This is a genomic window from Sphingobium sp., from assembly GCF_049304695.1.
Lineage (GTDB): Bacteria > Pseudomonadota > Alphaproteobacteria > Sphingomonadales > Sphingomonadaceae > Sphingobium.
On the sequence record NZ_JBAQOK010000081.1, the window covers coordinates 172,243 to 228,058 of the forward strand.

At 63.6% G+C, this 55,816-nt stretch carries 57 protein-coding genes and 1 tRNA gene (1 of these 58 cut by a window edge); 26 read left to right on the top strand and 32 right to left on the bottom strand.

Going from position 1 to position 55,816, the window contains the following annotated elements:
- Window positions 1-168: 168 nt before the first annotated feature.
- The 4 genes from WA070_RS15650 to WA070_RS15665 form a co-directional block, all read right to left on the bottom strand.
- On the bottom strand, window positions 169-2,622 hold the full coding sequence (locus WA070_RS15650; RefSeq protein WP_422634844.1) for a TonB-dependent receptor: 2,454 nt from the start codon (window positions 2,620-2,622) through the stop codon (window positions 169-171).
- Window positions 2,623-2,707: 85 nt separating this feature from the next.
- On the bottom strand, window positions 2,708-2,896 hold the full coding sequence (locus WA070_RS15655) for a YezD family protein (RefSeq protein WP_422634845.1): 189 nt from the start codon (window positions 2,894-2,896) through the stop codon (window positions 2,708-2,710).
- A 106-nt stretch (window positions 2,897-3,002) separates the two neighbouring features.
- On the bottom strand, window positions 3,003-3,671 hold the full coding sequence (locus WA070_RS15660; protein WP_422634846.1) for an RBBP9/YdeN family alpha/beta hydrolase: 669 nt from the start codon (window positions 3,669-3,671) through the stop codon (window positions 3,003-3,005).
- Between the two features lie 141 nt (window positions 3,672-3,812).
- Window positions 3,813-4,178: a PRC-barrel domain-containing protein gene (locus WA070_RS15665; protein ID WP_422634847.1), complete on the bottom strand. Its 366-nt coding sequence runs from the start codon at window positions 4,176-4,178 to the stop codon at window positions 3,813-3,815.
- 87 nt (window positions 4,179-4,265) lie between these two features.
- Between WA070_RS15665 and WA070_RS15670 the strand changes: the two genes are divergently transcribed.
- On the top strand, window positions 4,266-4,697 hold the full coding sequence (locus tag WA070_RS15670; protein ID WP_422634848.1) for an OsmC family protein: 432 nt from the start codon (window positions 4,266-4,268) through the stop codon (window positions 4,695-4,697).
- Here WA070_RS15670 and WA070_RS15675 read toward each other — a convergent pair.
- From WA070_RS15675 to WA070_RS15715, 9 genes are all read right to left on the bottom strand, one after another.
- On the bottom strand, window positions 4,669-5,595 hold the full coding sequence (locus WA070_RS15675; protein ID WP_422634849.1) for a DMT family transporter: 927 nt from the start codon (window positions 5,593-5,595) through the stop codon (window positions 4,669-4,671). The genes WA070_RS15670 and WA070_RS15675 overlap by 29 nt on opposite strands.
- Window positions 5,596-5,650: 55 nt before the next feature.
- The gene (locus WA070_RS15680; RefSeq protein WP_422634850.1) at window positions 5,651-6,463 is read right to left on the bottom strand and encodes a class I SAM-dependent methyltransferase; all 813 of its coding nucleotides are present in this window, start codon (window positions 6,461-6,463) and stop codon (window positions 5,651-5,653) included.
- Window positions 6,464-6,570: 107 nt separating this feature from the next.
- Window positions 6,571-8,094 carry a CpaF family protein gene (locus WA070_RS15685; RefSeq protein WP_422634851.1) on the bottom strand — a complete coding sequence of 508 codons (1,524 nt, stop codon included), beginning with the start codon at window positions 8,092-8,094 and terminating at the stop codon, window positions 6,571-6,573.
- A gap of 565 nt (window positions 8,095-8,659) precedes the next feature.
- The gene (locus WA070_RS15690; protein ID WP_422634852.1) at window positions 8,660-8,914 is read right to left on the bottom strand and encodes an ATP synthase F1 subunit epsilon; all 255 of its coding nucleotides are present in this window, start codon (window positions 8,912-8,914) and stop codon (window positions 8,660-8,662) included.
- Window positions 8,915-9,084: 170 nt separating this feature from the next.
- Window positions 9,085-10,530, bottom strand: a complete 1,446-nt coding sequence (atpD, locus tag WA070_RS15695; protein ID WP_422634853.1) for a F0F1 ATP synthase subunit beta — start codon at window positions 10,528-10,530, stop codon at window positions 9,085-9,087.
- A gap of 25 nt (window positions 10,531-10,555) precedes the next feature.
- Window positions 10,556-11,440: a F0F1 ATP synthase subunit gamma gene (locus tag WA070_RS15700; protein ID WP_422634854.1), complete on the bottom strand. Its 885-nt coding sequence runs from the start codon at window positions 11,438-11,440 to the stop codon at window positions 10,556-10,558.
- A gap of 56 nt (window positions 11,441-11,496) precedes the next feature.
- Entirely contained in the window at window positions 11,497-13,026 is a 1,530-nt protein-coding gene (atpA, locus tag WA070_RS15705) for a F0F1 ATP synthase subunit alpha (protein ID WP_422634855.1), read from the bottom strand.
- Window positions 13,027-13,028: 2 nt separating this feature from the next.
- Window positions 13,029-13,583: a F0F1 ATP synthase subunit delta gene (locus tag WA070_RS15710; protein WP_422634922.1), complete on the bottom strand. Its 555-nt coding sequence runs from the start codon at window positions 13,581-13,583 to the stop codon at window positions 13,029-13,031.
- 183 nt (window positions 13,584-13,766) lie between these two features.
- On the bottom strand, window positions 13,767-15,314 hold the full coding sequence (locus tag WA070_RS15715; protein ID WP_422634856.1) for a S1C family serine protease: 1,548 nt from the start codon (window positions 15,312-15,314) through the stop codon (window positions 13,767-13,769).
- A 127-nt stretch (window positions 15,315-15,441) separates the two neighbouring features.
- Between WA070_RS15715 and ada the strand changes: the two genes are divergently transcribed.
- Window positions 15,442-16,518 carry a bifunctional DNA-binding transcriptional regulator/O6-methylguanine-DNA methyltransferase Ada gene (gene ada, locus WA070_RS15720; RefSeq protein WP_422634857.1) on the top strand — a complete coding sequence of 359 codons (1,077 nt, stop codon included), beginning with the start codon at window positions 15,442-15,444 and terminating at the stop codon, window positions 16,516-16,518.
- 67 nt (window positions 16,519-16,585) lie between these two features.
- Window positions 16,586-18,076, top strand: a complete 1,491-nt coding sequence (locus tag WA070_RS15725) for a hypothetical protein (protein ID WP_422634923.1) — start codon at window positions 16,586-16,588, stop codon at window positions 18,074-18,076.
- Here WA070_RS15725 and WA070_RS15730 read toward each other — a convergent pair.
- Together WA070_RS15730 and WA070_RS15735 are read right to left on the bottom strand one after the other, a co-directional pair.
- Complete coding sequence (locus tag WA070_RS15730; protein WP_422634858.1) at window positions 18,033-18,272, bottom strand: DUF1289 domain-containing protein; 240 nt, start codon at window positions 18,270-18,272, stop codon at window positions 18,033-18,035. The genes WA070_RS15725 and WA070_RS15730 overlap by 44 nt on opposite strands.
- Window positions 18,200-20,368 (bottom strand): primosomal protein N', encoded by a 2,169-nt coding sequence (locus WA070_RS15735; protein WP_422634859.1) that lies wholly within the window; start codon window positions 20,366-20,368, stop codon window positions 18,200-18,202. Before WA070_RS15735 ends, WA070_RS15730 begins: the two co-directional genes overlap by 73 nt.
- Before the next feature lie 81 nt (window positions 20,369-20,449).
- Here WA070_RS15735 and fsa point away from each other — a divergent pair, with 81 nt between their 5' ends.
- Window positions 20,450-21,103: a fructose-6-phosphate aldolase gene (fsa, locus tag WA070_RS15740; protein ID WP_422634860.1), complete on the top strand. Its 654-nt coding sequence runs from the start codon at window positions 20,450-20,452 to the stop codon at window positions 21,101-21,103.
- Between the two features lie 42 nt (window positions 21,104-21,145).
- Here the strand turns inward: fsa and WA070_RS15745 are convergent, their stop codons facing one another.
- The 3 genes from WA070_RS15745 to WA070_RS15755 are packed head-to-tail and all read right to left on the bottom strand — an operon-like array spanning window position 21,146 to window position 24,650.
- Complete coding sequence (locus tag WA070_RS15745) at window positions 21,146-21,523, bottom strand: response regulator (RefSeq protein WP_422634861.1); 378 nt, start codon at window positions 21,521-21,523, stop codon at window positions 21,146-21,148.
- Window positions 21,520-23,985 (bottom strand): CHASE3 domain-containing protein, encoded by a 2,466-nt coding sequence (locus tag WA070_RS15750; protein WP_422634862.1) that lies wholly within the window; start codon window positions 23,983-23,985, stop codon window positions 21,520-21,522. The genes WA070_RS15745 and WA070_RS15750 overlap by 4 nt, the downstream gene beginning before the upstream one ends.
- Before the next feature lie 14 nt (window positions 23,986-23,999).
- On the bottom strand, window positions 24,000-24,650 hold the full coding sequence (locus WA070_RS15755) for a response regulator transcription factor (protein WP_422634863.1): 651 nt from the start codon (window positions 24,648-24,650) through the stop codon (window positions 24,000-24,002).
- A gap of 131 nt (window positions 24,651-24,781) precedes the next feature.
- Here WA070_RS15755 and WA070_RS15760 point away from each other — a divergent pair, with 131 nt between their 5' ends.
- The 7 genes from WA070_RS15760 (at window position 24,782) to WA070_RS15790 (ending at window position 31,155) form a co-directional block, all read left to right on the top strand.
- The gene (locus tag WA070_RS15760; RefSeq protein ID WP_422634864.1) at window positions 24,782-25,426 is read left to right on the top strand and encodes a hypothetical protein; all 645 of its coding nucleotides are present in this window, start codon (window positions 24,782-24,784) and stop codon (window positions 25,424-25,426) included.
- Between the two features lie 95 nt (window positions 25,427-25,521).
- Complete coding sequence (locus tag WA070_RS15765; RefSeq protein ID WP_422634865.1) at window positions 25,522-26,067, top strand: spore coat U domain-containing protein; 546 nt, start codon at window positions 25,522-25,524, stop codon at window positions 26,065-26,067.
- Window positions 26,068-26,072: 5 nt separating this feature from the next.
- On the top strand, window positions 26,073-26,585 hold the full coding sequence (locus WA070_RS15770) for a spore coat protein U domain-containing protein (RefSeq protein WP_422634866.1): 513 nt from the start codon (window positions 26,073-26,075) through the stop codon (window positions 26,583-26,585).
- Window positions 26,586-26,607: 22 nt separating this feature from the next.
- Complete coding sequence (locus tag WA070_RS15775; protein WP_422634867.1) at window positions 26,608-27,330, top strand: molecular chaperone; 723 nt, start codon at window positions 26,608-26,610, stop codon at window positions 27,328-27,330.
- 26 nt (window positions 27,331-27,356) lie between these two features.
- Window positions 27,357-29,672: a fimbria/pilus outer membrane usher protein gene (locus WA070_RS15780; RefSeq protein ID WP_422634868.1), complete on the top strand. Its 2,316-nt coding sequence runs from the start codon at window positions 27,357-27,359 to the stop codon at window positions 29,670-29,672.
- On the top strand, window positions 29,663-30,631 hold the full coding sequence (locus tag WA070_RS15785; protein WP_422634869.1) for a spore coat U domain-containing protein: 969 nt from the start codon (window positions 29,663-29,665) through the stop codon (window positions 30,629-30,631). The genes WA070_RS15780 and WA070_RS15785 overlap by 10 nt, the downstream gene beginning before the upstream one ends.
- A gap of 119 nt (window positions 30,632-30,750) precedes the next feature.
- Complete coding sequence (locus tag WA070_RS15790; protein ID WP_422634870.1) at window positions 30,751-31,155, top strand: response regulator; 405 nt, start codon at window positions 30,751-30,753, stop codon at window positions 31,153-31,155.
- Window positions 31,156-31,170: 15 nt separating this feature from the next.
- Here the strand turns inward: WA070_RS15790 and WA070_RS15795 are convergent.
- Window positions 31,171-31,246 (bottom strand) — tRNA-Arg (locus WA070_RS15795).
- A gap of 69 nt (window positions 31,247-31,315) precedes the next feature.
- On the opposite strand from WA070_RS15795, the gene WA070_RS15800 reads away from it, so the two are divergent.
- Window positions 31,316-32,047 carry a queuosine precursor transporter gene (locus WA070_RS15800; RefSeq protein WP_422634871.1) on the top strand — a complete coding sequence of 244 codons (732 nt, stop codon included), beginning with the start codon at window positions 31,316-31,318 and terminating at the stop codon, window positions 32,045-32,047.
- 157 nt (window positions 32,048-32,204) lie between these two features.
- On the opposite strand, the gene truA is transcribed toward WA070_RS15800, so the two are convergent.
- Together truA and fmt are read right to left on the bottom strand one after the other, a co-directional pair.
- Window positions 32,205-32,951, bottom strand: coding sequence for a tRNA pseudouridine(38-40) synthase TruA (truA, locus tag WA070_RS15805; RefSeq protein WP_422634872.1), 747 nt, complete (start codon window positions 32,949-32,951; stop codon window positions 32,205-32,207).
- 73 nt (window positions 32,952-33,024) lie between these two features.
- Window positions 33,025-33,933, bottom strand: a complete 909-nt coding sequence (gene fmt, locus WA070_RS15810; RefSeq protein WP_422634873.1) for a methionyl-tRNA formyltransferase — start codon at window positions 33,931-33,933, stop codon at window positions 33,025-33,027.
- A gap of 53 nt (window positions 33,934-33,986) precedes the next feature.
- Here fmt and recR point away from each other — a divergent pair, with 53 nt between their 5' ends.
- On the top strand, window positions 33,987-34,583 hold the full coding sequence (gene recR / locus WA070_RS15815; protein ID WP_422634874.1) for a recombination mediator RecR: 597 nt from the start codon (window positions 33,987-33,989) through the stop codon (window positions 34,581-34,583).
- Between the two features lie 183 nt (window positions 34,584-34,766).
- Entirely contained in the window at window positions 34,767-35,297 is a 531-nt protein-coding gene (gene def, locus WA070_RS15820) for a peptide deformylase (RefSeq protein WP_422634875.1), read from the top strand.
- 406 nt (window positions 35,298-35,703) lie between these two features.
- On the opposite strand, the gene phoB is transcribed toward def, so the two are convergent.
- The 7 genes from phoB to WA070_RS15855 form a co-directional block, all read right to left on the bottom strand.
- Window positions 35,704-36,405, bottom strand: a complete 702-nt coding sequence (phoB, locus tag WA070_RS15825; RefSeq protein WP_422634876.1) for a phosphate regulon transcriptional regulator PhoB — start codon at window positions 36,403-36,405, stop codon at window positions 35,704-35,706.
- A 3-nt stretch (window positions 36,406-36,408) separates the two neighbouring features.
- On the bottom strand, window positions 36,409-37,104 hold the full coding sequence (phoU, locus tag WA070_RS15830; protein WP_422634877.1) for a phosphate signaling complex protein PhoU: 696 nt from the start codon (window positions 37,102-37,104) through the stop codon (window positions 36,409-36,411).
- Window positions 37,105-37,121: 17 nt separating this feature from the next.
- A complete protein-coding gene (gene pstB, locus WA070_RS15835; RefSeq protein ID WP_422634878.1) occupies window positions 37,122-37,910 on the bottom strand; it encodes a phosphate ABC transporter ATP-binding protein PstB in 789 nt (262 codons plus the stop codon).
- An 8-nt stretch (window positions 37,911-37,918) separates the two neighbouring features.
- On the bottom strand, window positions 37,919-39,160 hold the full coding sequence (gene pstA / locus WA070_RS15840; RefSeq protein WP_422634879.1) for a phosphate ABC transporter permease PstA: 1,242 nt from the start codon (window positions 39,158-39,160) through the stop codon (window positions 37,919-37,921).
- Between the two features lie 127 nt (window positions 39,161-39,287).
- Window positions 39,288-40,685 carry a phosphate ABC transporter permease subunit PstC gene (gene pstC, locus WA070_RS15845; RefSeq protein ID WP_422634880.1) on the bottom strand — a complete coding sequence of 466 codons (1,398 nt, stop codon included), beginning with the start codon at window positions 40,683-40,685 and terminating at the stop codon, window positions 39,288-39,290.
- A gap of 8 nt (window positions 40,686-40,693) precedes the next feature.
- The gene (locus tag WA070_RS15850; protein ID WP_422634881.1) at window positions 40,694-41,752 is read right to left on the bottom strand and encodes a substrate-binding domain-containing protein; all 1,059 of its coding nucleotides are present in this window, start codon (window positions 41,750-41,752) and stop codon (window positions 40,694-40,696) included.
- A gap of 152 nt (window positions 41,753-41,904) precedes the next feature.
- Window positions 41,905-43,158 (bottom strand): ATP-binding protein, encoded by a 1,254-nt coding sequence (locus WA070_RS15855; RefSeq protein WP_422634882.1) that lies wholly within the window; start codon window positions 43,156-43,158, stop codon window positions 41,905-41,907.
- A 100-nt stretch (window positions 43,159-43,258) separates the two neighbouring features.
- On the opposite strand from WA070_RS15855, the gene WA070_RS15860 reads away from it, so the two are divergent.
- From WA070_RS15860 to WA070_RS15875, 4 genes are read left to right on the top strand one after another with little or no spacing between them, the layout of a single operon-like run.
- Window positions 43,259-43,672: a hypothetical protein gene (locus WA070_RS15860; protein ID WP_422634883.1), complete on the top strand. Its 414-nt coding sequence runs from the start codon at window positions 43,259-43,261 to the stop codon at window positions 43,670-43,672.
- A gap of 6 nt (window positions 43,673-43,678) precedes the next feature.
- Window positions 43,679-43,957 carry an HPr-rel-A system PqqD family peptide chaperone gene (locus tag WA070_RS15865; protein WP_422634884.1) on the top strand — a complete coding sequence of 93 codons (279 nt, stop codon included), beginning with the start codon at window positions 43,679-43,681 and terminating at the stop codon, window positions 43,955-43,957.
- A complete protein-coding gene (locus WA070_RS15870) occupies window positions 43,954-44,817 on the top strand; it encodes an HprK-related kinase A (protein ID WP_422634885.1) in 864 nt (287 codons plus the stop codon). The genes WA070_RS15865 and WA070_RS15870 overlap by 4 nt, the downstream gene beginning before the upstream one ends.
- Window positions 44,814-45,803 (top strand): nucleotidyltransferase domain-containing protein, encoded by a 990-nt coding sequence (locus WA070_RS15875; protein ID WP_422634886.1) that lies wholly within the window; start codon window positions 44,814-44,816, stop codon window positions 45,801-45,803. The genes WA070_RS15870 and WA070_RS15875 overlap by 4 nt, the downstream gene beginning before the upstream one ends.
- 5 nt (window positions 45,804-45,808) lie before the next feature.
- Here WA070_RS15875 and WA070_RS15880 read toward each other — a convergent pair whose 3' ends face one another.
- Window positions 45,809-47,170 (bottom strand): amidohydrolase, encoded by a 1,362-nt coding sequence (locus WA070_RS15880; RefSeq protein WP_422634887.1) that lies wholly within the window; start codon window positions 47,168-47,170, stop codon window positions 45,809-45,811.
- 260 nt (window positions 47,171-47,430) lie between these two features.
- Here WA070_RS15880 and WA070_RS15885 point away from each other — a divergent pair, with 260 nt between their 5' ends.
- The 3 genes from WA070_RS15885 to WA070_RS15895 are packed head-to-tail and all read left to right on the top strand — an operon-like array spanning window position 47,431 to window position 48,137.
- The gene (locus tag WA070_RS15885) at window positions 47,431-47,661 is read left to right on the top strand and encodes a hypothetical protein (RefSeq protein ID WP_422634888.1); all 231 of its coding nucleotides are present in this window, start codon (window positions 47,431-47,433) and stop codon (window positions 47,659-47,661) included.
- Window positions 47,662-47,706: 45 nt separating this feature from the next.
- Window positions 47,707-47,835: a hypothetical protein gene (locus WA070_RS15890; RefSeq protein ID WP_422634889.1), complete on the top strand. Its 129-nt coding sequence runs from the start codon at window positions 47,707-47,709 to the stop codon at window positions 47,833-47,835.
- A 2-nt stretch (window positions 47,836-47,837) separates the two neighbouring features.
- Window positions 47,838-48,137: a hypothetical protein gene (locus WA070_RS15895; protein WP_422634890.1), complete on the top strand. Its 300-nt coding sequence runs from the start codon at window positions 47,838-47,840 to the stop codon at window positions 48,135-48,137.
- A 238-nt stretch (window positions 48,138-48,375) separates the two neighbouring features.
- On the opposite strand, the gene WA070_RS15900 is transcribed toward WA070_RS15895, so the two are convergent.
- Window positions 48,376-49,182, bottom strand: a complete 807-nt coding sequence (locus WA070_RS15900) for a 3-hydroxybutyrate dehydrogenase (RefSeq protein WP_422634891.1) — start codon at window positions 49,180-49,182, stop codon at window positions 48,376-48,378.
- On the bottom strand, window positions 49,179-50,357 hold the full coding sequence (locus tag WA070_RS15905) for a DUF3734 domain-containing protein (RefSeq protein ID WP_422634892.1): 1,179 nt from the start codon (window positions 50,355-50,357) through the stop codon (window positions 49,179-49,181). Before WA070_RS15905 ends, WA070_RS15900 begins: the two co-directional genes overlap by 4 nt.
- Window positions 50,358-50,503: 146 nt before the next feature.
- On the opposite strand from WA070_RS15905, the gene WA070_RS15910 reads away from it, so the two are divergent.
- Entirely contained in the window at window positions 50,504-51,379 is an 876-nt protein-coding gene (locus WA070_RS15910; RefSeq protein WP_422634893.1) for a KPN_02809 family neutral zinc metallopeptidase, read from the top strand.
- A 74-nt stretch (window positions 51,380-51,453) separates the two neighbouring features.
- On the opposite strand, the gene WA070_RS15915 is transcribed toward WA070_RS15910, so the two are convergent.
- Window positions 51,454-51,663 carry a hypothetical protein gene (locus WA070_RS15915; RefSeq protein ID WP_422634894.1) on the bottom strand — a complete coding sequence of 70 codons (210 nt, stop codon included), beginning with the start codon at window positions 51,661-51,663 and terminating at the stop codon, window positions 51,454-51,456.
- 80 nt (window positions 51,664-51,743) lie between these two features.
- On the opposite strand from WA070_RS15915, the gene WA070_RS15920 reads away from it, so the two are divergent.
- From WA070_RS15920 to WA070_RS15935, 4 genes are all read left to right on the top strand, one after another.
- Entirely contained in the window at window positions 51,744-54,431 is a 2,688-nt protein-coding gene (locus WA070_RS15920) for a bifunctional [glutamine synthetase] adenylyltransferase/[glutamine synthetase]-adenylyl-L-tyrosine phosphorylase (protein WP_422634895.1), read from the top strand.
- Complete coding sequence (gene bcp / locus WA070_RS15925; protein ID WP_422634924.1) at window positions 54,431-54,892, top strand: thioredoxin-dependent thiol peroxidase; 462 nt, start codon at window positions 54,431-54,433, stop codon at window positions 54,890-54,892. Before WA070_RS15920 ends, bcp begins: the two co-directional genes overlap by 1 nt.
- Window positions 54,893-54,942: 50 nt before the next feature.
- Window positions 54,943-55,701: a ferritin-like domain-containing protein gene (locus WA070_RS15930; protein WP_422634925.1), complete on the top strand. Its 759-nt coding sequence runs from the start codon at window positions 54,943-54,945 to the stop codon at window positions 55,699-55,701.
- A gap of 110 nt (window positions 55,702-55,811) precedes the next feature.
- On the top strand, window positions 55,812-55,816 hold the beginning of the coding sequence (locus WA070_RS15935) for a M23 family metallopeptidase (RefSeq protein ID WP_422634896.1). The gene runs 730 nt beyond the window's last position; only the first 5 of its 735 coding nucleotides appear in the window; its start codon is at window positions 55,812-55,814; its stop codon lies off the right edge, out of view.

Here is a 55,816-nt window from a genome sequence, read left to right on the forward strand (position 1 = left end):
GCCGCGCTTTAGCGCACCGCGCGCCATGCCGCAAATGCAACTAAAGATCCTCCCCTTGCAGGGGAGGGGGACCGGCGGAGCCGGTGGAGGGGTGTCACCCTATGATGGCGGCAACACCCCTCCGTCTGGCCTGCGGCCATCCAACTCCCCTTGCAGGGAAGGAATACCCTAAAACGAAAATTTGATCGTGCCGCCCCATGTCTGCGGATCGCCGACTTGCCCGGCGATCAGGCCAGTATTGCCCGGTGCGACCTGAAGGTTTTCGATATAATTCACGTCGAACGCGTTGCGGACCCACCCAAAGACATCGAACCCGTCACCCCGGAAACCAGCCCGGAAGTTGGTCAGCGCATAGCCCTTCACCTGCGTATAGATGGACGGCGACGCGTTGGAGTTCCAGCGCGATCGGTAATTGCCGTCCACGCCCAGATAGACCTGCCCCTCCTTCGCCAGCAGCGTCACAGGCTGGTTGACCTCCGCGCCAAAGGAGAAGGCCCATTTCGACACACCGGGCAGGCCTTGCCCCGAAATATCGCACTGGCGCGGGCTAAGCGCGCCGGGAACGCCCGGCTGCGAATAGTTGGCGGCCTGACCCAAAGGCTGCAACGTGCCGCCGGACAGTTCGGGCGGGCAGGGGGCGTTGGTGAACTTCTCGTACTCGGCGTCGGTATAGGCGCCATTGGCATAGGCGGTGAAGCGGTCGCTCGCTACGATCTTGAAGTCCGCCTCTATGCCCTGCGACCGCACCTTCTCCGCATTGGCAAGGTATCCGCGCACCGTGCCGAACTGGCCGCCATTCACCGTCGCCTGGAAATTCCTGATCTCCGTGCGGAAGGCCGACAGGTTGAACGTCGCCCGACGATCCCAGAACTGGGTCTTGAGGCCGATTTCATAATGGTTGACTGCTTCCGGCTTCACCGTGCTGGCGTCGTAATTGACGCTATTGTCGGCGTTGAGCGGCAGGCCGTTCTGGTTGATGCCCAGCGTCTTGAAACTCTTGGCATAGGTCGCATAGGCCAGCACGTCGCGGGCCAGCGCATAGTTGACGTTGAAATCGTAAGTGAAGTTCCACGCGCTGTCGGACGGCGCACTGATCTGCGGCTGATACACGCCGCACTGCTGGGATGTGCCAGCGATCGTGCCGGGCGTGGGGACCGTAGTGCAACTGATGGCCTGCCCCTGCGCGTTGGTGACGACGCGCTGGTAGAAACCCGACTTCTTGTCATAATTCAGGCGCACGCCCGGCTGGATGGTCAGCGCGTCCGTCACCTTCCAGCTCAGTTGCCCGAACAGCGCGGCGCTGTCGGCCTTCAGATATTGCGTATTGCTGGCGGTCAGGCCGTCCAGCGTCGCGGGCCGGTTGGCGGCATTGTTCGGGTCGGTGGACGGGGCCAGACTCCATTGCGCTGCGGCGCTGCCCTGCTGTTCGGTGCCTTGGGTGTCGATCCGCTGCCTGAAACCGAACAGGCCGATGACGAAGTTGACGTCTTTGCTGTCGTAATTGTAGCGGAATTCCTGGCTATACTGGTTCTGTTGCGACGGATTCTGCGATTTCGCCACGATCGGCAGGCCGGTAAAATCGCGGTCATTTTCCGGCTTCCAGTCCCAGAAGCGCCATGCAGTCACGGAGGTCAGTGAGCCGGGGCCGACGTCCCACTTCACTTTGGCCGATACCCCGCCAATCCTGTTACCTGCGTTCAGATTGCTGTCGAGGTCAGACAGTCGATCATAGGGATTGCGGCTCGGGACGACATAATTTTGTGCGGCGGCCAGTGCGTCATATTGGCGATTAAGCGGACGCTGGGTGCGACCGACCCGTACGAAGGTGGTGCCGCAACATTCGGGGTCCTGCTTGCTGTAATCGCCCGACAGGGTGACGCTGAAATCATCGTTGGGTTTGAACAATAATTGCCCGCGAAAGCCGACATTGTCCTGCTCGTTGATCCAGCGCTGACTGGTGACATTGTACAGCGTTCCGCGACGCGTGGTCGACGCGATGGCAATCCGCGCGGCGATCGTGTCGCTCAACGGCCCGGATACAGCCGCCTTGGCCTGCTTATAGTTCAGGTTGCCCACGGTCAGTTCGGCGCGCCCTTCGAAATCGAACGTCGGCTGGTTGGTGGTGATATTGATCGCGCCAGCGGTGGTATTCTTGCCATAGAGCGAACCCTGCGGCCCGCGCAGCACTTCGACCTGCGCCACGTCCAGAAAATCGAAGGTCGCGGCGGCGACGCGGCTGTTATAAACATCATCGACATAAATGCCCACGCCCTGTTCGAACCCGTCGCTGGTCAGGCCGAACGGCACGCCCAGACCACGGATGTTGACCGACGTGTTGCGCGGGTTGGTGGTATAGACCTGCAATGTCGGCGCCAGTTGTTGCAGTTTGACGATGTTGAAATTGCCCGTCGCTTCGATGCTGTCGCCCCGGATCACCGATATTGCCAGCGGCACTTCCTGCGCGGTTTCCTGGCGGCGGCGCGCGGTGACGACGATGACGTCGCCGCGCGGGCTTTGCACTGTGGGGTCGGCCTGTTCAGGCGCGGCATCCTGCGCAAAGGCGGCAGGCGCGATGAAGGAGGCGCTTGCCACGCTGGCAAGCAACAGAAAACGCGCAATCATGATGGTCCCCTTTTTGTCCGGAAGTCCGGTATTCATGCGATGGCCGCCTTGCCGGGGTGCCGGTCAAAGCCGTGAAATAATCAGGTCAGGTCGTCAGCCGCGTCTTTTCAGTGACGTCGATCTGCACCACGCGGGCGTCGTGGACGGTCAGCGTGATCGATCCGAAACGCAGGTCCGCCAATATGCCCTTCACCTTGTCGATGCTGGCGGCGATGTCGATGCGCTGGCTATCGCTTCGATCGCCGCGCAGGTCATGATGTCTGATGTCTGTCATATATGGCCCTCTGGCTCTGCTTATTATCTCAACCTAATAGATAGACAAAAAAGCAAATATAGGGGACGCGCAAGTTTGCCTTGTCGCGTCCCGCCCGTGACGTGTTTCATGGATTGGCGGGCCAGACCGTCGCTTTATGGGTGGCGATGCGCATCGGCATGGCGGGCCGCGACTGGCGCATGGCCGACGCCTGCTCCTGCGCATTGTCGATCAGCCGTTCCAACAACGCCTGACCAGCGCTCCATTCGCCCAGCCCCGACGCGGCGTTGATATGCCCGGCATGGCCAGCATCGACAAATTCGCTACCCCAATATTTGCCGATACTGTGGGCGCGCTCAAAGAAAATATAAGGATCGTCGCGGCTGGCGACGAGAATGGAGGGGAAGGGCAGTTGCGCGCGTGGCGTAGGGCCAAAACCGCCAATGCTCTCGGGCGTTTCCATGCGATCGCAATCGGGCGGCGCGACCAGCAGCGCGCCGGTGACGGGCCAGCCATAGGCCTGGCTCTGCAACGCACCCCACCATGCGACCGCCAAGCAGCCCAGACTGTGCGCGGCCAATATCACCGGGCCGTCCGCCGCACGGATCGCCGCATCCAGCCGCGTGACCCAGGCATTGCGATTGGGACCGGCCCAACTGCCCAGGTCCACGCGCTCGCAATCGCCGCGCTTGTTCTCCCACATTGTCTGCCAGTGATCTGGCCCGCTATTGTTGAGGCCGGGAATGGTCAGCACCACCGGCTGACGCGCATCACCCGAAAAACCGAATCGCTCCATGGTCTGGTCCTCGTCCCTGACTATCGAGCCTTCTACCTAATTCTATTATTATGGTAGACAATAGTTTGGAGACCAAATGTGTCATAATCTGGGCAGGCGGATGCGGCGATCGGATGCGCGCATCCGCCTTGCTCACGCGACCTACCAGGGATAGGCCAGCCCATAATATTGATAGACGTTGCGGCCATAGCCATCGTCATAATCGGGGCGATCCTCCCCGGCATAGCGCGGCGCGGCGTCTAGCACCTGCTTGTCCAGTTCGACGACATAGCCGCCCTGTTCCGTGTCATAGTTCAGCATCGACCAGGGCAGGGGGTAATAGTCGTTGCCGATCCCCATGAACCCGCCAAAGGACAATGTGGCATAGCGTACCTGTCCGCTGCGCTTATCGACCATGAAATTGGCAATCTTGCCGAGTTTTTCGCCCTGCCGATTGTAGACCACAGTGCCTTCAACCCGGTCGGACGCGATCAGGTCGCCGTGGTTTTCCGTCGCAAATTGCGTCATCGTCACTCTCCTGCAATGATTATCCCATCCTTATGCAACCATGGCAGGCGGCAGGGGTTCCCCGGTCATCTCAACAGGAGCATCGACATGAAAATCAATCGCAGCGGTTCGGCAGCATGGAGCGGCGGGCTGAAGGATGGCAAGGGTACGATATCGACCCAGAGCGGCGCGCTGGACGCCTATCCCTACGGCTTTGCCACCCGGTTCGAAGGCGTCCCCGGCAGCAATCCGGAAGAACTGATCGCTGCCGCCCACGCGTCCTGCTTCACCATGGCGCTGTCCATGATCCTGGGCGAAGCCGGACTGACGGCGGACAAGCTGGAAACAAGTGCGGTGGTCACTCTGGAAAAGAAAGACGACGGCTTTGCCGTGACCGCCAGCGCGCTGACGCTCAAAGCGACCATCCCCGGCGCGGACGACGCCACGTTTCAGGAACTGGCGGCCAAGGCCAAGGCAAACTGCCCCATTTCCAAATTGCTGAACGCAGACATCAGCCTGTCGGCGGAACTGCTGGGCTGATCCGCATCGCTCTGGCGCGGCGATGTTCGCGCCAGGCGATATACAGGCCGCTGGCGATAATCAGGGTCGCCCCGATCCAGGTCGTCGCCTGCGGCCAATCCTCGCCGATCGCGACGCCCAGCAGGGTGGTCCAGATGATCGCGCTATAATCCATCGGCAGCACGACCGACACTGGCCCCCATCGCAGGGCAGCGGTCAGGCAAATCTGCGCGATGCCGCCCACCAGCCCGATCAGTACCAGCAGTCCCCACGTCGCCGGATCATGCATCTGCGCAAAGAAGGGCATGACCAGCCCCAGCGGCACCATCGACAGGGCGGTGAACCAGAACACGATGACACCGGCATTTTCCGTGCGCCCCAGTTCGCGCAGGACCAGACTGACGCTGGCGGTGACGAACGCGGCGGCGATCGCGACGGCCACGCCCTGCATCGGGAAATGCCCGGCATCGGGTCGCACCATCACCAGCACGCCGACAAAGCCGATCAGCACCGCGCTCCACCGATGGATGCCAGTGACCTCGCGCAGGATCAGCGCCGACAGGATCGTACCGAAAATCGGCATGGTGAAACCGATCGTCGCCGCTTCGGCGGGCAGCAGCAGGATGTAGGACAGGAAATTGAGCATCATGCCGGTCAGGCCCAACATCATGCGGCTGGCATGAACGGAAATGCGGCGCGTGCGTACCGCGCTTAAGCCCCCGGTCATGGCGATCCAGGCGAACACGAACGGCAGCGCCAGCGCCTGTCGGTAAAAGAGCGATTCGACCAGATGCACACCGCGCTGATCGACCACGCGCACGGTCACGAACATGATCGACAGGCAAATGACGGCCGTCAGGCGCAACCCAATGGCAAGCAGCGGTCGGTGCGGGCGCGCAAGGGGAACGGCGGCAGTCATCGCGCCGCCTTAACCCGGTTGCGCCAGCGCGCAACCGGGCAGGGGCATGCGCGACTTATTTAACCGGCTTGCGGAATTTCAGCGTCATCCGGTCGCTTTCGCCGATCGCCAGATATTTATCCTTGCCGACATCTTTCTCGGCCAGCACGGGTGGCAGCGTCCATACGCCCTTGGGATAATCGGCACGGTCCTTGGCGTTCGCATTCACTTCCGACGCGCCGACATATTCGAAACCTGCCGCCTGCGCGATGCGGCGAATGGTCGATACTTTCAGATAGCCGCTGCTTTTTTCCAGCGCGGTGTCCCGGCTTTCAGGCAGGCGATGATCGACCACGCCCAGCGTCCCGCCGGGCTTGAGCATCGTAAAGAAGGCATTGAACGTGTCCGCCTCCTTGCCGCCCATCACCATATTATGCACGTTGCGGAACGTCAGCACCGTGTCCACGCTGCCTGCGGGGATGGTCGCTGTTGCGTCGGGATAGATGACCAGCTTGACCTTGTCATAGGCGGCAGGCTGGGTGGCCAGGAATTTCTTATAGCCATCGACATAGCTGCCTGCGGGCTGGAGCGCGTAAAACGTCCCCTTGTCGCGCAGCAACGGTGCCAGAATTTCCGAATACCACCCGCCGCTGGGGCTATATTCCACGACCGTCTGCGTCGGCTTGACCCCGAAAAAGGCCAGCGTTTCCTTGGGGTGACGATATGTGTCGCGCACCACATTCTTGGGGGTCCGGGTAGGCGCGGAGACGGCGGCGGCGATCGGGTCCGCCCCCTTCTTCATGGCATGGCCTGCATGCTGGGCGGCAAGGGGCAGGACGGGAAGGGCAAGGCCGGTCAGCACGAGCGCGGCGCGGGCGAGACGGTTCATCGGGGATCCTCTCATTCTGGGGAGAGAGGATGTGTGCCGTCCGGCGCAGTGGGATGCAAGCGCGCGATGCAAATACGGGCGAGGAACATGCCTCGCCGCGCTTTATTTTACAGGCATGCTTCCAGAAACGGCTGGTCGAACCCGAACATCCGCGCCTTGTCCAGCGTATAGGGACGCAGGCCCATGGAGCGATATTCACCGACGATTTTTCCGCTGTCGTCCTCGTCATGATATTCGAACTTGAAAAGTTCCTGGGTGACGATGACGTCGCCTTCCATGCCGATGACTTCGGTCACATTGGTCACGCGACGCGACCCGTCGCGCAGGCGCTTCACCTGGATGATGAGGTCGACCGAATCGGCAATCTGCTTGGAAATCGCTTCCTTGGGAATTTTGATGTCGCCCATCAGGATCATATTTTCCATACGGCCCAGACACTCGCGTGGGCTGTTGCTATGGAGCGTACACATGGACCCGTCATGGCCCGTGTTCATCGCCGCAAGCAGGTCGAAACATTCCGCGCCACGAATTTCGCCCAGAATGATGCGATCCGGCCGCATACGCAGGGCGTTCTTGACCAGATCGCCGATGGAGATCGCGCCATTGCCTTCCAGATTGGCGGGCCGCGTTTCCAGCGGCAGCCAGTGCGGCTGTTGCAAGCGCAATTCGGCCGCATCCTCGATCGTCAGCACGCGCTCGCCCGGATCGATCATCTTGGACAGGGCATTGAGCATCGTCGTCTTGCCCGAACCGGTGCCGCCCGAAATGACGATGTTGAACCGGCAAGCGCCCGCAATCTTCAGCGCAGTGGCCATCTTGGGCGACATCGCGCCCCATCCGGCCAGCATGTCGATGGTGATCGGCTTGGCGGAAAATTTACGAATGGAAATGGCCGTCCCGCGCAGCGACAGCGGCGGCACGATCACGTTGACGCGGCTGCCGTCGGGCAGGCGGGCGTCGGCCAGCGGCGTGGTTTGATCGACGCGGCGACCGACCTTGCTGACGATCCGCTGGGCGATCTGGAACAGATGCTCTTCATCGCGGAACTTGATGGGCGCGATGATCAGCTTGCCCTTTTTTTCGATATAGGTCTGGTCCGGGCCGTTGACCATGATGTCGGTGATATCCGGGTCGGACAGCAATTCCTCCAACGGACCAAGGCCCAGCAGTTCATCGACCAGCACCTTTTCCAGCGCGAACTGTTCGCGCCGGTTCAGCGTCAGCTTCAATTCCGCCAGCACTTCCATGATGATCGGGCGGAATTCCTCCGCCAGTTCATCCTTGGTCAGCGTCGCGGCGGCTTCGGGATCGACGCGTTCCAGCAGGCGGGGAAGAACCTGCTCCTTGATCTTGTGGACGCTGGCTTCGAAACCCTGCGGTCCGGCGTCGGGCGCATGTTCGGCATTGGCGCGATCCGACAGGCGGGCCATCGCATCGGCGTTGCGCTGCAACTGGCTGGTCGGCGCGGCCAGCGTATCGGGCGCACTTTCGCCGGGCAGGGCGGCAAGGTCGATCGGGGGAAACTGATCGCCCCCGCGCGGTTCTTCCTTGCCCCCACCGTGCATCGGCCGGGCAACGCCAAAGCCGGATTTCGTGCCGGCAGGTCCATTTTTCCGTCCAAAGGCGCTCATATATCTCCGCCAGCATGTCGCGACCGATTGCGCCACAAAGGCGGCCGGTCAAAGGGGTCCGATAAAGGTGAATAGGCTGGAAACTTTGATAAAAGCCTAATGGCGCGCAGATGCATCAATGGGGGGCTGGGATGGGATGATCGCGGTACCGCGTTGCGCCTGCAATAGGGATGCGCACCTCATTATAACGCCGAGCTACTGACCTCGATTGCCCGAGTTGGAGCGGCGGGGAGATCAGCGCGAGGGGGTCTGAAGCCTTTACGCCACATCCGTTCGCTTCGAGCGAAGTCGAGAAGCCAGATGCGCCAGCCTCACGGCCTTAACCGGCCCGTAAAGGATCATGATAAACGGAAGGCTGGCATTCATTGCAAGGCATCATACGATAGAAAGATATGCGCGGGAGGCGACGATGCACCAGCCACAAGCTACGATGCCCGCGAAGCGGAGCAGCAGCAAAGCGATCCGTCATTCACGCCAAAGAAAAAGGGGCGCAAAAAGCGCCCCCGGTTTTAGCTATCACAAGCAATAAGGCGGGATCTGACCGGGCCGCCTCGATTGAACACGATCAGCCCGCCTTTTCCGCCAGGACCGTCAGGCCCTTTTCATTCACTTCGGCAAAACCGCCCTCGACCTGAATGATTTCGGGGGGTGCGCCAGCGCTGGCGATAATCTGAAGCGCGCCATCGCGTACCGTGGACATGAACGGCGCATGGCCCTCCAGCACGCCGAAATCACCATCGGCGCCAGGCACCACGACCTGCCATACATCGACCGAACGGACGAGCTTTTCCGGGGTCACGAGTTCAAAATGCAGTGCCATTTTTCAATCCTCTTGCCCTCTCCCGCGTTTGCGGGAGAGGCTACGAAGGCTTGGCAGCGTGCTGCCTAGTCGAAGTCGGTGAGGGTCTTCCTTCCTGCACTTACAGAAATGAAAACAGACCCTCACCCAACCCTCTCCCACGAAAGCGGGAGAGGGTTGGATAAGACGCTTTAAGCCGCTTCGGCTGCCAGCTTCTTGGCCTTTTCGATGGCCTCGTCGATGCCGCCGACCATGTAGAAGGCGTTTTCGGGCAGATGGTCATATTCGCCATCGACCACGGCCTTGAACGACTTCACCGTATCCTCGATCTGGACGAACTTGCCGCTGATGCCGGTGAAGACTTCGGCGACGTGGAACGGCTGCGACAGGAACTTCTGAATCTTGCGCGCGCGCGCGACGGTCAGCTTATCCTCTTCGCTCAGCTCATCCATGCCCAGAATGGCGATGATGTCCTGCAACGACTTATACTTCTGGAGGATCGACTGAACCGCGCGGGCGGTGTCATAATGTTCCTGCCCCACGGTGCGGGCGGTCAGCATGCGGCTGGTCGAATCGAGCGGATCGACCGCAGGATAGATGCCCAGTTCCGAAATCGCGCGGTTGAGGTTGGTCGTCGCGTCCAGATGCGCAAAGGACGTGGCAGGCGCCGGATCGGTCAAATCGTCCGCAGGCACATAGACGGCCTGGATCGAGGTGATCGACCCCTTGTTGGTGGACGTGATGCGCTCCTGCAACTGACCCATGTCGGTCGCCAGCGTCGGCTGATAGCCCACGGCCGAAGGAATACGGCCCAGCAGAGCGGACACTTCCGCGCCCGCCTGCGTAAAGCGGAAGATGTTGTCGACGAAGAACAGCACGTCCTGATTTTCGACGTCGCGGAAATATTCAGCGATGGTCAGGCCCGACAGGGCGACGCGGGCGCGCGCACCTGGAGGCTCGTTCATCTGGCCATAGACCAGCGCAACCTTCGATCCTTCGCTGATCGCATTGCCGTCGGCATCCTTGGCGATGACGCCTGCGTCCAGAAACTCGTGATAGAGATCATTGCCTTCGCGGGTGCGCTCACCCACGCCTGCGAACACCGACGTGCCGCCATGGCCCTTGGCGATGTTGTTGATCAGTTCCTGAATGAGAACCGTCTTGCCCACGCCCGCGCCGCCGAACAGGCCGATCTTGCCGCCCTTGGCGTAGGGGGCCAGAAGGTCGATGACCTTGATGCCCGTGACCAGAATGGCGCTCTCGGTCGACTGGTCGATGAACTCGGGCGCCTTGGCATGGATGGGCGAACGCATGTCGGTCAGCACCGGGCCACGCTCGTCGATCGGCTCGCCAACGACGTTCAGGATGCGACCCAGCGTCGCGGGGCCGACGGGGACGCTGATCTGCGCGCCAGTGTCGGTCACTTCCTGACCGCGCGTCAGGCCTTCGGTCGAATCCATCGCGATGGTGCGGACGGTGTTTTCACCCAGATGCTGGGCGACTTCCAGCACCAGCCGCTGGCCGTTATTGCTGGTTTCCAGCGCCGAAAGAATGGACGGGAGCGCATCGGGGAAGGTCACGTCGACGACGGCGCCGATGACCTGCGAGATGCGGCCTACATTGTTGGTTGTTGCCATGACTGCTTCCTTGCCTGCGTATGCTTTAGAGCGCTTCCGCGCCCGAAATGATTTCGACCAGTTCGGTCGTGATCGCGGCCTGACGGCTGCGGTTATACTGGATGGTCAGCTTGCCGATCAGGTCGCCCGCGTTGCGCGTGGCGTTATCCATCGCGTTCATCGACGCGCCCTGTTCGGATGCGTTGTTTTCCAGCAGCGCCTTGAACAACTGTATCGCGATGTTGCGCGGCAACAGGTCGTCCAAGATCGCTTCTTCGCTCGGCTCGAACTCGACCGTCGCGGGGATCGCGTTGCGATCCGCATCGGCCGGGATTTTGACCGGGATGATCTGCTGTTCGGTCGGGATCTGCGCCAGAGCCGACTTGAAGCGCGAGTAGAAGAGATGCGCGACGTCGAACTTGCCGTCCAGATACATCTCGCTCAGTTCCTGCGCGATGGCCTGCGCCTGATCGTAACCGGGCTGCTTGGCGCCAGTCGTATCGAACTGCGCGACGATCGCACCGGGATACATGCGGTTGATGACCGGACGGCCCTTGCGACCGATCAGGTAGAATTTGACGGTCTTGCCCTGCTTGAGCAGTTCGTCCGCCTTGAGCCGCGCGGCCTTGACGATGTTTGCGTTGAACGCGCCTGCCAGACCACGGTCGGAGTTGGCGACGACCAGCAGATGCACGTCATCCTTGCCGGTGCCAGCGAGCAGCGGCGATGCGCCTTCGCCCGAACCGCCCGCAATCTTCGACGCGAGCGACGCGACGACCGCCTCCAGGCGCGTGGAATAGGGACGCGCGGCTTCCGCAGCGGCCTGCGCCTTGCGCAGTTTCGCTGCGGCGACCATCTGCTTCGCCTTGGTGATCTTCTGGGTCGATTTGACCGACCCGATCCGGATCTTCAGTTCCTTGAGGCTTGCCATCTCAATCCCGAATTCAGTGTAGGGAGGCCGCCAGTCGCCCGGCGGCCTTCGTCAAATCAGGCGAACGTCTTGCCGAAGCTGTCGAGCGCGGCCTTCAGCTTGCCCTTGGCATCGTCGCCCAGATCCTTGCTGTCGCGGATCGCGGTCAGCACTTCGGGGTGATCGTGCCGCAGATAGGCGAGCATCAGTTCTTCGTAGCGGTTCACGTCGCTGACCGCGATCGTGTCCAGATAGCCGTTGGTGCCAGCAAAGATCGACGCGGTCTGCTCTTCGAATGGCAGGGGCGAGAATTGCGCCTGCTTGAGCAGCTCGGTCAGACGTGCGCCACGGTTCAGCAGCTTCTGCGTCGACGCGTCGAGGTCCGAACCGAACTGGGCGAAGGCCGCCATTTCGCGATACTGCGCCAGCTCCAGCTTGATCGAGCCGGACACCTTCTTCATCGCTTTGGTCTGCGCGGCGGAACCGACGCGCGACACCGACAGGCCCACGTTGATGGCCGGACGGATACCCTGATAGAAGAGGTTGGTTTCGAGGAAAATCTGGCCGTCGGTGATCGAAATCACGTTGGTCGGGATGTAGGCCGACACGTCGCCCGCCTGAGTTTCGATGATCGGCAGCGCGGTCAGCGAACCTGAGCCATTGTCCTTGTTCATCTTGGCCGCACGCTCCAGCAGGCGGCTGTGCAGATAGAAAACGTCGCCGGGATAGGCTTCGCGGCCTGGAGGACGACGCAGCAGCAGCGACATCTGGCGATAGGCCACGGCCTGCTTGGACAGATCGTCATAGACGATGACAGCGTGCATGCCGTTGTCGCGGAAATATTCGCCCATGGTCACGCCGGTGTAAGGCGCGAGATACTGAAGCGGAGCAGGCTCGGAAGCGGTCGCGGCGACGACGATCGAATATTCCATCGCGCCATTTTCTTCGAGCTGCTTGACGATCTGCGCGACGGTCGAACGCTTCTGGCCGATCGCGACATAGATGCAATAGAGCTTCTTGCTCTCGTCATCGCCCGCATTTGCGGCCTTCTGGTTGATGAAGGTGTCGATCGCAACGGCGGTCTTGCCGGTCTGGCGATCGCCGATGATGAGTTCGCGCTGGCCACGGCCGACGGGAACCAGCGTGTCGATGGCCTTCAGGCCCGTCTGCACAGGCTCATGAACCGACGTGCGCGGGATGATGCCCGGCGCCTTCTTTTCCACGCGCATGCGCTGGTCCGCAATGATCGGCCCCTTGCCGTCGATGGGATTGCCCAGACCGTCCACGACGCGGCCCAGCAGGCCCTTGCCCACGGGCACGTCGACGATGGTGCCGGTGCGCTTGACGGTGTCGCCTTCCTTGATCTCGCTGTCGGACCCGAAGATCACGACACCGACATTGTCGGCTTCCAGGTTGAGCGCCATGCCCTGCACGCCATTGGCGAACTCGACCATTTCGCCCGCCTGGACGTTGTCGAGGCCATGGACGCGGGCAATGCCGTCACCCACGGTCAGAACGGAACCGATTTCGCTAACCTGCGCTTCGGTGCCGAAATTGGCGATCTGGTCCTTGATGACCTTCGAAATTTCTGCGGCGTTGATATCCATGTTCAGCCTTTCATCGCCATAGCGAGACTATTCAAACGGGTACGAATGGAGCTGTCGATCATCTGGCTGCCGATCTTGACGACCAGCCCACCCAGGATCGCGGGGTCGACCTTGGCATCGACCTTGACGTTGCGGCCGACGCGCGCCTTCAGGCTGGTCGCCAGCGCGTCGATCTGCGTAGCCGACAGGGGGTGCGCGCTCGTCACGTCGGCGCGGGCCTCGCCCTTGTGATTCGACAGCAGGGTTTCATAAGCGCGGATGACGGCGGGCAATTGGTCCAGGCGGCGGTTGTGCGCCAGCACGCCCAGGAATTTCGTCGTCAGTCCGTCGATCCCCATGGAGGATGCGACAGCGGCGATCGTCTTGCCTGCTGTGTCCCGGCTCAACACGGGACTGTTGATAAGCCCCTTGAAATCAGGGGATTGGACGATAGCGGCCTTCAACCCGGTCAGGCTGTCGGCCACCGTGTCGAGTGCGTTCGCGTCGCGGGCCAGATCGAACAGCGCCACCGCATAGCGGCCGCTGAGGCTAGCTTGAATACCGCCGGTAGTCTCCACGCGCTTACCGTCCTCCACTTGAAATTCGCAGGTCATGCAAAGAGAGGGGGGCAGTTACGCCGTCCCCCTGTTGTCGGGCCGGTTAGCAGCGCGATTATGACTATGCAAGTCATGGTGCGCGATTCGGTGGATACTATCGAAGCGCGGCTATTTGCCTGCGTTTTTCTGTCGCGCCCGAATTGCCTATGGCGCAGGATCGACCGGGGCGAGCCGTCCCTTCTGGCAATGATAGATGATCCGCTCGTTGGGCTGGGCCGGGACCAGCGCTGTCACGTCCGACCGCAGCGCCGCGATACGCGCCAGAGCGTCCGCGCCGCCGCCGCACGCAGGCAAGGGCTTGTCCGCGATCAGCGCGCGCAGCTTGTCCATCGTATCGCCATCGGGCAGCCAGCGCTGGACACGCAGCAGGCCGGTCGCAGGATCGAAACTGCTGTCGGACACATAATTGCCCTCGGTGGGGACATGCGTGCGCTGCCATGTCGTGCCTGATGCGACATATTGCGTGTCGCCATTGACGCAGCCACCTTCCGCCCATTTGAAGGCGACATCGTGGGGCTGCGACACGGTCAACCGGCTGCGATTGAGGTCGATCTTGCAGATGTTGTCGCCTGCCCAGGCGAACGCGCCATTGCCCACCACGCCCTGATCCTGCGCTACGGCGATCCGTTCGTCGATGCTGGAAAAACTGGGCTTGAAGAAGAAAAGGCCAAGCGCACCGAACAGCAGCACGCCGCCGCCCCCCAGGAACCACGTCGCATGTTTTTCACGCCCCTGGCTGTAGAACAGGCCCCCCGCGCCCAAACCCAGCACCGCCAGCGCCAGCAGCACGGCGGCTCCTGCCATCGCGTTTTCGCGCGCCGAAATCACGTCGCGTTCCGCCGTGTCGCGGGCGCGGGCCAGCGCCTCTCCGCGCGCCGCGTCGCTCGCCCGGCTTTTCTGGTCGCTCGCCTGCGCCTCACGCTGGGTAATCGCCGCTTCGGCCGAATCGGCGTCGGCCATCGACCGGCACGGGACGACGGTATGGAGCGAGGATACGCCCGCCTGCCGCAGGAAGGACGCAACCTCGCGCCACGATACCGCAAAGCCGAACTCCGCGTCATTGCCGTCCGACACCGACCCAAAGCTGTTGACGCCCAGCACCCGGCCGCAATCGTCGATCAACGGCCCGCCGCTGTTTCCGGCGGCCAGCGGCGCGGTATGCAGCAGCGTGTCGAAACTCTGGCCGGATCGCCCGGCGGATATGTTGCCGCTGGTCTTCACCGTCGCCAGCGGCTCGACCAGTTGCTTGAGGCTCAGCCCCTGCGCACGATCGACCGTGCCGGGATAGCCGATGGCCGTGACATGCTGCCCGTCCGCGACTGAGCCTGCGTAAAATGTCGATACCGGCATCGACCCTTCCTCCAACTGGATCAGGGCCAGATCGTTGCCGGGGGAAAAGGCGATGATTCGCCCGCCATAGGTCTTGCGCCCTTCCGAAGGGATGACGCCGATGACCAGATTCTTTTCCTCGCGCGCCAGTTCCACGACATGCGCATTGGTCAATATCTTGTCCGGCGCGACGACGATGCCGCTGCCATGCCCCACGAAATAGGCGTCGCTGCCATTGGTCGCGACCAGCGCGACACGCACCACCCCGCGCGCAGCCGCAGCGATGTCCTGCTGTTCGGCATGAAGCGACGCTGGCGCAAGCAGCGCGAGCAGAAGGGCGAAGCGGCGGATAAAGGGGACCATGTCCCGCGCATACATATTGGAAGCCTGTCGCGGCGCAATCGGGAAATGTTTCGCTTCCCGTTCAAAATGCTCGTTTGAACGCAAGCAACGGGAAGCATGGCGGCGCGAACATATCTATCGCATATCCATGCACCAGATGACTCGCCCCGATCCGACCAGTGCTTTGCCAGTAATGCCCGATGCCGACACCTGCTGGGCGGCGTTCCTGCGCCGGGACCGCGCGATGGATGGGCTGTTCGTCGGTTGCGTCGTGACCACCGGCATCTATTGCAAGCCAAGCTGCGGCGCCCGTCATCCCTTGCGGGATAATATGCGCTTCCTGTCCGATGGCGCGGCGGCGCGCGCGGCGGGCTTCCGCGCCTGCCTGCGCTGCCGTCCCGACGAAGTGGGCCGCGACCGGCGCGCCGTGGACTTGGCGATCGCACTGATAGAGGGCGCGGAAGAACCGCCTGCGCTGGCCATCATAGCTGCCCATGTCGGCTATGCCCCCCATCATTTCCATCGCCTGTTCAAGCGGGAAACCGGCCTCACCCCTGCCGCCTACGCCCGCGCTCTGCGCGCTGATCGCCTGAAGCTGGCGCTTGAGCAGCCGGGCAGCGTCACCGACGCCATCTACGCGGCGGGCTATAACGCGCCCAGCCGCGCCTATGCCGATGCACGCGCGCAGTTGGGCATGACGCCCAGCGCATGGCAGGACGGGGGCAGGGGCGTGACGATCCGCTGGCGGACGATCGACACAAGCCTTGGCCCGATGCTGGTCGCGGCCACCCCGCGCGGCCTGTGCCGCATCAGCTTCGATGAAGGCGAGGAGGACTTTCGCGCTCGCTTCCCCAACGCCGACCTGCGCCCCGCCGACCCGGAGCTGGATCGTCTCGCCACCGCCGTGGCCGCACTGGTGGATGATCCCACCGCCACGCCAGACCTGCCCACTGACATTGGCGGCACCGCGTTCCAGCAAGCCGTCTGGGCCGCCCTGCGCGCCATCCCTCCGGGGCAAACCCGCAGCTACGCCCAGATCGCAGCAGCGATCGGGCGTCCGGGCGCCGTGCGCGCAGCCGGCACGGCCTGCGGCAGCAACACGCTGGCCATCCTCATCCCCTGCCATCGGGTCGTGCGCGGCGATGGCGGCATCGGCGGTTATGCCTGGGGACCAGAGCGAAAGCAGACGCTGCTGGCGAAGGAACGGCGGGACAATATGGACTGATTTCGCCTTTTCTTTCCCGCCGCGCTTTGCCAAACCTGGCGTGGGGATGATCGGGGGGCAGATGACGATGCGGTTTGGAACAGCGGTGCTGGCGGGCGTGATGCTCGCGCTATCGGGAACAGCGCACGCGGCCTGGTGGCAGGCGCAAAGCCGCCACTTCACCGTCTATAGCGAAGGCAATGACGCCAAATTGCGCAGCTTCGCCGAACGGCTGGAAAAGTTCGACTTTCTGCTGCGCACCGTCACCGGCGTGACCGATCCCGAACAGGGCAGCCCGGTAAAGGTCTATCTCCTGTCGACCGAGGCGAAGGTGCGCGACCTGGCGCGCAATCCCAATATCGGCGGCTTCTACACCACGTCGGATCGCACCGCCTTCGCCGTGCTGTCGCGCGAAGCCAAGACCGGCAAGTTCGATTTCGGGGCGGAGGAAATCCTCTTCCACGAATATACCCATCATTTCATGCTGCACCATTTCCCCGCCGCCTATCCCGCATGGTATGTCGAGGGGTTCGCCGAATTTTTCTCGACCGTCATATTCAACAAGGACGGGTCGATCGATTTTGGCCATGCGCCGCTCGCCCGCGCGCCGGGTCTCGTGCTGGGTTCGCCCTATCCGGTGGCCAATCTTTTCGCGCGCGACACTGGCGGTCTCAGCCGACGGGACGGCGATCGCTATTATGGCACGGCATGGCTGCTGACGCATTATTTCCGATATACGCCGGCTCGGAAGCCGGAAATCGCGCGCTATCTCACCGACGTCGCTAACGGCGTCAAAGACATCGATCCCAACAGCTATTTTGCGGGCGGCCTTGCGGGTTTGGAAAAGGACATCAAGGTCTATATGCGGCACAGGATGTCGGCATCCCGTCTGACGCCCAGGGAAATGAAGCTGGACCCTATCACGGTCAGCGCCCTCGATCCCGCACAAGGCGCTGTGATGGAGCCGGAACTGCGCCTGATGAACCGACCTCGGACGGAGGATTTGCCCGCCATCGTAACGGCGATCCGCGCAGCCACCGCGCAATATTCCGCAAGCGCCTATGTCCTCGCCCTGCTGGCGGAAAGCGAGGCGGCGGCCGAGCAGCAGGATGCCGCGCTGGTCGATGCCGACCGGGCGATCGCGATCGATCCCAAATCCGCGCGGGCTTATGCGGTGCGCGCCTCGATCCTGCTGGAACGCGCACAGGGCAGCGACAGGGCGGAGGATTGGAAGGCGGCGCTGACCTCCATCGTCCGTGCGAACCGCGCCGACACCGAAGACCCGGTGCCGCTGGCGCTTTTCTATCGCTATCACAGAATGCGCGGCGGCACGATGCCCGACATCGGCTATGACGGTCTCTACAAGGCGTTCACCCTGTTGCCGCAAAGCCCCAATTATCGCATCAACTTCGCGCAGGCGATGGCCGAACGCGGCGACTATGCGACCGCCTCGATCCTGCTCGACCCTCTCGCCTATTCGCCCCACGCCTCGGATCTGCGCGCCGCCGCTCTTAAAATGAAGGCGGACCTAGATGCTAAGGCCCCCGCAAAGGCACCCAGTCCTTCACCCGCGCCATGACGGCGGCGCGCGCATCATTACCGATGCTGCGCCAATGCACGATCTCGTCGGTCGTCCGCCCGCATCCGGTGCAAAAGGCGCGCGCTGCATCCAGCGCACACTGGTTCCGGCACGGCGTCTCCATCACATGAAGCTGTAAGGATCGACGTCCACAGCCACGCGCGTCCCCGATTTCCACGCCAGATTGCCCAGCCATTCGCGGATCGCCGCCTGCACGTCCACGCTGCGCGTCGCGTGGATCAGCAGGCGGTGCCGGTGCCGCCCGCGCAGGACGGACAGCGGCGCGGGCGCAGGGCCATAGACGCGCATCCCCTCGATCAGGGGCGCGGACTTGCCGATCAGCCGCGCGGTCTGCGCCGCCTCGTCCGCATTCTCGCTGGAAATGATGATCGCGGCGAATCGACCGAAAGGCGGGGCATTGGCCCGCCGCCTGTTCTCCGTCTCGACCGCATAGAAACGCTCGGTGTCGCCCTCGATCAGCGTCTTGATGACTTCACTTTCCGGCATCCGCGTCTGGATGAAAACCCGCCCCGGCTTGGCCCCGCGCCCCGCACGCCCGGCGACCTGCACGATCTGCTGGAATGTCCGCTCAGCCGCACGCAGATCGCCTCCCTCCAGCCCCAGATCCGCGTCGATCACCCCCACCAATGTCAGATTGGGAAAATGATAGCCTTTGGTGACCAGTTGCGTCCCTACGATGATGTCGATGTCGCCCGCTTCCACCGACTTGACGAAATCGGCGACGCGCGCTGGCGAACTGAGCGTATCGGACGTCGCGATCGCCGTGCGCGCCTGCGGCCACAGCGCCTTCACCTCATCGGCGATCCGCTCGACCCCCGGCCCGCACGCGACCAGGCTGTCCTCCTCCTTGCACTCCGGGCATCGGCGCGGCGCGGGGACGACATGGCCGCAATGGTGACAGGCCAGCCGATGCGTCAGCCGATGTTCGACCATCCACGCCGTGCAATTGGGGCACTGAAACCGGTATCCGCAATGGCGGCACAGCGTCAGCGGCGCATAACCACGCCGGTTGAGAAACAGCAGGCTCTGCTCCCCCTTGGCCAACACGTCATCGATCGCCACGACCAGTGGCGGCGCGATCCAGCGGCCCCGCTCGGGCGGATCGGTCAGCAGGTTGATGCCCTCGATTCCGGGCATTTCCGCCCCGCCATAGCGCGACGGCAGCTTGATTTCCGCATAGCGGCCCAGTTCCACCTGATGCCGCGTCTCGATCGCCGGGGTGGCGGACGCCAGAATGACCGGGAATTTCTCGATCAACCCGCGCATCACCGCCACGTCGCGGGCATGATAATGGACGCCGTCCTCCTGCTTGAAACTCGCCTCATGCGCTTCGTCCACGACGATGAGGCCAAGGTTCGGGTAGGGCAGGAACAAAGCCGACCGCGCCCCAACCACCACCTGCGCCTGCCCGCTCGCGATCGCGCGCCACGCCCGCCGCCGCTCGCTCTGGCGCAGGCCGCTGTGCCAGTTGACCGGTATCGTCCCGAACCGCGCCTCGAACCGCTCCAGAAACGGCTCCGTCAGCGCGATTTCGGGCAGCAGCACCAGCACTTGCCGGTCGTCGCGGATCGCCGCCGCAATCGCCTCGAAATAGACCTCGGTCTTGCCCGATCCCGTAACGCCGTCCAGCAGGAAAGGCGCAAAGTCCTTTGCCCGCACCGCGTCGGCCATCGTGGTTGCGGCCTCCTGCTGTGCCTCCGACAGGACAGGCTGCGCATGACCCGGATCGGGCATGGGAAAGGGCGTATCGACGCTGACTTCCACCGGCTCGAATATATCCTGCTTGATGAGGCCACGGATCACCGCGTCGCTTACCCCGCCGATCATCGCCAGTTCGCGGATCAGCCCCTGCCGCTGGCCGATCCGCTCCAGCGCCTGCGCGCGCTGCTCGGTCATGCGCTCCGGCACGGCCCCGGTCGCCTTATATTCGATGACCGTGCGCACCCCCTCCAGCGCCGCCATCGACGCCAGCGCCATGCGCAGCACGGCGGCGGGCGGGCTGAGATAATAGTCCGCCGTCCATTCGATCAGGCGGCGCAACGGTGCGGGCAGGGGCGGGGCATCCACCACCTCCACCAGATTGCGCAGCCGGTTGTCGCCGACTGTATCGACGTCGGGAAAGCTCGCCTCCTCCCACACCACGCCGACCAGTTGGCGCGGCCCCAATGGCGCGACGACGATGCTGCCCGGCTGGACGCTCATGCCATGCGGCACGCGATAGTCGAGCGGGCCTAAAGCGGCGTTGAGGATGAGGACACGAGCGCGGGACATGTGCCTCCATGTAGGACAGGCGGGGTGCAAGACGCTATAGGCGCGGGCAACGAATCACTTTTTTGGGCAAAGGGCATAGCCATGAAATTCTTCGTCGACACCGCCGACACCGCTGAAATCCGCGATCTTGCCGCCACCGGCCTGCTCGACGGCGTCACCACCAACCCGTCGCTGATCGCCAAGTCCGGCCGTCAGTTCGTAGATGTGGTCGCTGAAATCTGCGGGCTGGTCGAAGGGCCAGTGTCCGCCGAAGTCATCGCACTCGACCATGAAACGATGATGCGGGAAGCTGAAGTCCTGCGCAAGATCGCCGACAATGTCTGCATCAAGGTGCCCCTGACGATCGACGGCCTCAAAACATGCAAGGCGCTGACGGACGAAGGGACGCAGGTCAACGTCACCCTCTGCTTCTCCGCCAATCAGGCGCTGCTTGCGGCGAAGGCCGGGGCCAGCTTCATTTCGCCTTTCGTCGGCCGTCATGATGATAATGGCTTCGATGGCATGGCGCTCATTCAGGACATTCGCCTGATCTACGACAATTATGGCTTCGACACCGAAATCCTCGTCGCCTCCGTCCGCCACCCCATCCATGTGCTGGAAAGCGCGCGCATCGGTGCCGACGTGATGACTGCGCCGCCCGCCGTCATCAAATCGCTGTTCAACCATGTGCTGACTGACAAGGGCATCGCTGGTTTCATGGCCGACTGGGCCAAGACCGGCCAGTCCATCCTCTGATCGAACGATGCGACCGGGCGTGGCATATGCGCCCGGTCGCCATCATGGATTGCCCAAAATATTGCGGATGTCCCCGGCCAGACGCAGCGGGTCGAATGGTTTGCGTATGACGCCGATCGCCCCCATCGTTAGGTAGCGTTCCACATCGGACTCGCGGCCCTTGGCGGTCATGAAGATAACGGGAATACGCGCCAGTTGCGGTCGTTCCCTGACCTTGGCCAGCATGGTCGGGCCATCGATACCTGGCATCATCACGTCGAGCAATATGACATCTGGCGACCATGTAGTCAGCAGGTCCAGCGCGGCTTGCGCCGTGGACATTGCCCTGACCCGGACATCGCCGTCTATGCCCAGAGCCAGTTCGACGATCGTGCGAATATCGTCGTCATCGTCAACGTAAAGAATATCGATCCGTGTCATGGCTGATCCGTGTCGTGACGATCGAGAACGCGCCTGATCGTCGCACGCAGGTCTGGAAAGGATCCGCGCGATTTGATGAGGACGGCATCGACCATGCGGGCGGCGTCGGGACCAACATCATGCGCGGAATAAAGGATTGTCGGTATCGCCCGCCCATGATGGTCGATCAGCATGGGCAGCAGGTCGAGGCCGCTGCCCTGCGCCAGATGCAGGTCCAATATCACGACGTCGGGCATGTCCGACTGGATCAGCGCGCGTGCCGTCGCCAGGTCCGACGCACGCAGGACGCGGGCTGTCGGTCCCAGCGCGGCAGCTGTGATTTCCAGCACATCGCGATCATCGTCCAGATGCAATATGGTGGGGCGCGCGATGCTCGACGGGCGCAGCGCCAGTTCGATCGCGCTTTCCAGTCGTCGTGGATCGACGGGTTTTTCGATCCACTCGACGATGTCGAAGGGAATAGGCTGGGCCAGTCCCTCGCGCGCCTGTCCTGACACGATGATGACTGGCATGACTGAATAACCGATTTCGCTATACAGCCTGTGGGCGAAGTTCAGGCCGTTTTCATCCGGCAGGTTCAGGTCCAGCAGCAAGGCCGAATAGCTGTGCTTTTCCAGCGCCTCGCGCGCTTGCGCGGCGCTGCCCACGCAATGGGCGGTAAAGCCGATCGCGGATACCATGTCGCACAGCACGCCAACCATGTCGGGGTCGTTTTCGCAGATCAGGATGGATTCGCCGCCCGCTGCGTGTTCGGGCACCGGGCGCAGGACGTCCAGTTCGAACGCGAAACGGGTGCCCTTGGGCGATCGGTCCTCGAACCAGATACGCCCGTCATGACGATGCATGATCTCCTGCGAAATGGCCAGGCCCAGGCCCGTGCCCACGCCGTCCTGCACATCCGCCCGCTCGAACCGGCCGAAGATGCGATCACGAAAACCGTGCGGTACACCCGGACCTTCATCGTCCACCGTGATTTGCGCCTTGCTGCCTTCTTCGTCCAGCCAGCAGCCGATCGTCACCGCGCTGCCCGGTGGGGCCGCCCGGATCGCGTTGGACACGATGTTGGTGACGACCTGCAACAGGCGTTCGGCATCGCCCGACACCATGACAGGCTCGTCGGGCACCAGCGCGTCGATCCTCACATGGGCGACCCCCGCCAGCCCCTCGCTGCCTTCGCACGCGCGGGTGACGACCTGGCGCAGGTCGATGGGCACGCGCTCGACCTGCAGCCGTCCCGACTGCAAACGGTCGATGTCCAGCATGTCGTTGATCAGGCGGATCAGGCGGCGGCTGTTATTTTCCGCAATCTCGATCAGCCGGGTTGCTGTTGCGGGCAATGCGCCTGCCTGCCCGCCACGCAGCAGGCCCAGCGCACCGACCACCGACGTCAACGGGGTGCGCAGTTCGTGACTGACGGTGGAAATAAACTCGTCCTTCAGCGCCTCGGCCCGCCGCCGCGCCGAAATGTCGCGCAGCGACGCGATGACATGATCGCCGCCGGGTACGCGCATCGTGCCCATCGCGATGTCCACCGCGACTTGGTGCCCATCCTTGTGCCGGACTTCCCGATCGGGCAGGAAATGATCGCGCAGCACTCCGTCGATCAGGCCGATGCGTTCGTGAAACGTACCCTTGCCGTCGGCCAGCGTCAGCAGGATGGACAGGTCGCGCCGCTCCAGCTCCCCGGCGCTATAGCCCAGCATGCGTTCGGCGGCGGGATTGACTGACTCGATCGACCCGCTGGGGTTGACGATAATCAGTGCGTCGATCGTGCTGTCCAGAATAGCCCGGTTGCGAGCGGCCGAATCATAGGCTTCCACCTGCGCCAGATGGCGCGACAGCCGCTGACGCCAGAGCAGGAACATACCGGCCGCCAGCACCATGCTCACGATGCCAACGGCGATCCAGATGATCGTCTGCATCTGCACGGCGTGGCGGTTATAGGCCGCAACGCGGGCGACACGAATGCCTTCCTCCGTCATCAACATCGCCTCCGCTCGGGTGCGGATGATGTCCATCAACTTGCGCCCATCGCCTTCCTTGACCCGTGCGATGGCGGCGGCCAGACCCTTGTTCCTGCGTTCCGCGATGACGCCATCCATCTCGCGGAACTTCCGGCTGACGACGGCTGACAATGTTTCAAGCCGCGCATTTTGATCCGGCGAGTCGGCGAACCGGCCTGCCAGCTTCGCCAGCGACTCCTCTGCCTGTCGCCGCGCGGGGAAATAGGGGGCCAGGAACCGCTCGTCGCCGGTCAGGACGAAGCCACGCTGGCTGGCCTCCGCGTCGCTGACGTGGGCGATCAGCGATGCCGCGCGCGTCGCCCGGTCGAACGAAGCGTTGGCATGACTTGTCAGCCGATCGGTCGCACTGAACTCCGCGCCCAGCCACAGGGCAAAGCCCGCCAGGACGATGGGGACGAGCAAAGCGATCGCCAGGAATCGCCGCCGTCCCGTCGTCATGGATGGCGCACCGATCATAGTGCGCTGTCGGGTGCCGTGTCGCCGAACAGGGGCTGCATCGCCAGCAACGCCTGCGTGCGGTTGGTGACATGCAGCTTGCGGAAAATGGCGGTCAGATGCGCCTTCACCGTGGCTTCGCTGATGACCAGATCACCCGCAATCTGCTTGTTGTTGCGCCCGTCCGCCATCGCCAGCAACACCCGCATCTGCGCGCCCGACAGGGCGTCCAGCCGATTTCGCGCGTTGGCGATTTCGGACATGTCATGATTGGCGATGGCCGGAAAGATCACCGTACCTTCCGCGATTTTGCGAATGGCCTGGCTCAGTTCGTCGATCGAACTGGATTTGAGCAGATAGCCTGCCGCGCCCAGCGCGCGCGCCGCTTCGACCAGCCGGGGATCGCGATGGGCGGTGACGATGACGATGGGGGTGCGGCCCAGCCGATGTTGCAGCCGTAGGAAACCGGAAAATCCGTGCGCGTCGGGCAGGCCAAGGTCCAGCAACGCCAGCCTGTAATCGCCGCGCCGGGCGATCGCCGCTTCGGCTTCTTCGATCGATCCGGCATTGTCGATGCCGATGCCGGGAAATGCGGCGCGAGCGGCAAGGCCCAGGCCCTCGCGCGTGAGGGGGTGGTCGTCTGCAACCAGGACGTTACGCGCCTGCATCGCCTCGTATCCCCTTTGCTTGCCCGTTACTTGCCGGGTATCGCTAACATGCAATAGTGACAGATGATAAAGACTTGTCGACCCCTAATATGGTTCCGGTTCATGTCTCATACATTTCCTGGGAGTTGCTTGTGACTTCATCGGCGATTTTGCTCATCGGCGACGATGCGTCGGCTCTGGACGCCCTGACTCGCGCGCTTATGGGCAGACAAGTTATGGTCATCAACGAGTTCGCCTGCGCCCCGGCCATGCTGGAACAGGCCGTGCCCAGCCTCATCATCCTGACCGACGCCCCCCAACAGGCGGCATGGGCGCAGGCGATCCGGTCGGGGGCAGGGCGCTGCGCCGCCATGCCGATCCTCGCCTGTGCGGCCACAGGGCACGCGGCAGTTCCCGCCGGTTGCGACGCCATACTCCCGTTCCCCGCTTCACCCGCCTCTATCGACAGTCACGTCGCCGCATGGTTGCCGCAGGACGATATGGCCCGCGCCCGCGCGCTTGCCGAACGGTTCGGCGCGGCGCAGATCATGCCGATGGTGGACCGCCTGCGTGGCGAACTGGAAACCGCGCTGGCGTCACTCGATCGGGGCGAAGACGCAGGTCATGCGCATCGCATCGCCGGGGTCGCGGGCACACTGGGCTTTGCAGCGGTCAGTGAAAGCTGGCTGATATTGTCGGAACAGGGCGGCAAGGATGCGCAGAAAGAAGCCCGCCGCACCGCGCGAATCGCCATCGCGGAAATTAGTCGTGGAACCGAAACCAACGACGCGTGTTAGACTCTGGTCTTAAACCAGCCAGTTACGGTTGCGCTCGTAAGGTTTCATTTACCTGAAGAGCATTGGTGGTCTCCACGTTCAAAGGAGCTGCCACGATGTCCCACCTGTTCAAGTCCTCCCGCCGTCGGTTCGCGCTGGCTGCAGCAATCGCCTGCGCCGCCTTCACCGCCCCTGCCTATGCCGACAGCAGTTCAGGCACGATCGGCCTGTTGCTTAACGTCACGAATGCCTGCGTCGTCAACGGCGCGGCCAGCGTGCAATCCAACTTCGGTTCGCTCGGTTCCATCAATTTCCCTGACCAGCCGGGTATCTTCGGCAATGTCGATGGCCAGCTTGTCGGCACGCTTGGCGCGTTGCAGGTGCAATGTTCGCCCAATGCCACGCCGGTCCTGCTGATCGGCGCGGGTGCCAACGACGCGGCGGGCGCACGCCATATGGCGTCGAATGGCACCACGGTCGCCTATCGCCTCTTCTCCGACGCGGGCCGCACCACCGAAATCACCATCGGCCAGCAGCTTCCTCTTGGCACCGCCACCACGGCGGCGATCACCGTGCCGATCTACGCCCGCGTCAATTCAGGCGGTCTGGTCCTGCCTGCAGGCGCCTATACCGACACGGTGCAGGTCACGCTGAGCTGGTAAGGGCGATGCAACGCGGTCTCCTCGCACTGTCCCTCGGCTTCGCGCTGACGCCCATGTCAGCGCTGGCCGAAACGACCAAAGCGTTTCAGGTCAGCGCCGACATCGTTCAGGGCTGCATCGTTGCCACCAATAGCAACGGACAATGGGGCAGCATCGATCTGGGCACTGTATCGGGCGTGGCACGCGGCACCGTCACTGCGGATCTGCTGTCGGGGGGCGTCGCAGGGATCCAGATCGACTGCACGCCCAATATGAGCGCCACGATCAGCGCCGACAACGGCGTGCGCGGGGTGGCGGGCGTCCGCGCGCTCGGCCTGAACGGCTCGTCCGTCTCGACCATCCCCTATCAACTGTTCGCCGATGGCAGCGCCACGCCATGGACCACCCAATCCATCGCGCTCGTCTTTGGCAGCGGCGCGACCCGGCGGGTTCTGCCCATCCGGGGTGTGGCCACCCTGTCCGGCGCCATGGCGGCGGGCGCTTACAGCGACACGGTTCGCATCACGCTCAGCTGGTGAGCCAGCCGGAAGGCCAAGTCCCATGTTCTCCCTGTCCCGTTTGATCCTGATCCCCTTGTTGACCACCCTGGCGCTGGCGACCCCCGCATTGGCATCGACCGTCGTCATCTGGCCCGTCGATCCGGTGCTCAAACCGGGCGAACAAACCACTGGCCTGTGGCTGGAAAACAAGGGTGACAAGCCTGTCACCTTGCAGGTCCGTTCCTTCGACTGGGCGCAGCGTAGCGGGGAAGATCAGCTCAATCCGCAGGACGATGTCGTCGCCAGTCCGCCGATCGCCACGGTCGAACCGGGCAAGCGCCAGCTGGTCCGCCTGTTCCGCCGCGCCGCCACATCGCCCGATGGCGCACCCGAAAAATCCTACCGCCTGATCGTCGATGAACTGCCGCAGGCCGCGCAGACCGGCGGCGGCGAAGCATCGGCGGGGCTTGCCGTCCAGATGCGCTATTCGATTCCCCTGTTCGTCTATGCCGCCGACGTCGCAACGCTCAGCCCCCGGCTGGTGCCGACCTATCGTGCCACCGCCGATGAACAGGCCGTCGAAATCCACAATACAGGCGCAGTCCATGCGCGCCTCACCGACCTGCGCGTCGGCATGGGCGGACAACAACGCATGGTGAAACCGGGTCTGGCGGGCTACATCCTGCCCGGCGCGACCCTGCGCATCGCCCTGCCTGACAATGCGCCCGGCGTCGTCACCGTCGGCGTCAATGGCAAGGATGTGACGCTGACACCGGCTATCTGAGCGGTGTTGGTCGTCGGCTCCCCCTCATGCAGATCATGTCCCTCCTCGCCGGATGGCTCGTGCTGGCCCTGCCGGTCGGCGCGGCGCAGGCCGCATCGGCCGACAGCCTGCTGCCGCTGGCATCAGGTGCGTCCATGACGACTGGCGCGCCTGTCCATCTGTTCGTGGAACTGACGGTCAACGGCGCCTCCGTTCCCGGCATCGCCGAAATCGTCCAGCAGGACGGGCATATGCTGGTGGACGCCGCCACGCTGCGCGCGGCCCATGTCGCGGTCAGCGGCGAAGGCCTGCTGGACCTTACGCAGCTGCGCGGCATCGACGCGGATTATGATGCGCAGCAACAGCGGCTGCACCTGACCGTTGCCGACGATCTTCTGCCCATCAACGCCGTCGCCCCCGACCATCGCGCGCAAATGCCCATCACCACCAGCCCCGGCGCGCTGCTGAACTATGATCTGTTCGCGCAACGGGCGGGCGGGCGCACGAGCGTCTCTCTCTGGTCCGAACAGCGGCTGTTCGGACCCCTGGGCATCCTGTCCAACACCGGCGTCCTGCGAACCGGCGGCTTCACGCGCAGCGGCTATATCCGCTACGACACGACCTATCGCTATATCGATGAAAGCCGCGCACTCGTCGCGACTGCGGGCGACACCATCACCGGCGCGCTGCCATGGAGCAGCGCCGTGCGCATCGGCGGCCTGCAAATCGCGCGCAGCTTTCGCACCCGGCCCGACCTCATCACCATGCCGTTGCCGGATTTCCGGGGGCAGGCGGCCCTGCCGTCCAGCGTGGACCTGTTCGTCAACGGCTATCGCCAGCAACAATCGCAGGTCGCGCCGGGCCGCTTCGTCCTGAACAACGTCCCCGTCGTCAATGGCGCAGGCGAAGCGCGCGTCGTCACCACCGACGCGTTGGGGCGGCAGGTCGCGACCGTCATCCCCTTCTATGTCGCGCCCGATCTGCTGCGTCCGGGGCTGACCGATTTCTCGCTCGAACTGGGCGCATTGCGCCGCGATTACGGCATCGCCAGCCTGTCCTATGGCCGCATGGTCGCCAATGCCTCGGTCCGTCGCGGCATCACGCGCCATGTCACGCTGGAGGGGCATGGAGAGGCCGCCCGCAACCTTGCACTCGGCGGCATCGGGCTTGTCTGGTCGCCCGGCCTGTGGGGCGCGGTCAATGCTTCGGTCGCAGTCAGCCGTCGTGCGGGCATGACGGGCAGGCAGGCGGTCATCGGCTACACCTATTCGGGCCGCCGCTTCACCATCGGCGCGGAACATCGCGAACGCAGCGAAACCTTTGCCGATCTGGGCAGCTTCGACCTTGGCCGCTGGCGCGGACGATCGCAAAGCGACCGCGTCAGCGGCAGTCTGGCACTCGGTCGCCTCGGCAGCATGGGCGCGGCCTATATCAGCGCCCGGACGCGTGACGGCAACCGCGCGCGCATCGCCACGGCATCCTGGTCCGTCTCGCTGCGCAACAGCCTCTCGGCCTTCGCGGCCGCCGACTATGACCTCGCCACCAATCGCGCCAGCGCTCAGGTCCGCCTCGTCATGGCGTTCGGCCCCTCGGCCGCCAGCGTCGGCATCAGCCGCCAGCCCGGTGGCCGCCTGCGGTTCGAGGGCGACTATGCCCGCACCCTGCCCAGTGACGGCGGACTGGGTTATGGCGCGAGCGGCGCTGTGGACCAGCGCGGCGCCTTCACGGGTCAGGCCAACGCAATCTGGCGCGGCCCTGCCTTCGAAATCACCGGCGGCGCGGCCCGCTCCCCCGGCGCAAGCAGCGTGTGGGCCGGGGCCAGCGGATCGGTCGCCTTTCTGGGTGGCAAACCCTATCTCGCCAATCAGCTACCCGCCGCCTTCGCCGTGGTGGAAACCGGCATGGCCGGCGTGTCGGTCTATTATGAAAATCAGCGGATCGGCGAAACGCAAAAGGACGGACGCCTGTTCGTCCCCCGCGTCACGCCCTACCACCCCAGCAACTTCACCATCGACATGATGGACCTGCCCGAAGGGGTAGAGGCCCGCACCATCGAACAGCGTATCGCCGTGCGTGAAAATAGCGGTGCGGTCATCGCCATGCCCGTGCGCCTCGTCCGCTCGGCCACCGTCGCGCTGACTGACGGCGCAGGCCGCCCGCTGCCTCCCGGCACGCCTGTGTCGCTCTCGTCGGGTGATGGATCGGTGTCGATGGTCGGCTGGGACGGCATCATCCTGTTGCAGGGGATGACCGGGCCGGTCGTGCTCACCGCCCGCATGGCAAGCGGTCCCTGCACCGCCCGCCTCGCCATCGCCGCCGATACCGGTCCGGTCGCCAATCTGGGGAGCGTTTCATGCCGATGATCGCTCGCCTGATCCTGCGCGCCATGCTGTTCACCTTGGCCATGATCGCCGCGCCGCAGGTGCAGGCCGCCTGCACGCGCACCCCTGCGACCACCACGACCTTCGCGCCCGCCTCCTCCTACGACATCCGCGCCGGTTCGGTCGCCACCGTTGCTGCGCCATCCTCCTTCGGTTGCAGCGGCACCGCGATCGTCATCCTGTCCAGCAACAATGCGACGGCGACCGTCAACAGCACGAATAATTTCACCCTGAGGAATGCGGCGGGCGACGCCATCGCCTATCGCCTCTCTGCGGACTCCGCCGGGACGAAGGCCTTCACGCAGGGCGGCTCGATCAACTATTTCGATCCCGCATTGCTCGCCCTGCTGGGCATATTGAACGGCGGCAATTTCACGCCCACCATGTACGCGGCCATCACCAACACGCCCAATATTTCGGCTGGCACCTACACCGACACCATCACCGTCAACTGGAACTGGAACGTCTGTCACCTGCTCAACGTCGCGGGTCTGCTCTGCCTCATCGGCGAAAGCGGCAGCGGCACTACGGTCATGACCGTCACCCTGACCGTGGGCAAGGATTGCCGCATCAGCGCGCCCAACCTGTCCTTCAACAGCGCGCCGCTCGCCTCGCAATTTGCCAGCGTCACCCAGTCGGTCGCGGTCGATTGCACCAAGGACGCCACCTATTCCGTCGCCTTCACCAACGGCAACAGCGGCTCAGCCCGCCCATGGCGCGCGATGAGCGACGGGGCAGGGCATGGCTTGCAATATAATATCTATCAGGCCGATGGAGTCACCATCTGGGACCAGACCAGTGCCTTGCCCGGCGGCCTGCCCGGCACCGGCGCGCTGGTTCCTGCCCAGATGCAGGTCTACGTCGCCAGGGTGAACCCGGCGCAGGCGACGCCGCCTGCGGGTCGCTACACCGATACGGTCAGCGTGGTCATCACTTTCTGATCTGTGACTGGACCTGCTCCAAACACATTTCGTCGTAAACGAACTTTCCTGCACCCCCGTCGTTACAAGAATATGATGCTAAGCCGAATTCGGCGCGCGCGGGGGTGGAGGGGTGTGCTTTGGCCGACAAATTGACGATCTTGTTCGTGGAGGATGAAGCGGACATCAGGGATATCGTGATGCTCGCCATGCGGGCGGACGAGGACATGGAACTGGTCTGTTTTCAAAGCGGCGTGGACGCGCTGGACGCGGTGATCCAGACCGGCCGGATATTCGACTGCGCGCTCCTGAACCTGCGCCTGCCATTCATGTCCGGCATCGAACTGCACGAACAACTGCGCCAGCTACCCGGCATGGCCGACCTGCGCACCGTTCTTATCACTGCCGCGGTTCGCCCCAACGATGTCGAAGCCTATCGCCGCGCGGACATAGCCGGGATCATCTCCAAACCCTTCGATCCCATGACGCTGCCCCAGACCGTTCGCGGCCTCCTACAGCCCCGCTCGCAAGGCCCGACGGGATAAAAGGGGGGGGAGGGATGGTGACCCCGGCTGGATTCGAACCAGCGACCATCCGCTTAGAAGGCGGATGCTCTATCCTCTGAGCTACGGGGCCACGCGTTTGCCGCGATAGCGATGCGCGCGCGCGCTTGCAATCACTCGCCGTCGCGATATGCAGTTACCCATGCGAAACGAAGCGGGGCAGGGCGTGATAGACAGGATCGACGCGGTAACGCTGGGCGCGCGACCGCTGCGCTATTTCGACTTTTTCATGGCGGCCTTCGTCACCATCCTGCTGCTCTCCAATCTCATCGGCGCGGCCAAATTGTCCAGTGTCGGCGGCTTCACCTTTGGCGCGGGCATCCTTTTCTTTCCGCTCGGCTATGTCATCGGCGACGTGCTCACCGAAGTCTATGGCTATGCCCGCGCCCGCCGCTGCGTCTGGGCAGGGTTTGCCGCCATGCTGTTCATGGCGGTGATGAGCTGGGTCGTGGTCGCGCTGCCCCCCGCCGTCGGCTGGCCCGACCAAAAAGCCTATGAGGCCGTGTTCGGCAACACATGGCGCATCGTCTTCGCTTCGCTCATCGCCTTCTGGGCCGGAGAACTGGCCAACAGCTTCGTCCTGGCGCGCATGAAGATCCGGACGCAGGGCCGCCACCTGTGGCTGCGCACCATCGGATCGACCATCGTGGGGCAGGGCGTCGACAGCCTCCTCTTCTACCCGCTCGCCTTCTACGGCAACTGGACCACCGCGCAGGTGCTGACCGTCATGGTCACCAACTGGGCGATGAAGGTCAGCTGGGAAGCGATCCTGACGCCCTTTACCTATTTGGTGGTCAACACCCTCAAACGTCGCGAAGGGCTGGACGTCTACGACACCGGCACCAACTTCACCCCGTTCAGCGCGCGGCTTTGACATCCTGATAGATCCTCCCTGTCGCGCAGCGATGGGGAGGTGGCTGGCCGCAGGCCAGACGGAGGGGCATTGTAACGCTGCGTGGAAGCCCCTCCACCACCAGCTATGCTGGCGGTCCCCCTCCCCATCGCTGCGCGACAGGGAGGATCAGGCCGACCTACTCCCCCGGATAATCCGCCCGCAAAAAATACAGCCCATCGGGCGGCGCATTCAGCCCCAATGCCGTGCGGTCCTTCGCCGCCAGCGCCGCGCGCATGTCGTCCACGCTCCACCGGCCTATCCCCACCAGCACCAGACAGCCGACCATCGATCGCACCTGATGATGCAGGAAGGACCGCGCATCGGCATGGATGTCGATCCGGTCGCCGGTCTGCACCACGTCCAGCCGGTCGAGCGTCTTGACCGGGCTTTGCGATTGGCAATGGGCCGACCGGAATGTCGTGAAATCATGCAGGCCGACCAGTAGCTTAGCCGCCGCCTGCATCGCTGCCACGTCGATCGGCTGGATCACCTGCCACACGAGCCCCCGCTCGAACGTCAAAGGCGCCCGGCGATTGGCGATGCGATAGACGTAACTGCGACCCAGGCAGGTGAAGCGCGCATGCCAGTCGTCCGCCACGATGGCGCAGGCCGTGATCGCCACCGGATGCGGGCGCACCCGTGCGTTGATCGCATCCATCATGCGATGGGGCGCGATGACCTTGGCGATATCGGCATGGGCGCGCATCGCCAGCCCATGCACGCCCGCGTCCGTGCGCCCGGCGGCATGGACGGCCACCGCTTCGCCGGTCACGGCCGTGATGGCCTCCTCGATCGCCTGCTGCACGCTCGGCCCATGCGCCTGCCGCTGCCACCCCATGAACGGGCGGCCATCATATTCGATGGTAAAGGCAAAGCGCGTCACCTCTTAACCCCCCTCCCTTTTAGGGAGGGGTTGGGGGTGGGTAAGATCGCGCAGCGATCGCCCCCCGACATCATCACCCATCCACCCGGCTCCCCACCGGCATATCGAACCCGCGCAGCAATTCGCCCACGCTCATCGCCGCCTTGCCCGCCCGCTGGATCAGCACCGGGCGGATCGCGTCCTGCCCGCACCCGATCAGCAACGTGTGATCCAATAGTTCGCCGGGCGCGCCATCATGCGCCTCGACATGGGCGGACAATATGCGAAACCGCTCGCCCTGATATTCGAAAAATGCGCCGGGGGCGGGGTTGAACGCCCGGACCTGCCGCTCGACCTGCCGCGCACTGTGGGTGAAGTCGATCCGCGCCTCCGCCTTGTCGATCTTGGCGGCATAGGTCACGCCGTCCTCCGGCTGCGCCATGGGCGGATGCAGCGCGATGTCGTCCAGCACTTCCACCATCAATGCCGCGCCCGCCTGCGCCAGTTCATCGGTCAGCGCGCCCGCCGTTTTGTCCTCAATCGGCGTGACATGCTTGGCCCGCATCGGCCCGGTGTCCAGACCCGCCTCCATGTCCATGATCGTAACGCCGGTGACATTGTCCCCCGCCAGTATCGCGCGCTGGATCGGCGCGGCCCCGCGCCAGCGTGGCAGCAGCGACGCGTGGATGTTCATGCACCCCTGACGCGGCGCATCGAGTATCGCGCGCGGCAGGATCAGGCCATAGGCCGCCACCACCGCCACATCGGCGTCCAGCGCCGCAAACGCGGCCTGCACATCTGCGTCCTTCAATGACACCGGCGTGCGCACCTCCAGCCCCATCGCCTCTGCGCGCGCCTGCACGGGGGAGGGGCGCAGCGCCTTGCCGCGACCGGCCGGACGGGGTGGCTGGCTATAGACCGCAACGATGTCATGCCCGGCCTTCGCCAGTGCTTCGAGCGCCGGAACGGCAAAATCGGGGGTGCCCATATAGATGATACGCATGATGGATGCTCAAACCTCTTGTCGGGACATGTTGCAACCCCTTATCTCACGTCATGGCTTCACCTGAAATAGATGCGCTGACGCAGGCGCTGTCCCGCTTGCCCGGTCTTGGTCCCCGTTCGGCCCGGCGCGCGGTGCTGCACCTCATCAAGAAACGCGACGCCGCGATGGGACCGCTGCTGCGCGCGCTGGAGGCGGTGAACGAACGGCTCGTCACTTGCCATGTCTGTGGCAATGTCGACACGATCGACCCCTGCGGTATCTGCGCCGACCCGCGCCGCGATCCGCGAGCGCTCTGCGTGGTGGAGGATGTCGCCGACCTGTGGGCGCTCGACAAGTCGCGCCTTTTCCCCGGCCGCTTTCATGTGCTGGGCGGGCGACTGTCTGCGCTGGAGGGGATCAGGCCGGAGGATCTGACCATCGATGCGCTGGTCACGCGGCTGGAACAGGGCGGGGTGGACGAAGTCGTGCTCGCGATGAACGCCACGCTGGAGGGCCAGACGACCGCTCATTATCTCGCCGAACGGCTGGAACGCTTCCCCATCCGCCTGACGCAACTGGCCCATGGCATGCCGGTCGGCGGCGAAATGGACTATCTGGACGAAGGCACGCTGGCGCAGGCACTACGCGCCCGCCGCCCCGTGGGATAAGCCCTCTTCATCATTGCCAGCGAAGCACGGCAATCCACTGGTGCAACCTTCCCCACCACGCCCGTTCGCTTCGAGCGAAGTCGAGAAGCCCGCGCCACTGCCCGCCCAACGCCCTCTGACACGACCAAAGGGACAGCGTGGCTGTCGCTTGAAAAAGTCCCGCGCTTTCGCTATTTTACGAAAATGGCCATTCTTCCCATCCTTGAGGCGCCCGATCCGCGTCTGCGCACCATTTCCACGCCGGTCGATGTGATCGACGATGATTTGCAGCGGCTGATCGACGACATGTTCGAAACCATGTATGACGCGCCGGGCATTGGCCTGGCCGCGATTCAGGTCGGCGTGCCTAAACGGGTGTTGGTGATGGACCTTCAGGAACCGGAGTCCGACGCGGAAGACGCCCCGCCGGTGCGCAAGCCGCTGGTGTTCATCAACCCGCAGATCCTGTCCGGGTCACAGGACATGGCCATCTATAATGAAGGCTGCCTGTCCGTGCCCGAACAATATGCAGAAGTCGAACGCCCCGCCGGCGTCCGCGCCAGTTGGATGGACCGCGAAGGCCGCATCCATGAAGAACAGATTGAAGGTCTGCTGGCCACCTGCCTCCAGCATGAGATGGACCATCTCGAAGGGGTGCTGTTCATCGACCACCTCTCCCGCCTGAAACGCGACATGTTGCTTAAAAAACTGACCAAGATGCGCAAGGCGGCCTAAGGGCTTTCTGCCAGGCCTATAAAATCCGTTCGTCCTGAGTAGCCCCTTCGACTGCCTGCCAAGGCAGGCGCTCAGGACAGGCATTGAGCGAAGTCGAAATGGCGTATCGAAGGATCGTGCGTGTAGGCGGCGCGTCGTAGATGGACCTTCGGCACACCTGATCGTAATCCGGTGCGAACTGCCGGACACGACGTTTCGTACCTATAGCCTACTCACACCACATCCGTTCGCTTCGAGCGCAGTCGAGAAGTGTATAGCGCCGTGCCACCGTTTCTCGACTACGCTCGAAACGAACGGATAATATACAATAGCGCGCTATAATAAACGTTATATATCAACAGCATAGGCGTTACGCCAAACCCTAACTCCCGTAACACCCCTATGTCTCACTCTGGAAATCGCACCCTCAACTCGCGCTGTCGGTGTCCAGTGCATAGCCCGCCGACCGCACCGTGCGGATGATGTCGGTATAGACGCCATCGGCATTGATCGCCTTGCGCAACCGCCGGATATGGACGTCCACCGTGCGCAGTTCGATGTCGCTGTCCTGACCCCATACGCTGTCCAGCAACCGCTCGCGCGAAAAGACCCAGCCGGGATGCTCCAGAAAATGGCGCAGCAGGCGAAATTCGGTCGGACCCAGCGGAATGACCTGACCCGCGCGCCGCACCTTATGCCCCACGGTGTCCATCTCGACATCGGCAAAGCTGAGTGACTCGCCCGCCAGCGCAGGCCGCACCCGTCGCAACACCGCGCCGACCCGCGCGACCAGTTCGCGCGGTGAAAAGGGCTTGGTGACATAATCGTCCGCGCCGGTTTCCAGACCGCGTACCCGATCCTCTTCCTCGCCCCGCGCCGTCAGCATGATGATCGGCACATTGGCCGTCCCGCTCGCCCGGCGCAGCCGACGGCACACTTCTATCCCCGACAGGCTTTCCACCATCCAGTCGAGCAGCACGATGTCCGGTACATTCTCCTGCGCCATCAACAGCGCCTCTTCGCCATCGGCCGTATGGGCGACGTCGAAATCCTCGCGCTTGAAATGCCAGATCAGCAATTCGGCCAGCGCTGCGTCATCTTCGACCAGCAGCATCTTTGCCCGAGCCATGGCTTATTCCTCCATCAGGGCGCTGCCGCCACGTTCGCGCTCTGGCAGGGTGTTGCCGGTTGCGGCATAATAGACCATCTCCGCGACGTTGGTCGCATGGTCGCCGATCCGCTCGATATTCTTGGCGACGAACAGCAATTGCGCGCATTCGCTGATCGTCTTGGGATTTTCGACCATGAAGGTGACGAGTGTGCGGAACACGCTGTTGTAGAAATCGTCCACCACCGTGTCGCGCTCCACCACCGCCAGCGCCAGATCGGCGTCGCGCGCGGCAAAGGCGTTCAGCACATCATGCACCATTTCGCCTGCAACCTGCCCCATGGACGGCAGCAGCGAAATAGGCTCCATGATGCGCGTGTTGTTCGATATCAGCGGCACGCGCTTGGCGATGTTCTTGGCATAATCGCCGATCCGTTCGACCACGCTGACGATCTTCAAGGCCGCGATCACATCGCGCAGGTCGTTGGCCATCGGCGCGCGCAGGGCGATGATCTGGATGACCAGCTTCTCTACCTCCGCCTCGATCGCGTCGATGCGCTTGTCGCCCTCGACCACTTCCGCCGCCAGCACCTTGTCCTGTCGTTGCAGCGCCAGCATCGCATTTTCGATCGCCGCTTCGGCCCGACCGCCCATTTCGGCGATCAGTCCACGCAGCCTGTCGATTTCCTCGTCGAACGCCTTGATCGTATGTTCAGCCATATCCGTCTCTCCCGCGATCAGCCGTACCGACCGGTGATATAATCCTTGGTCCGCTCCATGCGCGGATTGGTGAAGATGTCCGATGTCACCCCATATTCGACCAGATCGCCCAGATGGAAAAAGGCGGTGCGTTGCGACACACGCGCGGCCTGCTGCATATTATGGGTGACGATGACGATCGCATAACGGCCGCGCAGTTCGTGGATCAGCTCCTCGATCTTGGCCGTCGCAATCGGGTCAAGCGCCGAACAAGGCTCGTCCATCAGGATAACTTCAGGTTCCACCGCAATCGCGCGCCCGATGCACAGCCGCTGCTGTTGACCACCCGACAGGGCCGTGCCGCTGTCATGCAGCCGATCCTTCACCTCGTCCCACAGGCCCGCGCGCCGCAGCGACTTTTCCACCATTACGTCCAGGTCCGCCTTCGCATGAGCCAGGCCATGGATGCGCGGGCCATAGGCGATATTTTCGTAGATCGACTTGGGGAATGGATTGGGTTTCTGAAACACCATGCCGACCCGCGCGCGCAACTGCACCACGTCCATCGACGGGGAATAGATGTCCTCGCCATCCAGCGTGATCGTGCCTTCGACCCGCGCGCTCGCCACCGTATCGTTCATGCGGTTCAGCGTGCGCAGGAATGTCGATTTGCCACAGCCCGACGGGCCGATGAAGGCGGTGACATTATCCATATCGACGTCGATCGATACGCCTTTGATCGCCTGCTTGTCGCCATAGAAGACCTTGACGTCGCGAGCGGACATCTTGGGATTGACGATGGTCAGGTCTGGTCGTTGTTCGTTCATGGGTGCGTTTACCACCGTGTTTCAAACTTGTTGCGCAGGTAGATAGCGAGGCCGTTCATCGCGAGCAGGAAAGCCAGCAGGACGATGATTGCGGCAGAGGTTTTTTCGACAAAGCCCTTGGAAACTTCATCGGACCACAGATAGATTTGCACCGGCAGCACGGTCGCGGGGTCAGTGATGCCCCCCGGCGGCGTCGCGATGAACGCGCGCATCCCGATCATCAGCAGCGGCGCGGTTTCACCCAGCGCGCGGGCCATGCCGATGATCGTGCCGGTCAGGATGCCGGGCAGGGCGAGCGGCAGCACATGGTGGAACACCACCTGCACCGGCGACGCGCCAATGCCCAGCGCCGCGTCACGAATGCTCGGCGGCACCGACTTGATCGCGTTGCGCCCGGCAATGACGATGACCGGCATCGTCATCAGCGCCAGCGTCAGCCCGCCGACCAGCGCGGCCGAACGCGGCAGGTGCAGGAAATTGAGGAAAATCGACAGGCCCAGCAGGCCGAATATGATCGAAGGCACCGCCGCCAGATTGTTGATCGACACCTCGATAATGTCGGTGATCCAGTTCTTGCGCGCATATTCTTCCAGATACAGCGCCGTCGCGACACCGACAGGGAAGCTGAGCGCCAGCGTGACGATCATCGTCAGCAACGATCCCTTGAACGCGCCCCAGATGCCGACCTGCGTCGGATCGGTGCCATCGCTGGCAGTCATGAACCCCCAGTTGAAGCCCGTCGTCAGCAGACCCGCCTGTTCGAGCCGCGCAACCTGCGCTTCGGCTTCCGGCGGACCGTTGCTCTTGGCAGCCAGATCGATGCCGGTCGATGCGGGAACGGCGATCGTCACCGTCTTGCCCAATATCGCCGGGTCGGCCTTGATCGCATCGCGCACGGCGATCCACGCGGTCGGGGCCAGCAGAGCATCAGCGTCGGCGCCCAGCGCCTTCTTCGCGATCGTGCTCGTCACCATCGGCAGATTGGCCTGATTGAGCGATTCATCAGTGATCGCAGCGGGATCGAGCAGCAGCGGAGACGCTGGGAAATCGATCTTGAGCGCGATTTCCGTGATCGTAAAACCACGCAGGCCATTGCCCATCATCGTGAACAGCAGAAAGGCGAGGAACGCGGCGGACAGCGACACCGCAAACAGCCCGGCGAACTTGAACCGCCGTTCGGACGCATAACGCCGCGCGATCCGCTTGCGCATTTCGTCCGACGACCAGTCGGTGGGGTTGCGAACTGACATTATCGTTTTTCCCCGTTCGGGCTGAGCGAAGTCGAAGCCCCCGGCAGAGCGCAGCGAAGCACAGAGCCTTCGCTCCGCTCAGGCGAACCCTTCGACAGGCTCAGGGCGAACGGCGTTTGGGGCGCACTCATTCGTAAGCCTCGCGATATTTCTTCACGACCCGCAGGGCCACGATGTTGAGCAGCAGGGTGACGATGAAAAGCACCAGCCCCAGCGCGAAGGCGGCCAGCGTCTTGGCGCTGTCGAACTCCTGATCGCCGGTCAGCAACTGGACGATCTGCGTCGTCACCGTCGTCACGCTGGCAAAGGGATTGAGCGTCAGGTTGGCGGCCAGGCCAGCGGCCATCACCACGATCATCGTCTCACCGATCGCGCGGCTGACGGCCAGCAATACGCCGCCGACCACACCGGGTAGCGCGGCGGGGATCAATACCTTGCGGATCGTCTCGCTGGTCGTCGCACCCATCGCCAGGCTGCCGTCGCGCATGGATTGCGGCACGGCGGCGATGCTGTCGTCGGCCATGGATGATACGAACGGGATAATCATCACGCCCATGACCAGACCAGCCGCCAGCGCGCTTTCGGAACTGGCCCCATGGATGCCGATCATCACCGCAAAATCGCGCAGCGCCGGCGCAATGGTCAGCGCTGCGAAATAACCGTAAACCACCGTCGGCACGCCCGCCAGCATCTCCAGCGTGGGTTTCATCCACTTGCGCACCGTGGGCCGGGCATATTGAGTCAGGTATATGGCGCTCATCAAGCCGAGCGGAATGGCCACGACCATCGCGATGATCGCACCGATGAACACGGTTCCCCAGAACAGCGGCACCGCGCCGAATGCGTCGTCATTGCCATATCCCATGGCGGCGGACTGGGGCGACCATTTGGTCCCGAACAGGAAATCGATGGGATTGACCATCGAAAAGAAGCGGAAACTTTCCCACAACAACGACGCGACGATGCCCACCGTCGTTACGATCGCCAGCAGCGACGCGATCAGCAATGTCGCCATCACCAGCCGCTCGACTCGCGTGCGCGCCCGGAAATCGGGGCGAATGCGGGTAAAGGCATAGGCGCCACCAGCAAAGGCCAGCACCAGCGCCAGCACCGCGCCCGCCATGCCATATTTGTCGAGCGCCGCGCGATAGGGTTGGACCAGCCCCTGCGCCATCGGATTGAACGCGCCTGCCTGCTGCCCCGTCGCGATCGCCCGCGCTTCACCCAATATGGCGGAGCGCGAAAAGCCATCGACGGGCAGGCTCTGCGCCGCCGGATCGGCCAGCACCGATTGCGTCACCAGACCGGGCGCGACATTGGCCCACACGGCCAGGAATATCGCGGCGGGGATCAACGTCCACAGCGCGACATACCAGCCATGATAGCCGGGCAGGCTGTGGACGGCATCACGCCGCCCACCGCTCGCGCGCGCCACCGTTTGCAGACGCATCGCGCGGGCGCGGGCGCTGACCCAGGCGATCGCGCCCAGGCCAGCAAGCAGCAGCAATATTGCAGGACCAGTCATGGGTCGCCTTACTTAAGCTGCGAACCGTCAAGCACGGTCAGCGCCTTGACCGTGTCGGCGCTGGATTTGCGCACTGCTTCGGGGGCCGCGACCATGCCGCGCTTGGTCAGCGCGCCATCGGGGCTCCAGTTGGCGGTAAAGGCGTTCAGGAAGCCCTGAAGCCCCGGAATGGCCGTCATATGCGCCTTCTTCACATAGATGTAGAGCGGACGCGCGCCGGGATATTGGCCGGTCGATACGGTTTCGTAGGTCGCCTCGATCCCGTTGATCGAAACGTCCTTCAACGTGTCCTTATTCTCTTCCAGGAAGCTGTAGCCGAACACCCCGACCGCATTGGGATTGGCGCCCAGCTTCTGGACGATCAGATTGTCGTTTTCGCCGGAATCGACATATTTGCCATCCTCCCGCACGCGGGTGCAGGTGGCCTTATATTCGTCCTCGCTCTTGTCTTTCAGCGCCTTCATCGCCGGGTCCGACTGGCACCCTTTTTCAAGGATCAGTTCAGCCAGCGAATCGCGCGTGCCGCTGGTGGATGGCGGGCCGAACACGGAAATGGTGATGGCGGGCAGGCTGGGGTCGACATCCTTCCAGGTCTGCGCCTTGTTCGGACCCTTGCCATAGGGATTGGCGGCCAGCGCTTCATAGACGATCTTGGGCGTCAGCTTCAGGCCGGGACCATTTTTTGCTTCGGCAAAGGCCAGGCCATCGACGCCGATCTGAACCTCGACAATGTCCTTCACGCCATTCTTCTGGCAATCGTCAAATTCTGACTTCTTCATCCGGCGCGATGCGTCCGCAATGTCCGGGAACTGTGCGCCGACCCCTGCACAGAACAGCTTCATGCCGCCGCCGGTGCCGGTCGATTCGACGATCGGTGACTTCATGCCCGGATTGCCCTGAACGAACAGTTCGGCAACCGCCGTGGCAAAAGGATAGACGGTGGACGATCCGACCGCGCGGATCTGGTCACGGGTGGAACCCGCGCCGCCGCTACCCGATTGGTCGCCGCAACCGGCGAGCGAGAGCGCGGCAACGGCGCTCGCGGCGAACAGGAAGAAATGCTTCACGGGAACCTCCAGTAGAATTGGCCGCGATTCGAACATTCGCCGCCCCCCTTGTCAGGACGCGACCTAACCGCGCTTCGTCGCGCATTTGTGACAGTCGGGTTGCGGTTTTATGACAACGACCCGGAAATGCAAAATACTGCGCCATTGCTGGATTAGGAAATCGCCTTGGCACTTGGGCTTTCGACTTGCGCAGGGGGCAGCAAAACCGTGATGCTCGTCCCCTTGCCCAGCGTGCTGGCGATGTCGAACCGCCCGCGATGCCGCTCCACGATATGTTTGACGATGGCCAGGCCCAGCCCCGTGCCGCCCATCGCCCGGCTGCGCCCCGAATCGACGCGATAGAATCGCTCGGTCAGGCGCGGCAGATGGTCCGGGCCAATGCCTTCGCCTTCATCGGTGACGGTCAGCCGCGCCATGCTGCCCGGCCCCTCGTTCAAGATGACGTGAATGGGCGTGCCGGGTCGGCCATATTTGATCGAATTGCCGATCAGATTGTGGAGCAGCTGCGACAATTGCGCCCGATCCCCCTGAACGCCGGGCAGGGCAGGGGCGATGTCCATTTCCACCTCCCGCCCCCGGTCGCCATGGCTGGATCGAAACACGCCGACGACTTCGGCCACCAGTTCGGACAGATTGACGGTGCTGTCGGGCGCGCGATATTTTTCCGCTTCGATCCGCGACAGGGAAATCAGATCGTCGATCAACCGCTGCATCCGCCGCGCTTCGCCGTCCATGATTTTCAGGAAACGTTGCCGGGTCTCGTCATCCTTGCCCAGTTCAGGGTCGGCCAGCGTTTCGATGAACCCTAATATCCCGGCCAGCGGCGTGCGCAGTTCGTGGCTGGCGTTGGCGACGAAATCCACCCGCATCCGTTCGGCGGCATAAGCGCCGCTGCGATCGACCAGATGCACCAGCCGCCGCACCTGCGCACCTTCGCCAAAGGGGGCAAGCTGCATCTGCCAGCGCTGGTCGCGCGTCCCAAGGCCGACCAGTTCGACGACCGCAGGTTCCGCCATCGGCCCGGCGTGGGCCAGCCGTTCGGCGGCGGCGGGGTGGCGGATGGCGATGCGCGCATCCTCTCCCTCGATATGCGCGCCCAACAACCGCTGCGCCGCGCGATTCGCCCGCAGGATGCGCCCTTTGTCCACCAGCATCAGCGGATCGGCAATCGCTTCCAGAAAGTCCCTGAAGTCGGGATGGTCGGCCAGTTCGGGCGGGTCGATCATGACCGTTCGGGCCGGTTCGTCCCTCCCTTGCCCTCGCGCGCAGATCAGCAGCACGGCGACGCCGGCCAATATCGGCAACAGGATGGATTGCGGTGAAGCGCCCGTCATCAACGCTGCGCCAGTGCTCAGCAACAGCATGGCGAGCGAGGCAGTGATCTGGGAAGTCGTCAATCTATTCATGGTTACCGCGCTGGATTTGTCGAGCATTTGCTGCGATGACCTGACCCAATAGCCGGCAATCTTTACGCTTTGGCAAGCGGGATCACGGATCAGGACGATTATGGACGAACCCAAGCCCGATCAGGACGCAACCCCGACGCCGGACCCGGCCGTCGCGTCCCGTCGTCAATTGTTGATGGGCGGCGCTATGGCGGCTTCCGCGATCGTGTCGATCCGTCCGGCCCTCGCCAACACTGCCGCGTCCGTGCTCAACTGCACCATTTCCGTCCCCGATCAGGGACGCGCCGCCAACTATATCGCGCCCAATGGGCAAATCGTGCCATCCGGCACGCCGGGCGCCTTCCCCGGTACGGCACGCCCTTTCACGGGCGAACAGGTGAAGCAGGCGCTGCGTGGTCGCCCGCTGCCGGGCACCAGCTACGACCAGAATCAGGCCTATCTCAACTATATCCGCCGCCTGCAATCGGGGACGAGCGGCTTTACCTGTTACGCCTCGCTGCAAATGCCGCGCTGAGGCGGCGTGGTCTGTTATCGGCGCGATGCGGCGGATGCGGTGCGCCTTTGCGTCCTCGCCGACATCGTCCTCCTCTATCATCCGCGATCGGGCCAGACCCATATGGTCATCAGCCCGGTGCCGGAAATACTCGACCGCATGGGCTTTGACGAAGCGATCGACGCGCGGGCGATGCACGACCGGCTGGCGCAGGATTTCGATCTGGGACCGGCGGACGTGGCCATGGCGGATATTGCGGCCCATCTCGACGCGCTGGTCGATCTGGGGCTGGTGCGCCCGGCATGAAGCACGCCCTGACCCTGGGCATCGGTCCCGCGACCTTTCGCATCGGGTCCGCATGGGCGCAGCCGATCGAGCAACTGGCGCGGCTCTACAGTGATTATCCCGACCAAAGCGGGGCGACCGCTGACTTCACCGTGCGCCTTCAGCCGACCAACCTGCTGCGCCGATGGGTGCGCCCGTCCATTTTCATCACCGGCGACCATGGGTTAGCCGACGCCGCGCCGATGAGCCTGGCCCATGGATTGCTGGCGGCCGAAATGGGCATGAACCTCCAGATGGCTCTGGGCTGGCGGCGACACCTGTTGCTCCATGCGTCCAGCGTCGAAAAGGATGGCCGCGCGCTGGTGATGACTGGCGAATCGGGGTCCGGCAAATCGACACTGGCGGCGATGCTGGGCGAACGCGGCTGGCGCTTCATGGGCGATGAATTTGCGCTGCTCGACCTCGACAGCGGCGCGATCCTGCCATTCCCGCGTCTGGTATCGCTCAAAAACCGCGCGATCGACGTGGTGGCCGGGGAAGTCGGCGAAGGCCGGATGGGACCGCTGCTCGCCGCCACGGCAAAGGGCGACATTCGCCACATGGTCCCCCGCGCCGACGCCGTGGCCCGCATGGGGCAGGGGGCAGTCCCCAAACTCCTGCTCTTCCCCCGCTTCGGCCATGCCGCCGACGTGCGAGCGGTGGGGCAGGGCGAAGTCTTCATGCGCCTGACTCAGGCATCGACCAACTATGTCGCGCTGGGCGAACCGGGCTTTGCCGCGCTGACCCGCTTCGTGACGCACGTCCCCGCCCGCGCGATGGACTTCCCCAGCGGTCCCGACGCGATCGCCATGGTCGAACGCCTGTGGGACGAAACGGCATGAGCGCCAGGCTGCTGGTGCAGGCCCTGCGCGATCCCGCGTCGCTCGCCGGGCTGGACGCGGCAGGCTGGAACGGCCTGATCGCCGCCGCCCGCGCCGAACGGCTGATTGGGACGCTCGCCGTGCGACTGGATGGCATCGCCGTCCCCGAAGCGATGGCGCGCGTGCTGGCCGACGCCCGTTTCGACGCAGTGCGCGAATCGCGCCAGGCCCTGTGGGAAGCGGACCGCGCCGTACACGCCCTCGCGCCGCTGGCCATCCCGGTCGTGCTGCTCAAGGGGACGGCCTATGCTGCCGCAGGGCTGACAGCCGGGCAGGGCCGCTTCATCGGCGACCTCGACATATTGGTCCCCCGCGACCACATCGCCGCCGTCGAACAGGCTCTGTTTGCCGCCGGATGGGAATGGGCCAAGCCAGACCCCTATGACGACGCCTATTATCGTCAGTGGATGCACGAACTGCCCCCGATGATCCACACCACGCGCGACCGGATGATCGACGTGCATCACACGATCCTGCCCCTGACCGCGCGTCCGCATCCCGACCCCGCCGCCCTGATCGCGGACGCCATGCCTATCGCCAAAGGCCTGTCGATCCTCTCACCCGAAGACCGCATCGTCCACGCCGCCGCACACATGCTGGCAGACGGCGATCTACAGGGCGGGCTGCGCAACCTGTGGGACATCCACTGCCTGCTGCCGGAGGCCGATCCGGTCCGGCTGAAAGCACGCGCGGCGCTCCACCATCTCCTTCCCCATGTGCAACAGGCGCAACGGCTGGCGGCTGCGCTCTATGGCACGGGCGCGCCCTTGACGCTATGGGACCGCATGGTGCGCGCACGCCTGCTGGCCCGCGACGGCTGGGGCCGCGAAACGCGTAAAGCTCTCGTCTTCGCCTTCTTCATCCGCTCTCACTGGCTGCGCATGCCACCCCTGATGCTGGCCCGCCACCTATGGACCAAGTGGCGCAGGGGTCACCGCCCGCAATAAAGCGCCTATTGCTTCTTCAATATATCGAGCGCCAGCACCGTCATCGCCTCGCTCGCCGTGGCGATCACCTTGTCGGCTTCGGGCGCCCAGAACGGACTGTGGAGCGAAGGCAGGCTCGCCTGTCCCGCCTGCGCCGCCGCCATCTTGTCGGCTGGCACGCCGCCCACCCAGAATATGAAGCTGTTGATGCTCTTGTCCGCGCGATAATAGCGGCTGAAGTCCTCGCCCCCCATCACCGCACTGGTCTTGACCACGCGCCCCTGCGGGAACTGCCCGCGCAGCACGGTCGCCATCTTTTCGGCAAATTCGGGCGGGTTGAACGTGGAGGGCGTGAACTCGTCCTTCACCGTGACGATCGGCATCTTGTCATCCGGCACGCCCGCCGCGATCGCCTCGCCCCGCGCGATGCGCTTGATCCCCTCGATCAGCTTCGCGCGCGTTTCGTCCGAATAGCTGCGGATGGTCAGCAGCAGTTTGGCCTCGTCGGGAATGATATTATGCTTCGCTCCCGCCTGAAAACTGCCAACGGTCACGACGGCGGGATCTTGCGGATCCTGTTCCCGGCTGATCAGTGTCTGCAGCGTGGTGACGATGCGCGCGCCGAGCACGATGGGGTCTTTGGTCGTCTGCGGATAGGCGCCATGGCCGCCCAGCCCCTTCACAATGATGTCCACGCTATCGACATTGGCCAGCGCATAGCCGGGCGTATAGCCGATCGTGCCAGCCTCCAGATTGGCCGCGTCATGAAAGGCGATGGCATCGGTCGGCTTGGGAAAGCGCGTATACAGCCCATCCTCCAGCATCAGCCGCGCCCCGCGCCCAACCTCTTCGGCGGGCTGCAGGATCATGACCAGCGTGCCCTTCCACTCATCCTTGCGCGCAGCGAGCAGTTTGGCCGTTTCGATGAAGGCGGTCATGTGCGTGTCATGCCCACACGCATGCATCACGCCGGTCTCCACGCCTTCGGGCGTCTTGGTGCGGACCTTGGACGCGAACTCCAGTCCGGTCTGCTCGACAACCGGCAGGCCGTCCATGTCGGCGCGGATCAGCAATACAGGGCCGGAGCCATTCTTCATCACCGCAACCACGCCAGTCCCGCCGACCTTTTCGGTCACGTCATATTTCAGCGCTTTCAATCGCTTGGCCAGCTTGGCGGCGGTATTGACTTCCTTTTCCGACAATTCGGGATTGGCGTGCAGGTCGCGATACAGCGTCATCAGCCCGTCCATATCCTTGGCCACCGCCGCACCGATCGCGCTCTGCGGCGTCGCGGCGGGCGCAGGGCCAGTGGCAGGCGCAGCGTCCTGCGCGCTGGCGATGGACGAAAAACTGGCGGCGGCCAGCAAGGCGGTGAGCGCATGGCGCATAGTGAAATCTCCCTTGTTGCGGCCAAGCATAAGGCGATTTTGCGTCCGCGAAAGAGGGTCTTTGCCCAGCCGCCCGGCCAGAGCGGCACGCCCTTGTAAATTCGCCGCATAAAGCGCATATAGGCTATGAAAGGAACGATCCGTCGCATCTGGCGACCGTATGATCGTCCGTCCCTTTTCCGGCCACATCGCACGCGCGGGTATCGTCCCAGCCGACGTCATGTCGCCGCCCCTTCCCCTTACTGAAAGGAGCCTGTCCCATGGCCCAGACATCCGCATTCTGCCTCGCCCAGCAGTCTATTCATATGGCGCGCGCGGAATCCGAAACGCTGCCCAACACCCGGCGGATCGCCCTGTCGGCGGCTGCTGCCTGGGGCAAGGAAGCGATGCTGGCCGCCGGGGCAGAGCGCCGCCGCGCCACCCGCACGGTCGAAAGTGAAGATGAGGCCATCGCCGCAGAATTTCGCGCTGAGGATGAAGCGGGGGCCTGAACGCCCTTCTCCGATCTGAAACTATCGTCAAAAAAGGACTGACCCATGGCCAAGAGCCAGAAGAAATCGAGCAAAGAAGTCCGCAAACCCAAGGCGGAAAAGCCGGCCAAGGCCAACGCATCCAACCCATCGACCAAGCCCGCTCCGGTCGGCATCGTGACGTTGAAGAGCTGAGCATGGCCGACGATACAGAAGCCGCCGCAACAGCACCCGCGCCAACCGGCCGCACCATGCCCGGACGGCGCTTTACCGCCTATAACAGCGTTCGCCTGACCCCGGCAGAGGCCGAACGGCAGGGGCGCGTCACGCGCATCGCCATCGAAACGCTGGGCGCGAGCGCCGCGATCCTGTTCCTCAACAGCCAGCATGACGGCCTGACCGACCGCCCGCTGCCGATGGCGACGGGCAGCGAAGAAGGATTGCAGGCCGTGCTGAGCCTGCTGGCAAAAACGCCGGTTGCCGCTACGCCTGCCTGACGCATTATACTTGCACTTGTCCATCGCGAACGATGGGCAAGTGCAGGATTAACGCTTCCTATTTCTCCACGTCATGCTGAACTCGTTTAGCTGCGCTGGCCTGCGGCTCAGCATCCATCATGCCCCATAGGCGTCCGGTCGTGACGGGAGATGGACCCTGAAACAAGTTCAGGGTGACGACTAGGGTGAGCACGGTTCTTTATCCGACCGTCTGCTCGAAAGCCGTAAACGACCGGTCCTACCCCGCCGTCCAGCCACCATCCACGCTCATATTCGCGCCGGTAATGTTCGCGGCGGCATCGCTGCACAGGAACAGCGCCATGGCGGCGATCTGTTCCACGGTCACGAACTGCTTGGTCGGTTGTCCCGCCAGCAGCACATCGTTCATCACCTGCTCCTTGGTCATGCCGCGCGCCTTCATCGTGTCGGGGATCTGCTGTTCGACGAGCGGCGTCCACACATATCCGGGCGAAATACAGTTGGCGGTGATGCCATCGGTCGCGACTTCCAGTGCCACCGTCTTGGTAAAGCCCGCCAGTCCGTGCTTGGCGGTGACATAGGCGCTCTTGAAGGGCGATGCGACGAGCGAATGGGCCGACGCCGTCTGAATGATGCGCCCCCATTTCTTCGATTTCATATAGGGCAGCGCCAGCCGCGTCGTGTGAAACGCGCTGGTCAGGTTCAGCGCGATGATGAGATCCCATTTATCGACGGGAAATTCATCCACCGGCGCAACATGCTGCACGCCTGCATTGTTGATGAGGATATCGACGCCGCCGAACGCGTTCGCCGCTTCCTGCATCATCACCTCGATCTGATCGGGCTTGGTCAGGTCATGGCCCGAATAGAGCGCCTTTGCACCCGACAATGCCTCCAGCCCGACTCGTTCCTTTTCAATGGCATCGGCATCGCCGAACCCGTTGATGACGATGTTCGCGCCTTCGCCCGCCAGCGTCTTGGCATAGGCCAGGCCGATGCCCGACGTAGAGCCGGTGATCAGCGCGGTCTTGCCAGCGAGGGACTTGCCAGAATCCGACTTGCTCATGCCATTTTCTCCTTCAGATGATCGGGGGCGTCGAGGTCGAATGTCGCGCTTTTGCCATCGACGATATTGCGCGCGATCAGGTCGCCCTTGTGCATCACTTCTTCCACGGCATCGCGCCCCTGTTCCCAATGGTCCAGCATGGTCGAGCGGGAAAATTCAAAATCCTTCGCGCCGCTTTCCCACGCGCGCGTGCGATAGATCAGGTGGACGATATTGACCGATCCGCCATCCAGCATGTCGCGCAGCTTCTGCGCCTCTGCACTATTCTGCAAATCTGACGGCAGCTTGTCGAGCAACGCCTTGATCGCCCCATGTTCGCGGCGCAGTTGCAGATATTGATCCGTCACCTGCCGCGTGCGGCTGCTATATTGAATGTCTTTCATGCGCGAATAGACATCGGTCATCTGGCGCGGCATCGGCCCTTCGGCGGGGAACAGGTCCACCTGAAATACCAGCATATCGTCGGTCTGGTGGCTCAGAACATGGGCAAGCGGCGTGTTGGACACGATGCCACCGTCCCAATACCAGCGGCCGTCAATTTCGATCGGCGGCAGGCCCGGCGGCAGCGCGCCCGACGCCATGATGTGGCGCGCGTCGATGCGTGTATTGCCGCCCCGGCCGCGCGTGTCCCAATAGGCGAAATTGCCGGTCTCGACATCGACCGCGCCCACCGACAACCGCACCGGCCCATCGTTCAGCAGATCCCAGTCGATGCAGGCGTCCAGCATGTCTTTCAACGGCGCGCTGTCGTAAAAACTGATCGCGCCCGGCGTGCCTTCCGGCATCATCGTGGCAGGCCACAGGCGCGGGCGGAACATGCCCGGCACGCCGAATGTCGCAACCGCGCTCGCCGCCATCAGGTGCGCGGCTTCGCGGATATGGTCGATTTCCGGCAGGATCATGTTGGGCATGCCGCCCGACAGCGTGTACCAGAATTTCTTCAGCCGACTGATGCGCCGATGCGGCGCGTTGCCCGCGATGATCGCGGCGTTGACCGCACCGATCGAAATGCCCGCCACCCAGGTGACGTCGATGCCCAACTCGTCCAGCCGCTCATAGACGCCCGACTGGTAGGAGCCGAGCGCCCCGCCGCCCTGCAACAACAATGCGACCTCGCGGGGCAGGGGCAGCGGCGTACGGGCGCGGCGGGGCGGTTTGGTTTCTATATCGGCCATGTCGCACTGCAATATAGGATATGGATCAGGCAATCCAACGGATTGGGCCGGATAAATATTCCCCTGATCGCAACCTTGTACCCGATCGCATGGTTTGCATCCGTCGATGAAATGCGTAGTCAGGATATGACGATAGGGAGGGCGCGATGCGGCTGGATGACGAACAGGAAAGCGGCCATTTTGAGGTTCAGGATGGGCGCGGCGGGGGAGGCGGCGGCTTTGGCGGTGGCCTTGGAATGCTGCTCCCGCTGATCGGCAGCCGTTTTGGCTGTGGCGGCATCGCCATCGTGCTGGTCATCATGGTGGTGATGGGCATCAACCCGCTCAGCCTGATCGGCGGCGGCGGTGGTGGAGCGCCGGTGGAAACGCAGCGGCCCGCGACCAACGAACTGACCGCCGTGCAGCGCACTTCGCTCAAGGTGCTGGGTTCGACCGAGCGGCGCTGGACTGACATCTTCAAGGAACGCGGTCAGACCTATCCGCCGCCGACCCTGGTCTTCTACAGCCAGAACGGCCAGTCGGGTTGCGGTGCGGCGCAATCGGCCATGGGGCCATTTTACTGCCCGGCGGACCAGCGCATCTATCTCGACACCGATTTCTTCAACGAAATGGAACAGCGTTTCAACGCGCCGGGCGATTTCCCCATCGGCTACATCATCGCGCATGAAGTGGGCCACCATATCCAGACGATCACCGGCGAAGCCGACCGCATCCGCAAGGCGCAGAGCAAGGCGTCCGAAGCGCAGGGGAATGCGCTTCAGGTCAAGATGGAATTGCAGGCGGACTGCTACGCCGGGGTCTGGGCTGCACGCGACACCAATTTGATGGAAGCGGGCGATCTGGAAGAAGGCATGCGCGCCGCGCAGGCGATCGGCGACGATACGCTCCAGAAGTCGGCGGGACGCAGGCCAGTGCCGGAAAGCTTCACCCATGGAACCGGTGCCGAACGCATGGAATGGCTGCGCAAGGGGCTATCGACCGGCGATCCGGCCCAGTGCGACACCTTTGGCGGGTCGATATAAAAAACATGGGCGCGGTATTGGATCCAATACCGCGCCATGCTTGATGTCAAAACCTGTGGTGCTCGCTCAGGAAATCAGTGCCGATCCAACTTGCCCAGCAGCGCCAGCATATCGTCGGGCAGGCTGTCCCGCGCCGCCGCAAATGTGGAACGCAGCGCATTGCCCACGCCCTCATAGGGCATCGGCATACCGACCGTAACGAAGCAGCCATTGCTGGCTTCCCGTATCGGTGCCGATCGGCAGACTGGTTTGCGATACATGTCCATGCCCATTAGAACGGTCATGTGCTTGAAAAGTTTCTGGCGTTCGTCTCAAACCCGCGCGATAGCCCCGTCGAACAGCCCCGACCAGAGGGAGAGAGACGATGACGGACTGGCCCGACACGCAGGCGCGGATTGCCGCCCATTCCCCTTTTCTGGCGCGCGCGCTGGATCGCTACCCTGACGTCACGCAGGCGCTCGCGTCCGGCGACATGGACGCCGCGCTCGCCCTCGCGCAGGCGCAGGGCACCATAGAAGACGGCGTCGCCCGATCGTTGCGGCGACGGCGCGGCGCGATCGCGCTGGTCACGGCGGCGGCGGATCTGTCGGGTGCATGGGGGCTGGATCGCGTCACACGCACCCTGTCCGATTTCGCCGATCAGGCGGTGGAGGAAGCCCTGGCCGCCGCGATGGCTGAACGCTATCCCGACGCGGATCATCGCGGCTTCGTCGTTCTGGCGCTGGGCAAGCATGGCAGCCGCGAGCTGAACTATTCCTCCGACATTGACCCGATCCTGCTCTACGATCCCCGCACCCTGCCGCATAACGAACGGGAGGATGTCGCCGACGCTGCCGTGCGGATCGGCCGGCGGATGAGCGAATTGCTCAGCGCCCGCGACGGCGACGGCTATGTCTTCCGCGTCGATCTACGCCTGCGTCCCTCACCCGAAGCCACGCCGATCGCGCTGCCGGTGGAGGCGGCGATCGGCTATTATGAATCCATGGCGCTGGGGTGGGAACAGGCCGCCTTCATCCGCGCCCGTCCCGCAGCGGGCGACATTGCGCTGGGCGATTATTTCCTGCGCCAGATCCGTCCCTTCGTCTGGCGGCGCAGTCTGGATTTCGGCGCGATCGACGCGATCGTCGATATCAGCCGCCGCATCCGCGACCATTATGCGCAGGGGCAGGCGTTCGGGCCGGGCTATGACCTCAAGCGCGGGCGCGGCGGCATTCGCGAAGTCGAGTTCTTCGCGCAAGTGCATCAACTGATCCATGGTGGCCGCGACCCAGCGCTGCGATCGGGCAACACGCGACAGGCGCTGGCGGCCCTGCGCGCGGCAGGCGTGATCGAACCGGACGTCGCCGAAAAACTGGATGCGGCCTATGTTCTGCTCCGCACGATCGAACATCGCCTGCAAATGGTGGAGGATCGCCAGACCCACGAACTGCCCAAATCCCCCGACGGAATGGATAATGTCGCCCGGTTACATGGTGTGGCGGACGGCACCGCCTTGCTCGACCTGCTCCGCCCGCATGTCGAATGGGTCGGGACCAATTACGATCGCCTGACCCCCGACCGCAAAGACGACAGCCTGTCCCACGACACCGACCTGCTAAAGGCGCAGCTAACCGATCTGGGCTTTGCCGATCCCGACACGCCGATGGCGCGCATCGCCCATTGGCGCGCGGGCAAACTGCGCGCCCTGCGCAGCCCCGCCTCGCTCGACGCGCTGGAGGGGTTGCTGCCGCAGATGATGCGCGCGCTGTCCAAGGCACCCGACCCGACCCGTGCGCTCAACCGTCTGGACGACATGATCGGTCGCCTGCCCAGCGCGATCAATTTCTTCAAGCTGCTCGCCGCCCGCCCTGCGCTCGTCGCCCTGCTGGCCGAGATATTGAGCCACGCCCCCACACTCGCAGACGCCTTGGGTCGCCGCGCCGAACTGATCGACGGCCTGATCGACGCCACCGCCTTCGATCCCGTGCCGCCGGTCGATATCCTGACCGGGCAACTCGCCATGCTGGAACCGGGCGAGGATTATCAGGCGCTGCTCGACCGGGTGCGCCAGCGGGTAGGGGATCGCCGCTTCGCACTGGGCGCGCAAATCATACAGGGGGCGGACCCGCTGGAGGTCGGGCGCGGCTATGGCCGTGTGGCGGAGGCCGCGATCGAGGCGCTGACCACCGCGACAGTGGCGGAGTTTGAAACCGCCCATGGCAAAGTGCCGGGCGGTGAAGTGCTGATTCTGGCATTAGGCCGCATGGGCGGGGGCGTGCTGACCCACGCGTCGGACCTCGATCTCGTCTTTCTGTTCACCGGTGATTTCCGCGCGGAATCGGACGGGCCAAAACCATTGGGCGCAACCCAATATTTCAATCGGCTGGGCCAGCGCATCACCAACGCCCTGTCCGTGTCCACCGCCGCCGGGCCGCTCTACGAAGTCGATACCCGGCTGCGGCCATCGGGTGCGCAAGGACTGCTGGCAGTCAGCCTCGACAGTTTCGCCCGTTATCAGCGGGAGGAAGCCTGGACATGGGAGCATCTGGCGCTCACGCGTGCGCGCCCGGTCTTTGGCTCGCCTCACGCGCGCGCCGCGCTGGACGCCATCCTTGATGAAACGTTGCGCCGCCCCCGCGACTTTGACGATCTGGCGCGGCAGGCGGTGAAGATGCGCGGCGATATCGCCCGCCACAAACCACCCGTCAGCGATCTGGACGTCAAACTGGTCCCCGGCGGGCTGGTCGATCTGGAATTTCTGATCCACGTCACGCAATTCCGCCACGGCATGGCGTTCGACCCTGACCTTGGTCAGGCGCTTGGCCTACTGGTCGCTGCCGGGCATCTGCCAGCAGACCTTATCGCGGCGCATGATCTTGTCACCCGCTATCTGGTCGTGTCGCGGCTGGTGTCGCCGGGATCGACCGAGCCTCCGCAAGCGACGCGCCCGCTGCTGGCGCGCGCATGCGGCGCGGCGGATTGGGACGGACTGCTTGAAAGCTACGCCAAGGCGCGGCAGAGCGTGACACAGGCCTGGGCAGCGCTGGCCGCGCCCTATCAGGAGACGATATGATGCTGGTACAAGGGGATAGCGCACCCGCCGTAACGCTGCGCGATGCGGACGACGTCGAATTTACGCTGGAGCGCTATCGCGGCAAGCCGCTGGTCGTCTATTTCTATCCCAAGGCGGACACGCCCGGCTGCACCAATGAGGCAAAGGACTTCACCGCGCTGGCCGACGAATATGCCGCAGCAGGCGTGCCTGTCGTCGGCGTGTCGAAGGATAAGCCGGGCAAGCTGCGCAAGTTTGCCGACAAATATGGCCTCACCGTCATTCTGGCCTCGGACGAGGACGGCTCGGCCTGCGAAGCCTTCGGCACATGGGTCGAAAAGTCGCTCTATGGCCGCAAATATATGGGCATCGAACGCGCTACCTTCCTGATCGACGCGGACGGCACGATCGTGCGCGTCTGGCCCAAGGTGAAGGTCAAGGGCCACGCCGATGAGGTTCTGGAGGCGGCGCGCGCGCTTTGACCCTGTTGCCTGCTGACGTGACCAGCGTGGGTGCGGCCTGCGCGCATGTGATGCTGACGGCCGATCCCCATGCCAAGCGCGTGGCAGCGCGGTCCGTCGCGCGGGCATGGCGGCTGGGACGGCTGGCGCATCGGTTCGACGTGGCGATGCCCGATCGCCCTGCGCGGCCCGATGCGCCGGTGCTGCTCCCGCCGATGCAGATGCCCCGGCGCGGTAAGATGGGGTCGCCCCGCGCGCGCATCGCCATGCTGCACGCGCTGGCTCATATCGAATTTGTCGCGATCGATCTGGCGTTCGATCTGATCGGGCGCTTCGGCGATCAATTCCCGCCTGCCTTCACCGATGACTGGATGCACGTCGGCGCGGATGAGGCGATGCATTTTGCATTGCTGGATCGGCGCCTGCATCAATCGGGCAGCCATTATGGCGCGCTGCCCGCCCATGACGGATTGTGGCAGGCCGCCGAAGCGACGGCGGGTGACGTGCTGGCCCGGCTGGCTGTCGTGCCGATGGTGCTCGAAGCACGCGCGCTCGACATCACCCCCGCGACGATCGAGCGGTTCGAAGGGGCAGGGGACGATGTGTCGGCAAAGATATTGGGCCGAATCATGAAGGACGAGATTCGCCATGTCCGCGCGGGTACGAAATGGTTCATTGCGGCGACGAACGGATCATCGGTATCGGCGGAACACACCTATCAAAATCTGGTTCGTCAGTATTTTCAGGGGTCTGTTAAGCCACCGTTCAACGACTCGGCGCGTCGACAGGCCGGTTTGACCCAGGAATTTTACGCAGCGCTTGCAACATGAACGGGGATTTGCAGTCTGCATCCGGCGGGGGCGATCACAGTCGCCAAAAAATTAATCACGGGAAGCGCCGAGGGCCAATCAAGGCTCCGGTTTCATAAGTCGGGGTCTGCATGTC

Excerpts from the sequence above, each read along its gene's own strand:
- WA070_RS15735 (WP_422634859.1), bottom strand. The coding sequence starts at position 20,368 with ATGTCCCGCGCTCGTGTCCTCATCCTCAACGCCGCTTTAGGCCCGCTC.
- recR (WP_422634874.1), top strand. The coding sequence starts at position 33,987 with ATGGCTTCACCTGAAATAGATGCGCTGACGCAGGCGCTGTCCCGCTTG.
- WA070_RS15755 (WP_422634863.1), bottom strand. The coding sequence starts at position 24,650 with ATGCAGGCGCGTAACGTCCTGGTTGCAGACGACCACCCCCTCACGCGC.
- WA070_RS15770 (WP_422634866.1), top strand. The coding sequence starts at position 26,073 with ATGCAACGCGGTCTCCTCGCACTGTCCCTCGGCTTCGCGCTGACGCCC.
- WA070_RS15765 (WP_422634865.1), top strand. The coding sequence starts at position 25,522 with ATGTCCCACCTGTTCAAGTCCTCCCGCCGTCGGTTCGCGCTGGCTGCA.
- WA070_RS15775 (WP_422634867.1), top strand. The coding sequence starts at position 26,608 with ATGTTCTCCCTGTCCCGTTTGATCCTGATCCCCTTGTTGACCACCCTG.
- WA070_RS15915 (WP_422634894.1), bottom strand. The coding sequence starts at position 51,663 with ATGACCGTTCTAATGGGCATGGACATGTATCGCAAACCAGTCTGCCGA.
- WA070_RS15880 (WP_422634887.1), bottom strand. The coding sequence starts at position 47,170 with ATGCGCCATGCGCTCACCGCCTTGCTGGCCGCCGCCAGTTTTTCGTCC.
- WA070_RS15930 (WP_422634925.1), top strand. The coding sequence starts at position 54,943 with ATGCTGACGGCCGATCCCCATGCCAAGCGCGTGGCAGCGCGGTCCGTC.
- WA070_RS15715 (WP_422634856.1), bottom strand. The coding sequence starts at position 15,314 with ATGGTCCCCTTTATCCGCCGCTTCGCCCTTCTGCTCGCGCTGCTTGCG.
- WA070_RS15890 (WP_422634889.1), top strand. The coding sequence starts at position 47,707 with ATGGCCAAGAGCCAGAAGAAATCGAGCAAAGAAGTCCGCAAACCCAAG.
- atpD (WP_422634853.1), bottom strand. The coding sequence starts at position 10,530 with ATGGCAACAACCAACAATGTAGGCCGCATCTCGCAGGTCATCGGCGCC.
- WA070_RS15920 (WP_422634895.1), top strand. The coding sequence starts at position 51,744 with ATGACGGACTGGCCCGACACGCAGGCGCGGATTGCCGCCCATTCCCCT.
- WA070_RS15780 (WP_422634868.1), top strand. The coding sequence starts at position 27,357 with ATGCAGATCATGTCCCTCCTCGCCGGATGGCTCGTGCTGGCCCTGCCG.
- WA070_RS15750 (WP_422634862.1), bottom strand. The coding sequence starts at position 23,985 with ATGACGACGGGACGGCGGCGATTCCTGGCGATCGCTTTGCTCGTCCCC.
- WA070_RS15910 (WP_422634893.1), top strand. The coding sequence starts at position 50,504 with ATGCGGCTGGATGACGAACAGGAAAGCGGCCATTTTGAGGTTCAGGAT.
- WA070_RS15905 (WP_422634892.1), bottom strand. The coding sequence starts at position 50,357 with ATGGCCGATATAGAAACCAAACCGCCCCGCCGCGCCCGTACGCCGCTG.
- WA070_RS15895 (WP_422634890.1), top strand. The coding sequence starts at position 47,838 with ATGGCCGACGATACAGAAGCCGCCGCAACAGCACCCGCGCCAACCGGC.
- pstB (WP_422634878.1), bottom strand. The coding sequence starts at position 37,910 with ATGAACGAACAACGACCAGACCTGACCATCGTCAATCCCAAGATGTCC.
- WA070_RS15650 (WP_422634844.1), bottom strand. The coding sequence starts at position 2,622 with ATGATTGCGCGTTTTCTGTTGCTTGCCAGCGTGGCAAGCGCCTCCTTC.
- fmt (WP_422634873.1), bottom strand. The coding sequence starts at position 33,933 with ATGCGTATCATCTATATGGGCACCCCCGATTTTGCCGTTCCGGCGCTC.
- WA070_RS15675 (WP_422634849.1), bottom strand. The coding sequence starts at position 5,595 with ATGACTGCCGCCGTTCCCCTTGCGCGCCCGCACCGACCGCTGCTTGCC.
- pstC (WP_422634880.1), bottom strand. The coding sequence starts at position 40,685 with ATGACTGGTCCTGCAATATTGCTGCTGCTTGCTGGCCTGGGCGCGATC.
- WA070_RS15885 (WP_422634888.1), top strand. The coding sequence starts at position 47,431 with ATGGCCCAGACATCCGCATTCTGCCTCGCCCAGCAGTCTATTCATATG.
- def (WP_422634875.1), top strand. The coding sequence starts at position 34,767 with ATGGCCATTCTTCCCATCCTTGAGGCGCCCGATCCGCGTCTGCGCACC.
- WA070_RS15670 (WP_422634848.1), top strand. The coding sequence starts at position 4,266 with ATGAAAATCAATCGCAGCGGTTCGGCAGCATGGAGCGGCGGGCTGAAG.
- WA070_RS15700 (WP_422634854.1), bottom strand. The coding sequence starts at position 11,440 with ATGGCAAGCCTCAAGGAACTGAAGATCCGGATCGGGTCGGTCAAATCG.
- WA070_RS15660 (WP_422634846.1), bottom strand. The coding sequence starts at position 3,671 with ATGGAGCGATTCGGTTTTTCGGGTGATGCGCGTCAGCCGGTGGTGCTG.
- WA070_RS15855 (WP_422634882.1), bottom strand. The coding sequence starts at position 43,158 with ATGAATAGATTGACGACTTCCCAGATCACTGCCTCGCTCGCCATGCTG.
- ada (WP_422634857.1), top strand. The coding sequence starts at position 15,442 with ATGCACCAGATGACTCGCCCCGATCCGACCAGTGCTTTGCCAGTAATG.
- WA070_RS15745 (WP_422634861.1), bottom strand. The coding sequence starts at position 21,523 with ATGACACGGATCGATATTCTTTACGTTGACGATGACGACGATATTCGC.
- WA070_RS15875 (WP_422634886.1), top strand. The coding sequence starts at position 44,814 with ATGAGCGCCAGGCTGCTGGTGCAGGCCCTGCGCGATCCCGCGTCGCTC.
- WA070_RS15785 (WP_422634869.1), top strand. The coding sequence starts at position 29,663 with ATGCCGATGATCGCTCGCCTGATCCTGCGCGCCATGCTGTTCACCTTG.
- WA070_RS15655 (WP_422634845.1), bottom strand. The coding sequence starts at position 2,896 with ATGACAGACATCAGACATCATGACCTGCGCGGCGATCGAAGCGATAGC.
- WA070_RS15690 (WP_422634852.1), bottom strand. The coding sequence starts at position 8,914 with ATGGCACTGCATTTTGAACTCGTGACCCCGGAAAAGCTCGTCCGTTCG.
- WA070_RS15685 (WP_422634851.1), bottom strand. The coding sequence starts at position 8,094 with ATGAGCGCCTTTGGACGGAAAAATGGACCTGCCGGCACGAAATCCGGC.
- WA070_RS15860 (WP_422634883.1), top strand. The coding sequence starts at position 43,259 with ATGGACGAACCCAAGCCCGATCAGGACGCAACCCCGACGCCGGACCCG.
- pstA (WP_422634879.1), bottom strand. The coding sequence starts at position 39,160 with ATGTCAGTTCGCAACCCCACCGACTGGTCGTCGGACGAAATGCGCAAG.
- WA070_RS15900 (WP_422634891.1), bottom strand. The coding sequence starts at position 49,182 with ATGAGCAAGTCGGATTCTGGCAAGTCCCTCGCTGGCAAGACCGCGCTG.
- WA070_RS15870 (WP_422634885.1), top strand. The coding sequence starts at position 43,954 with ATGAAGCACGCCCTGACCCTGGGCATCGGTCCCGCGACCTTTCGCATC.
- phoB (WP_422634876.1), bottom strand. The coding sequence starts at position 36,405 with ATGGCTCGGGCAAAGATGCTGCTGGTCGAAGATGACGCAGCGCTGGCC.
- WA070_RS15730 (WP_422634858.1), bottom strand. The coding sequence starts at position 18,272 with ATGGCTGGGCAATCTGGCGTGGAAATCGGGGACGCGCGTGGCTGTGGA.
- WA070_RS15725 (WP_422634923.1), top strand. The coding sequence starts at position 16,586 with ATGCGGTTTGGAACAGCGGTGCTGGCGGGCGTGATGCTCGCGCTATCG.
- bcp (WP_422634924.1), top strand. The coding sequence starts at position 54,431 with ATGCTGGTACAAGGGGATAGCGCACCCGCCGTAACGCTGCGCGATGCG.
- WA070_RS15680 (WP_422634850.1), bottom strand. The coding sequence starts at position 6,463 with ATGAACCGTCTCGCCCGCGCCGCGCTCGTGCTGACCGGCCTTGCCCTT.
- atpA (WP_422634855.1), bottom strand. The coding sequence starts at position 13,026 with ATGGATATCAACGCCGCAGAAATTTCGAAGGTCATCAAGGACCAGATC.
- WA070_RS15665 (WP_422634847.1), bottom strand. The coding sequence starts at position 4,178 with ATGACGCAATTTGCGACGGAAAACCACGGCGACCTGATCGCGTCCGAC.
- WA070_RS15800 (WP_422634871.1), top strand. The coding sequence starts at position 31,316 with ATGCGAAACGAAGCGGGGCAGGGCGTGATAGACAGGATCGACGCGGTA.
- phoU (WP_422634877.1), bottom strand. The coding sequence starts at position 37,104 with ATGGCTGAACATACGATCAAGGCGTTCGACGAGGAAATCGACAGGCTG.
- fsa (WP_422634860.1), top strand. The coding sequence starts at position 20,450 with ATGAAATTCTTCGTCGACACCGCCGACACCGCTGAAATCCGCGATCTT.